The following is a 41293-nucleotide window of genomic DNA, read 5'->3' on the forward strand; positions in this document are numbered from 1 at the left end:
GGGCAGGGGCCAGTGGTGCTGGTCAGCTGCGCCTTCGACCCGGCCAACCTCGCCGCCGATGACTTCCGGCGCGCCGCCATCGAACCCACCCCCAGCCTGCAACGCTCGGTGGCCAAGCGTCAGGCCGAGTACCTGGCCGGCCGCGTGTGCGCCCGCGCCGCCCTGCAGCGCCTGGACGGGCGCGACTACCTGCCCGCCACCGGCGACGACCGCGCCCCCCTATGGCCGGCCGGCATCAGCGGCTCGATCACCCACGGCAAGGGCTGGGCGGCCGCCGTGGTGGCCCGCAGCAGCGACTGCCAGGGCCTGGGCCTGGACCAGGAAAACCTGCTGGAGACCGAACGCGCCGAACGCCTGATGGGCGAAATCCTCACTGCCGATGAGCTGCAGCGCATGGACCGCAGCCAGCTGAGCCTGACCACCACGCTGACCTTCTCCCTCAAGGAAAGCCTGTTCAAGGCGCTGTACCCCATAGTGCGCAAGCGCTTCTATTTCGAGCACGCCGAACTGCTGGAGTGGTCCGCCGATGGCCACGCCCGCCTGCGCCTGCTCACCGACCTGTCGCCGCTGTGGTGCCACGGCCGGGAAATCCAGGGGCAGTTCAGCCTGCAGGGCGATCAGCTGCTGAGCCTGGTCAGCGTGTGAGCCGCAGGCTTACAGCGGGCACTGCGCGCAGCGCCCTACCCACTCGACCTTGTAGCTCAGGCAACAGGTGCGCCTGACCCGCCGCCCGTCAGGGGTGTAGCGCACCGCGCCGTACAGCGGGTTGCCGGGCGTATCCAGCAACCGCTGGACCTCGGGCCGCTCACCTGCAATCTGCTCCAGGCAGTCACCGGCATTGCCCCACAACACCGCCGCCGGCACGCTGCCCAGCACGGCCAGTTGCTCGACGATGGCTGGCAGGTGCCGTTCCAGTACCGCCACCACACCGCCCACCGCCGAGGACGTCGACAGGTCGGTTGGCAGGCCGCGCCCATCCAGCGTCACCGCCAGCGCCTGAACCTGCAACGGGGCGCGCCCGACCAGGGCCGCACGCCACAGCACGGCGAAGTAGTACTTGGACCATTGCGACACCAGCACCGGCCGTTGCGCCGGCATCAGCTCGGGGCCGTACAGCCCCAGCAGCAGGGCATCGAAGGCGTCGGGGCGCAACAGCTCAGCGAGCCTCAAGGCCGTCCTCCTGCGCCTGCTCCGCGTCATGCGCGCGTGGCCAGCTCAGGCTGAAGCAGGCACCACCCAGGCGCTCGCTCTTGCCGATCAGGGCGCGCCCGGCATGCCAGTAGATGATCCGCCGCACGATCGACAAGCCCAGCCCGTGCCCGCCAGAGGCGCGGGTACGGCTGTCGTCCAGGCGGGTAAAGGGCGTGAAGATGCGCGACCAGGCGCTTTGCGGCACCCCCGGCCCATCGTCCTCGACGTCGATGCGACAGCGCTGGGCGCCCAGTTGATAGCTCAGGCTGACCTGCGACTCGGCGTGGCGCATCGCATTGCTCACCAGGTTCTGCAGGGCGCGGTGCAGGTAGCGCGGCTCGGCCTCGACCCACGCCCCCTGCTCGCCGCCCTGGCACGGCCCGCGCAGCACCCGCACCTCGCGGCGCAGCGGCGCCAGTTCGGCAATCACCTGGTCGAGCAAGGCGTCCAGGTCGATACGCTGGAAGTTCAGGGCCGGCGCCCCTTGCTCAAGACGTGCGTAGGTGAGCATCTCGTCGACCAGTCGGTCGAGGTCCTGAATGTCGTTGTCCATGCCCAGCAGGTATTTCTCGCGGGCGTGCTCGCTGCTGGCGTTCTCGACCATCTCCAGGCCAAAGCGCAGGCGCGCCACCGGGGTGCGCAGCTCATGGGACACCGCCCGCACCAGTTCGCGCTGCATGTTCAACGATTGCTGCAGGTGCCCGGCCATATGGTTGAACGCCGCGGCCAGGCGCCCCACCGAGTCGGCGTCGTCCGCTGCCACGCGCACGTCCAGGCTACCCTGGGCAATCTGCGTGGCCGCCGCCTCCAGGCCCGACAGACGCCGCTCCAACTGGCGCACCAGCAGGTACACGATCAGGCCGATCAGGCACAGCCCCAGCGCCGCGATCACCAGCAGCATCTGCGGTGGATACGGGTTCATCTGATACAGCGGCCCGATCTCCAGCACCCAGGGCGTGGCCACCATGCCGGCGAACACGCGGATCGAGTTGCCGTCCTTGCCCAGCGCCATCACGGTGTCGCCTTCGTCGACGCGACGGCGCTGGTCGCCGTCCATGTCGGTCTGGTCGAGGCTGAGCAGGCGCAGGTCGAAGCCAAACCCCTTGCTCTGCTTGAGTTCGGCCAGGCGCTGCGGCTGCTCGCCCACCGGGTAACGCACCAGTTCGTCGGCCAGCAGGTAGATGGTGGCGCGGGCCAGTTGCTCGCTGATCTGCTGCACCTCGCCGGTCAGCAACAGGTTCTGCCCGCGCACCTGGCGCAGCACCCGCGCCGCATGGGGGCCGGTGCGCTGCACCAGCACATGCCCGCGTTGCAGGCGGGTGCGCTGGCTGCCGTCGAGGGCGGCCTGATCGATCGAGGCGAGGGCCAGCGGAATGCCCAGCAGGCGCCCCCATATCGCCAGCGCCCGGGTACGCTCCACATCGCTCATGGGGGCCAGGTTGTCGGCCATCAGGGTAAAGGTGCCGTGGGCCAGGCGCTCGCGGTACTGCTCGGCACGCACCTCGTTGAGCAGGTGCAGGCTGAGCGCGCCCAGCAACGCCACCAGCACCAGGGCGGCCAGCATGCCTCCGTAGATGCGCAGGAAGATCGAGTTCATTCAACCAGGCCCAGCGCCTGGGCAGCCTCGCCCACGAACAGGTAGCCTTTGCTGCGCACCGTCTTGATCATGCGCGGGTGGTCGGGGTCGTCGCCTATCTTGGGGCGGATGCGCGAAATGCGCACATCGATGGAGCGGTCCTGGCCGTCATAGCCCACCCCGCGCAGGGAGGTAAAGATCTCTTCGCGGGACAGGATGCGCCCCGCGTTGCTCACCAGCAGCCACAGCAGGTCGAACTCGGCAGCGGTCAGCTCGATGCCGTTGTCGCCAAGCCAGGCTTCGCGCAGGGTGTTGTCCACCCGCAGCGGGCCGAACTGCAGGCTCTGGCGCTCGCCCGTGGTGGCCGGCACCTCGGTGCGACGCAGCAAGGCGTTGATCCGCGCCAGCAACAGGCGCGGGCGCACCGGCTTGCACACGTAATCGTCGGCGCCCAGGTCCAGGCCCTGCACCTGGTCCAGGTCCTCGCTGCGCGCGGTGAGCATCAGGATGACCCCGTTGTACCGCGTGCGCACCTTGCGGCAGATGCTCAGGCCGTCCTCGCCGGGCAGCATCAGGTCGAGGATCACCAGGTCTGGCTGCTCGGCCACGATGCGCGCCGCCGCCTTCGCCCCATCGCCCTCCACCGCCACGTCGAAGCCATTGGCTTGCAGGTAGTCACGGGTCAGCTCGGCTAGACGCTCGTCATCCTCGACGATCAACACCTGACTGTTGGGCTGCTGCACGGATCACCTCGGCTGGGCTTTTTATTGTTGGAGTGAAGCCCTTCAATAAAGGGCAACATTGGCCCGCGATACTACCACTGCCGGGCGCCGGAAAAAGCCGCGCCAAAGTCGCTGGACAAGTGTGTTTTTTGTGATAGGGTTCGCGCCCTCAAAAATGCCCCTGCGACGCTTTGCCCGGGCAAAAAAAGAGTGACGAGCGGTGGAATGGCGGTGGGACGCGGCCTACAAGGCTTTGCCCATAATCACGCACAATCTACCCACACGTTATCCACAGGCCACTGCCTTGCAATACCCCCGATACCGCATTATCTTGTATCCCCAGCGCGACAAAACACTACATGTTGGGTTTTGAACAAAAATCCAAGCACAAGTGGAGCAGAGAACTCAAGCCTTCAGAGGCGCTTTTTTTGCTTGAACTTTGATTGAAATTCGCAGCCAAACCGCTCCTGCGGAAGGCGACCGGTGCAAGCCCGCGACGGGCCTTGTTTCGGGTACGGGTGTTGCAAGTGCAACCCCGTCAGCAACAGTTTTTGGGCCGTGGCCCAGAACCTTTGACTTCGGCCAGGGAGCGGCAAGCGATTGCCCCTTTTTTTCCTGATCTGTCCCGAAGTCGGTAGACCCTGCCCGGCCAGGCGCGCATGCGCCGGTGGGCAAGTTGGCGAGCTTTCGGACGGAACGGTAGGTGCCCAAAAGGCATCTGAACAAACATAGAGAACGTGGAGACACCCATGCAAACCGACACAACTCGCGAGAACCCGCAGGCGCTGGCGCCGCAGGCCGCTGATTCGAACCAGGATCTGGCTGCCACCGCCCCCGGCCAACTGCGCGTGATCAAGCGTAACGGCACTGTCGTCGCCTACACCGACGACAAGATCACCGTGGCCATCACCAAAGCGTTCCTCGCAGTTGAAGGCGGCACCGCTGCCGCCTCGTCGCGCATCCACGACACCGTCGCCCGCCTGACCGAGCAGGTCACCGCCACCTTCAAGCGTCGCATGCCTTCGGGCGGCACCATCCATATCGAAGAGATCCAGGACCAGGTCGAACTGGCCCTGATGCGCGCCGGCGAGCAGAAAGTCGCCCGTGACTACGTGATCTACCGTGACCAGCGTGCCAAGGAGCGTGCCACCCGCACTCCGGCCGACGCCTCGGTACAGCCGCACCCGAGCATCCGCATCAGCCTGGCCGACGGCAGCTTCGCGCCGCTGGACATGAACCGCCTGAACACCATCATCACCGAGGCCTGCGAAGGCCTGGCCGAAGTCGATGGCGAGCTGATCCAGCGCGAAACCCTGAAGAACCTGTACGACGGCGTGGCCATCAAGGACGTCAACACCGCCCTGGTGATGACCGCCCGTACCCTGGTAGAGCGCGAGCCGAACTACTCGTTCGTCACCGCCCGCCTGCTGATGGACACCCTGCGTGCCGAAGGCCTGAGCTTCCTCGAAGTGGCCAACAGCGCCACCCACCACGAAATGGCCGAGCTGTACGCCAAGGCGCTGCCTGCCTACGTGGCCAAGGGCGTGCAGTTCGAACTGCTCAACCCTGCCCTGGCCGACTTCGACCTGGAGCGTCTGGGCAAGGCCATCAACCACGAGCGCGACCAGCAGTTCACCTACCTGGGCCTGCAGACCCTCTACGACCGCTACTTCATCCACAAGGATGGCGTGCGCTTCGAGCTGCCACAGGTGTTCTTCATGCGCGTGGCCATGGGCCTGGCGCTGGAAGAGAAAGACAAGGAAGCCCGTGCGATCGAGTTCTACAACCTGTTGTCGTCGTTCGACTACATGGCCTCGACCCCGACCCTGTTCAACGCCGGCACCCTGCGTCCGCAGCTGTCGAGCTGCTACCTGACCACCGTGCCGGACGACCTGTCGGGCATCTACCACGCGATCCACGACAACGCCATGCTGTCGAAATTCGCCGGTGGCCTGGGCAACGACTGGACCCCTGTGCGTGCACTGGGCTCCTACATCAAGGGCACCAACGGCAAGTCCCAGGGCGTCGTGCCCTTCCTCAAGGTGGTCAACGACACCGCTGTTGCGGTCAACCAGGGCGGCAAGCGCAAGGGCGCGGTCTGTGCCTACCTGGAAACCTGGCACCTGGATATCGAAGAATTCATCGAGCTGCGCAAGAACACCGGTGATGACCGTCGTCGTACCCACGACATGAACACCGCCAACTGGATCCCCGACCTGTTCATGAAGCGTGTCTTCGATGACGGCAAGTGGACCCTGTTCTCGCCAAGCGAAGTACCAGACCTGCACGACCTGACCGGCAAGGCCTTCGAAGAGCGCTACGAGTACTACGAAGCCCTGACCGAGTACAACAAGATCAAGGTGTTCAAGACCGTCCAGGCCAAAGACCTGTGGCGCAAGATGCTGTCGATGCTGTTCGAGACCGGCCACCCGTGGCTGACCTTCAAGGACCCGTGCAACCTGCGTTCGCCGCAGCAGCACGTGGGCGTGGTCCACAGCTCGAACCTGTGCACCGAGATCACCCTGAACACCAACAAGGACGAGATCGCGGTCTGCAACCTGGGCTCGATCAACCTGCCGAACCACATCGTCGACGGCAAGCTGGACACCGCCAAGCTGCAACGCACCGTGAACACTGCCGTGCGCATGCTCGACAACGTGATCGACATCAACTACTACTCCGTGCCGCAGGCGCGCAACTCGAACCTCAAGCACCGCCCTGTGGGCCTGGGCATCATGGGCTTCCAGGACGCGCTGTACCTGCAGCACATCCCGTACGGTTCGGACGCTGCGGTCGAGTTCGCCGACAAGTCGATGGAAGCGGTCAGCTACTACGCGATCCAGGCCTCCTGCGACCTGGCCGATGAGCGTGGCGCCTACGAGACGTTCCAGGGTTCGCTGTGGTCCAAGGGCATCCTGCCGCTGGACTCGCAACAGATCCTGATCGAGCAACGTGGCCAGCAGTACATCGATGTCGACCTGAACGAGAGCCTGGACTGGGCACCGGTACGTGCCCGTGTGCAGAAAGGCATTCGCAACTCGAACATCATGGCCATCGCACCGACCGCGACCATCGCCAACATCACCGGCGTTTCGCAGTCGATCGAGCCGACCTACCAGAACCTGTACGTGAAATCGAACCTGTCGGGCGAGTTCACCGTGATCAACCCGTACCTGGTCCACGACCTGAAGGCCCGCGGCCTGTGGGACTCGGTCATGATCAACGACCTGAAGTACTACGATGGTTCGGTGCAGCAGATCGAGCGTATTCCGCAGGAGCTCAAGGACCTGTACGCCACCGCGTTCGAAGTCGAGACCAAATGGATCGTCGATGCAGCCAGCCGTCGCCAGAAGTGGATCGACCAGGCCCAGTCGCTGAACCTGTACATTGCCGGCGCCTCGGGCAAGAAGCTGGACGTGACCTACCGCATGGCCTGGTACCGTGGCCTGAAAACCACCTACTACCTCCGTGCCCTGGCCGCCACCAGCACCGAGAAGTCGACCATCAGCACCGGCAAGCTCAACGCCGTGTCCAGCGGTGGCGACAGCGCCCCGGTCCAGGCAGCAGCGCCAGCCGGCCCTGCCCCAGTGCCAAAAGCCTGCGCGATCGACGAGCCAGACTGCGAAGCCTGCCAGTAAGGCCTGAAGGCGCCGCTTGCAAGCGGCGCCTTGCGCCTACCCTGTAGGCGCTGGCCTTGCCAGCGAAGAGGTCGGCACAACCACCGGCCTCTATCGCCGAACACCCAGGTGCGGGTCACCCCGCCCTCCCCGAGGGGCTGCGCCCCCGGAAGCATTCCAAGATTTTGCGTGCACACCTTAACCGCGAGCAGCGCAACCCTAGATCCAACCGGCCATACTCTTTCATGGCCCTCAAGCAGGAGACCCATCATGCTGAGCTGGGACGAATTCGAAAACGAAGACGGCGAAGTCGCCGCCAAAGGTCAAACCGCCTCTCAGGTGGCTGAAGCGGGCATCGACAAGCTCGACAGCGCTGGCGGTGTGGCCGCGCAGGAAGCCCGTGCAGTGACCGCCGCCGACTCCGACGCGGTCAAGCGCGCCAAGGCGGCCCTGGACGATCTCGACATCGCCGAAGGCCTGGCCGAGCTGGAAGGCTCTGCTGCCCGTGTAGCGGTCGACGAGAAGCGCATGATCAACTGCCGCGCCGACCTCAACCAGCTGGTACCGTTCAAATACGACTGGGCCTGGCAGAAGTACCTGGATGGCTGTGCCAACCACTGGATGCCGCAAGAGGTCAACATGACCGCGGACATCGCCCTGTGGAAGACCCCCGAAGGCCTGACCGACGACGAGCGTCGCATCGTCATGCGCAACCTGGGCTTCTTCTCCACCGCCGACTCGCTGGTTGCCAACAACCTGGCACTGGCCGTGTACCGCTTGATCACCAACCCCGAGTGCCGCCAGTACATCCTGCGCCAGGCGTTCGAAGAGGCGATCCACACCCACGCGTACCAGTACTGCATCGAATCGCTGGGCATGGATGAAGGCGAGATCTTCAACATGTACCACGAGATCCCTTCGGTCGCGAAAAAGGCCGCCTGGGGCCTGCGCTACACCCGTGCCATCTCGGACCCGGAGTTCGACACCGGCACCGTCGAGACCGACAAGGAGCTGCTGCGCAACCTGATCGCCTACTACTGCGTACTCGAAGGCATCTTCTTCTACTGCGGCTTCACCCAGATCCTGTCGATGGGTCGTCGCAACAAGATGACCGGCGTTGCCGAGCAGTTCCAGTACATCCTGCGTGACGAGTCGATGCACCTGAACTTCGGTATCGACGTGATCAACCAGATCAAGATCGAAAACCCGCACCTGTGGGATGCCGAGATGAAGGAAGAGGCCTCGCAGATGATCCTGCAGGGTACTCAGCTGGAAATCGAATACGCACGCGACACCATGCCACGCGGCGTGCTGGGCATGAACGCGGCGATGATGGAGGACTACCTCAAGTTCATCGCCAACCGTCGCCTGTCGCAGATCGGCCTGAAGGAAGAGTACCCAGGTACCACCAACCCGTTCCCATGGATGAGCGAAATCATGGACTTGAAGAAAGAGAAGAACTTCTTCGAGACGCGGGTTATCGAGTATCAGACTGGCGGCGCGTTGAGCTGGGATTGATTTCCCGCGCGTGGATGCTGCAAAAAGAGGCTGCCGCAAGGCGGCCTTTTTTGTGCCTGGCTTTTTTCAGAGGTTTTCGCATGCTGTTGGTCGCTGCGCCTGCTGGCGTCAGTCAGCCAGGGTCACGCTGGAACCCGGTAGGAGCCAGCCTTGCTGGCGAAGAGGCCAGCAGACCTTGCGCACTACTACAGTTGATCCGGCAAAAACTGCGGCACCCTGGCCTTCAACAGTTCAACCAACTCCGGCGCCATGAACCCATAGTCGTCCGGGATGCCCAGGCAAACGATGCGCTTGTCGCCCAGCACCGAGCGGAATCGCGCCGACAGTATCTTGCGGTGCGCCTGTTCCATCACGATCACCAGGTCTGCCCACGCCAGCAACTCGTTGCCCACCGGCACGTCCGCATCATTGCCCACACCGGCAGAGGCCGTCTCCACCCCCGGCCAGTCGGCAAACACCTGTTCAGCCGTGGGGCTGCGCAAGCGGTTCTGAGTACACACGAACAGTACATGCAGTGTCATTGATTACCTGGAATTACAACAAGATTAGGGTTGGCAGACAGCCCATCGCGGGGCAAGCCCGCTCCCACAGGAGGGCGCAAACACTTTGTGGGAGCGGGCTTGACCCGCGATGGCGTCGGCAAATCAGAGGGTCGCGCGATGGCTACCCGCGTTGCGAATCGAAAAACCGATACAACGCCCGCAAACCGATCACGACGGCCTCGACCGAAGCCGCATGCTCCTGCGGCTGCAACGCCTCGACTTTTTCGATGTTCTCGTCCAGCCCATGCAGCGCAATCGCCTCCAGGTGCCGCACCTGCACCGGCGGCAGCGCCGGCCAGCGCGCTACCTGCACACCCCGCAAATAGCCGAAGCACCACTCCTCCACCACCACCTGCGGATCAGGCTCGGACTCGTCTTCGAGAAACAACGGTTCGAAGGCATCACACGCCTCACTGAGCTCGCCCGCCACGTTGTTCATGTAGCGCATCAACAACGCCGAAAACGCCTCGGCCTCGGCCGGCTTCTTGAACCGCGGCGCTCTGCCGCCGGTCACTTCGGGCAGCCATTCGTTGGGCGTCAACAACACGGGCGAACTGGCCAGCGCCACCAGAAAGCCATCCAGCTCCGAGAGCGTGAGGATGGCTTCATCGTTACCGTACTTGAGCAGAAAACCATCAAGACGGGTCATTTCCTTATCGTTCAAAGGCTGTACAAAAGCTGTCATGGCATAGCCTCAAGGCGGGATCCTGCCGTAACACTACATCACCCCGCCCTTCAGCGCTTACCCGGCGCCCGTCAGCCACCCCACAAGTGGCAGGATCATCAGCGTGCAGGCAGCCATCGACAGCACGTTGCCAATGTACCCATGCAGATGGCTGGGCAGGCGCTGGCTGATTGCGACCGCCAATGGCGGTGCCATCACCGCGCCCAGGCCGGCGCTGAGCACCACTACCTCCCACGTGCCACCCAATGTCAGCACCGCCGCCGGCACCACGGACACGATCGGGATGTAGGTCGGGTACCACCCCCGCTGTATCCATTGCCTGCGCCACAACAGCACGCCGATCAGCGACGCCAGCGCCTGCCCGCCCACCATCTCCAGCACCAGCTGGGAGCCGTAGGCCGGCCCGGCCGGCGACAGCAGGTAGGCCGCCAGCACGCCGAGCAACAAGCCCAGGCTGGCCAGCTCATTGCCGAAGAACGGCGCCTCGCTGAAGTCGGCCAGCACCCGTCGCAGCGTCCAGCCAACGCCGTGGTGCGGTGTCGCTCTCTCGACGACCGGTGCCGGTGGCGGCGCATCGACAGGCGGCGTCGAGCGCACCAGGCCTGCAAACCGCCGGCACAGCATGAACGCCAGCACGCTCGCCACGGCCATGCCGCCAACATTGCCGATCACCACCGGCAAGCCCAGTGGGTAGCACAGGTAGTTGACCAGCAGCAGGCTCGCTGGCGTCACCAGCAGTGCACCCAGCAACGCGCCATTGATCGCGACCTTCCAGCCGCCGCCGAACAGCAGCACCATCGCCGCCGGCAGCGAGACGAACGCGACGAAGGTGGGTTGCCAGGTGCTGGCGCTGAGCGTCCAGCCCCACAGCACATGGCTGAACACCAGCCCCAGCAGCGAACTGGTCACCAGCCAGGGCCACAACCCGGTGCCATAGCAGATCGCAAAGCCCTGCCATGCCCGGCCCGTGCGGTGTGCCCAATGGGCCAGCGCGGCGCCCAGCAGCAACCCGATCGCCGGCAGCTCATGCTTGTAAAACGCTACCTCGCTGATATCGCCGACGATCCAGCGCAACCGCGCCAGCGGCTCGTGCAGGTTGGCGACCATGTGCGCGTAATCGGGCCATACCCCGACCCAGGATGCCGCACGCCCGCTGATGACCTCGATGAACACCCCGGTGCCCAGCGACACACACACGCACATCAGCAGCAAAGGCAGAAAGCCTGCCTCCACCTTGTCGATTGACTTGTCCATGGCGACTCCTCAGCGCGGCAGCGCTGGATGCTGGTCATAACCCAGCATCGCGCCATAGCAATCGGTGCGACGGTCCCGTGGCAGGTCATTCAGGCTGTTCCAGACCGGCGCGCTGCGTGCAGTGCTGAGGTCGACATCGGCATACAGGATGCACTCGTCCTCGGCGCCCCCCACCTTGCCCAACGGCCAGCCATTGGTGCCCGCGATCAGCGAACACCCCAGAAAACGCCCGCCACGCTCGCTGCCGATGCGGTTGGCGGCGGCAATGTAGACATTGTTGACGTGGGCCGCAGTGATGGTGAGGTACGATGCCATGCACCTGCCGCTGGCATCGAACAACGGGGGCGGTGTCCACACCCAGTTGTTCAGGCTGCAGATGATGTCTGCACCCTGCAACGCAAGCAGGCGTGGCACCTCGGGAAACCATACGTCCCAGCAGATCATCAGGCCGATCCGGCCGATCGGGGTTTCAAACACCGGAAAGCCCAGATCACCGGGGCTGAACCAGAGCTTTTCCTGGTTCCACAGGTGTGCCTTGCGGTAATGCCCCAGCAGGCCGTCGGGGCCGAACAGCACCGCGCTGTCATACAGCTTGAGGCCATCGCGCTCGGCAAATCCTGCCACCAGGTACACCTGATGCTCCCGGGCGAAGGCGCGCCAGGTCTTGATGCTGGGACCTTCATCGAGGGTTTCGGCATGCGCATAGGCTTCTGCTCGGGTCTCGAAGGTGTAGCCGGTGTTGGCAAGCTCGGGCAGCACGATCAGGTTGGCGCCGTCATGCATCGCCTCTTCGGCGAGCTGCAGACCTTTGCACAAGTTGTTGTCGCACTGGTCCAGCCCGACCTGAGGGTCGAACTGGATCACGGCAATACGCACGGGGCTGACCGGGACAGAGGGTGCAGGCATGGAAGTGTCCTTTTTGTTGTTCGAGTTGTCGTTTGGAGGCTTTCCAGTGGACAAAACAACCCTCAAGAGGGACAAGTCGGCCCCTTCCGACAATGCTGCAAGGCCGCTCTGCGCCTGTAGGAAAGGCCTACCAGGACGCCTGGGGCTGAATGCGATAGTGCGGATAGACCGCCATGCTGAAACCGCCGTTGAACAGTGCCCCGGTGTCGTTGCACAGGTTGATCGCTGCATCGATCGCGGTACGCAGGCAGGGCTCGGTCCAGCCTGCCACCGAGGCATAGCGGTCGTTGTAGCGGCAGGCATAAACACCGTGGATAAAGCTGTCAGTAACCAGAACTTGCGTGATGGCCTGATTACGTTGCAAAAAATTTTCTGCAACGGCTTATACGCCTTGCAACGGGTTCCCCTGGCGCCGTCCTTTACGCGTCGATGAAGTCGCTGCCGGCTGCAGCGGTGCTACATAGTTGAACGCCCTCACTCCGGCAGTTCGAGCGCCACTCCACCTGCATGCTGCCTCACGATCCGATACGGCAGCACCGCCCAGCCCCCCCCCCGACAATGGCGCTGCACGCTGTCGAACACCGGGTCGAACTGGATGCCTTCGGGGGTAAAGCGCCATGTGGGCATCTGCCACACCTGCGCCTGTGCATAATCGCAGCCGTCCTCGCCCACCTCGCCCAACATGTGCTGCGGATAAAGCTGCTTGAGCTGCTCCAGCAACCACGGCGCAAAGGTGCGCGAGCGGTAGTCCACATAGGCACCGAAACTCACGGTGGCGAACTGCTCGGGGTTGGGGCCAGGCTGGTACTCGTAGTGAAACGGCTTGCCCTCGCCCACCCACAGCACATCGTCCAGGGTCAGCTCCTTGCCCGACTCCACCGCCAGGTTGAGCGGCGCATCGGTGGGCAGCATCGGCGTGCCGTCGCAGCTGTAGTCCTGCACGATGCTGACACTGAGCAGCGCATTGCTCATGAACCGCGGCGTCACCGTCTGCCGGTAGTACCCGCCAGGGCGCCCCAGCAGCATGCACTGGTGGTAGGCCACCACATCACTGGACAGGCGCGCGCGCAGCAACTGGTTGAGGCGTGTGAGCTGCTGCGCAGGGTAACCGTCCTCGATCACGAACAGGCTTATCCCCGAGGACGGCTCGCTCAGCCAGCGCAGCGGGTAGCCTTGAAAGTGTTCAAGCTCGCCCGGCTTCAACGGCAGTTGCATCAGCCTCAGGTATTCATAGGGTGAGTCGGTGTACTGGCGGGCCAGGAACGGATCGGCACCCGACGGTACCTGCGGCAGTCGTGCCGGCAGCAGCGTGATCGGCAGGCGTTTGCCCTGGGGGCTTTGCCACTCACCTTGCAGGCCGCCCTGGGCAGCCGGCCACAGCGCGAGTGTTGGCAGCGAGTCGATGCCTGCCTCCGGGGCCGGCTCATGCCCCTCCACCAGTTGAATCCGCGTGCCCTGGATGCTGCCGGTGAGCTGCAGGTCGTGGTGATGCTCCACGTAGAAGTAACGCCCGCTGACATCCTCGGGCACGGCGCGGTCGAGCTCCAGCACGATCGACTGGGTACCCAGGGTACCGGTGAACACGTCGCTGTCCAAGCCCGCCTGGGCGGGCATGGCTGCGGTCAAGGCCTGCGCGGCCAGCAGTGCGACGCAACATCCATGTTTCATGGGAAAAACGTCCGCTATTCAAGAGGGGTGAATTATGCCGACAAAGCCTGCGGCACAAGGCAACTAATTGAACGGCGGCGGATCTTTACTCAGAGCCCCCCACGGAAACCTCCCCCATGAACGAGCAGAAAAGCGGCAAGACCCCGGGCCTGTCAGCGGACGAAGAGCAGGAGGTCAGCCACAACCAGCCGCCACGTGCCGCTGTGCTCCACGAGATCATCCGCGCCCAGGGCGACAAGGAACTGCAGCGCACCATCGCGGCGCTGTGGTGGTCGGCACTGGCGGCCGGCTTGAGCATGGGCCTGTCGCTGATGGCGATGGGGCTGTTCTATTCCCGCCTGCCCGAGGGCGACAGCAGCCAGGTGATCGCCAGCCTGGGCTACTCGGCGGGCTTTCTGGCGGTGATTCTCGCGCGCCAGCAACTGTTTACCGAAAATACCCTGACCGCCGTGCTGCCGGTGATGACCAAACCCACGTTCAACAATGTGGGGCGCCTGTTGCGCCTGTGGGGCGTGGTGCTGTTCGGCAACCTGGTGGGCACCGTGCTGGTGTCATACGTGATGCTGCACCTGCCGATCTTCGACACCAAGACCGATCTCGCCTTTCTTGAAGTGGGGCGCAAGGTCATGGAAAACGAGGTGGGCCAGATGTTTGCCAAGGGCATCATCTCGGGCTGGATGATCGCGACCATGGTGTGGATGATCCCGTCGATGGAGAACGCCAAGATCTGGATCATCCTGCTGATCACCTATCTCATGGCGCTGGGTGACTTCACCCATATCGTGGTTGGCTCGGTCGAGGTGTCGTACCTGGTGTGGGCCGGGGAAGTGAGCTGGCAGCAGTTCTGGCTGCACTTTGCCGCGCCGACCCTGGCGGGCAACATCGTGGGCGGCAGCTTCATCTTCGCGCTGATCAGCCATGCGCAGATTCGCAGCGACGCCGGCCTGCCCGATGAAACCCTGAGCAAGGGCCGCGAGCGCCCATTGCCCGGCCGGCGCGACCCTAGCGACGCACCTTAACGCTGCCCGGAGGCCAACACGGCCGCCTGGGCCTGCTGTTGCTCCAGTGGAAGCCACCACGCGGTACCCCGCTGCGGTTGCACCAGGCTGACCCGCTCCCCCATCTGCGGGGTGCTCAGCGGTACCCGTGCGTTGGCCGCCAGGGCCATGATGCGGTCGAAGGGTTCATGCCAGGCGTGGGTGGACAGGTCGAAGGTGCCGTTGTGGATCGGCAGCAACCAGCGCCCGCGCAGGTCCAGGTGCGCCTGCAGGCTCTGCTCGGGCTGCATGTGCACATTGGGCCAGTTGACGTTGTAGGCGCCGGTTTCCATCAGGGTCACGTCGAATGGCCCATAGCGTTCGCCGATCTGCCTGAAGCCCTCGAAATAGCCGGTATCGCCGCTGAAGAACAGGCGCAGGTCCTCATCGAGCACCACCCATGACGCCCACAGGGTGCGGTTGCTGTCGAACAGCCCGCGCCCGGAGAAGTGCTGCGCCGGGGTGGCGACGAACTGGATGCCCGCAACCTCCGTGGCCTGCCACCAGTCGAGCTGGCGCACCTTGGCCGCAGGCACGCCCCACCCGACCAGGGTGTCGCCCACCCCAAGCGGGGCAAGGAATACCTCGGTGCGCTCGGCCAGGGCCAGCACCGCCCGTTCATCCAGATGGTCGTAATGGTCGTGGGACAGTATCACCGCCGTGATCGGCGGCAGTTGCTCCAGCGCCAGCGGCGGCTGGTGAAAGCGCTGCGGGCCGGCCCACTGCACCGGCGAGGCGCGCTCGGCGAACACCGGGTCGGTGATGAAGAAACGATCGCGCAGCTTGAGCAGCACCGTGGAATGGCCCAGGCGCCACAGGCTGCGGTCCGGCGCGGCCAGCACCTGGGCCTGGCTCAGGGGGTGCACCGGTATCGGCAGGGTTGGCCGGGTGTCGGCCGGCTTGCTCAGAAACAGGAACTTGAAACCGATGCGCAGTTTTTTCAGCACCCCGTCGCGGGGCAACTGGGCCTGGTTGCGGTACCGCCCGTCCTGCTGCAGCGAAGGCTGCGCGGGGGTTTCGGTGGCTTGTGCTGCAAGGGAAGCCATGAATGCAAATACTCCGACTAACCGTTTCAGGTGCATGCCCATTGCCCGTACCAACTGTGAAATGGCCTGCAAGGCCATTCTTGAACAGCCCGGCTTTGTTCAACAATATTCACGCAAATTATGCGATGAACGGCGTCAGGCAGATCGGCAAATCATGACTCAAATCAGCAACGGCAAGGGACTATCATTTGTCAGAAGAATTTACCTGCCGCGTATCATCGGCTCGGGTATCGGCCTGTTCAGCGTGCTCTCCGGCGTGCTGCCCCTGCAGCTGCCGTACTGGGTCGTAGCGCTGCTGGTGTTCAACGGGCTGGGCTGGCCGCACCTGGCCTACCAGCTCGGCCTGCGCTCGCAAGCCCCCTATCGCGCCGAACAGCGCAACCTGATGGTCGACTCGCTGATGGGCGGCTTCTGGGCCGGCACCGTGCAGTTCAACCCGCTGATCAGCGTCACCATCCTGGCCATGATGGGCATGAACAACGTCGCCGCCGGTGGTCAGCGCCTGTTTGTGCAAGGGCTGCTGGCCATGGGGCTGGGCATGGTGGCGGCGGTGGCGCTGTTCGGGCCGAGCCTGCAACTGGACGTCAGCACCCTGCAGGTGTACGCCTGCCTGCCGATGCTGACCCTCTATCCGCTGGCGCTGGGCTGGGTGTGCTACCGCCTGGCGATCAAGCTGGCCGAGCACAAGCGCAGCCTCAGTGCGCTGAGCCGCACCGACAGCCTCACCGGCCTGTTCAACCACGGCTCATGGAAAGACCTGCTGCAACTGCGCTTTCAGCTGTGCCAGCAGGCCCCGGCCCAGGCCGTGATCGCGATCATCGACATCGACCACTTCAAGACCATCAACGATGTGTATGGCCATGTGGTGGGTGACTGCGTGCTGCGCCAGCTGAGCGTCGAGCTCAAGCGCAACCTGCGCGAGGACGACGTGCCGGGGCGCTACGGCGGGGATGAATTCGGCGTGATCCTGCCCGGGTGCAGCCTGGAGCATGCCAGCCAGGTCATGGAGCGCCTGCGCCAGCGGGTCAACGAGTACCGCAACGAGCAGCTCCCGCAATTGCGCATCAGCCTGAGCATCGGCCTGGCCAGCTTCCAGCCAGGCTTCGCAGACTCCATGGTGTGGCTGAACGAGGCGGACAAGGCGCTGTATGCGGCCAAGCAGAGTGGCCGCAACAAGGTCAATGTGGCCCGCAGCGAGGTGGTGCCGCTGCGCCTGGCCTACCCGGACTGAAATGCAGGCACCACGTTCCGGCGCCTTCGTCGGCATGGCCGGCTCCTGCAGCTAGGGCTTGCGGCCCTGTGTCACGCCCGCAAGCGGCGCTGGGCCGCGATCTCCGGCAGGTCGTTGCGACGCAGGTACACCCGCAACGGCTCGGTGATGTTCAACCGCTCGTCGACATTCTGCGCCAGCAGCACCTCGATCAGTTCGCGGCGCAAGGTCATCACCTCGCCGCCGCTCGCCTGCCACACGAATTCATGGCTGGGGATGATGCTGTCGTCGGCCACGTCCATGCCGAACGAGTCTTCGCTGAAGCGCACGATATGCCGGCCCAGCTTGTGGTTGAAGCCTACGAAGCCCTTGAGCTGGTCGGCCGCGGCGCAGATATCCTGGGAAGTGATGTGCATGTCAAACCTCACTGAAGCATCGTCGAAGATGCGGGGTGAATGGAATTGGCACGCGGGGCGGGTCGTCTGCGGCCCTCTCTGACGGAGAAGCTCGACAGGCAGAGGTTACTAAAAACCCGCCTGCGCCTGACACCCTTTTTTTCGCTAAACTGCCAGACATCCTCACCTTGCCGCCAGCCACGTGGACGTTCCATGAGTACTGCCATCACCGCCGACCTTGCCACGATTGCGCGGATCAACGCCGTGCCGGCCATCCTCCAGGTGATCTGCGAAACCACCGGCATGCGCTTTGCGGCCGTGGCCCGTGTCACCGAGAACAACTGGACCGCCTGCGCCGTGCTCGACAACCTGGGCTTTGGCCTGGGAGTGGGCGGCGAGCTGGACGTGGCCACCACGCTATGCCACGAGATTCGCGGCAGCCACCAGACCATCGTGATCGACAAGGCCAGCGAGGACGCCCGCTACTGCCACCACCCCACCCCGCGCCTGTACCGCTTCGAAAGCTATATCTCGGTGCCGGTGTTCCGTACCAACGGCAGCTTTTTCGGCACCATCTGCGCGCTCGATCCGGCCCCGGCCGCCCTCACCGGCAGCGCCATCCAGCCGATGATGGAGTCCTTCGCGCGGCTGTTGACGATCCAGATCGAGAGCGAGGAAGCCGCCCAGCAGACCGAGGCGGCGCTGAAGAAGGAGCTGGCCATCGCCGAGCTGCGCGAACAGTTCATCGCGGTGCTCGGCCACGACCTGCGCAACCCGCTGTTCGCCATCACCGCCGGCGCCGAGCTGCTGGTCAAGCGCCTGAGCGATGCACGCTCGCGAACCATCGCCGAGCACATCCTCGCCTCCGGACGCCGTGCCACCGAACTGGTGCGCGATGTGCTGGACTTCGCCCGCGGGCGCCTGGGCAACGGCATCATGGTGAACATCCAGCCCTGCCCCGACCTGGACACCGCCCTGCGTCAGGTGGCCTCCGAGCTGCAACGGGTCTACCCGCAGCGGGTGATACGCCTGCATATCGATGACCTCAGCGGCATGTGCTGCGACCGCGAGCGGATCACCCAGCTGCTCTCCAACCTGCTGGCCAACGCCCTGAACCATGGCGACGCCAACAGCCCGGTAGATGTATCGGCGCGTATCGAGCAGCAGGTGTTCACCCTGGGCGTGCACAACCAGGGCGCGCCGATTGCCCCGGCGGTGATGGCGCAACTGTTCCAGCCGTTTTCGCGCCCGCTCGACGGCACCCCGCAAAGCGGCCTGGGGCTGGGCCTGTACATCGCCAACCAGATTGCCCTGGCCCATGGCGGGCGCATGGAAGTGGTGTCCAGCCGCGAGGCCGGCACGCTGTTCAGCCTGCGTCTGCCACTGGATCGAGTTGCCCCGTCAGAACCTGCTCCAGCCACCCCATGAACGCCGCCACCCGCAATGGCAGGTGTACCTGCCGAGCGAACAGCAATGACACCGGCATCGGCTCGGGCACCTGCTGGTCCAGCACGCTGACCAGTTGCCCGCTCTCCAGGTACTCGCGCACACCGGCAAAGGGCGCCTGGATGATGCCCAACCCGGCCAGGCAGGCGCTTTCGTAGGCATCGGTATTGTTCACCGTGACTGCACCGCCCATGGGCTGATACCGCGTCGTGGCGCCCTGTCGGTACTCGAACCCCGGGCAGCGCGCCCCCAGGTTCTGTATGTAGTGGATCAACTGGTGGTCGCGCAGGGCCTCCAGCCGTGTCGGCACCCCCATGCGCTGCAGGTAGGCAGGGCTGGCGCAGTTGACCATGCGCAGGCTGCCCAGGGGCCGGGCGACCAGCGCAAGGTCGCTGAGCGCACCGATGCGCAGCACGCAGTCGAAGCCCTCGCGCACCAGGTCGACCTGGCGATCGGTGCAACTGATCTCCAGCGCCAGCCCCGGGTGCTGCTGCATGAACGCCGGCAAGGCCGGCAGAATGATGCGCCGTGCCATCAGCGTCGGCAGGTCGATGCGCAGGCGACCGTGCAACTGGGCCGGGTCTGGCCGAAACAGCCCTTCGAGCTCGTCCATTCGCGAAAGCAGGTCTTTGCTACGCTCGTACAGTTGCAGGCCATCCTGGGTGGCCTGTACACGCCGCGTGGTGCGGTTGAGCAGGCGCGTGCCCAGGTGCCTCTCAAGCAGGCGCACCTGTTCCGAGACGGTAGAACGCGGCAGCCCCAGGCTCTCACCGGCCAGGGTGAAGCTCGACAGTTCGGCAACCCGCACAAAGGTGCGCAACAGCTCCAGCGTGTTCATCCAGCCCCTCCATTGTTCGACCCTGCCGAACAGTATTTCCGAATCCAGCGGATTTATCAGTACCGGAGCGACCAATAGACTGTGCTCGACTTCAGCCACCCCGAGGAACCGACCATGACCCGCAAGATCGCACTGATTACCGGCGCCAGCCGTGGCCTGGGCAGGAACACCGCGTTGCACCTGGCAGCCCAGGGCATCGACATCATCGGCACCTACCACAGCAAGGCCGACGAGGCCCACGCGCTGGTGGCCGAGCTTGAGCAAAAAGGCGTGCGCGCCACCATGTTGCAACTGGACGTGAGCAACAGCGCCAGCTTCGAGGCGTTCGCCGCCACCCTCGATGACACCTTGCAGCGTACCTTCGGCCGTCGGCAGTTCGACTTTCTGGTGAACAACGCCGGCATCGGCATCAACGCAAGCTTCAGCGAAACCACCGAAGCGCAGTTCGATACCCTGCTCAACATCCAGCTCAAGGGCCCGTTCTTTCTCACCCAGCGGCTGCTGCCGCTGCTTGCCGACCAGGGCCGCATCGTCAACATCTCCACCGGGCTGACCCGCTTCGCCCTGCCCGGCTTTGCCGCCTACGCGGCGATGAAGGGGGCGATGGAGGTGCTGACCCGCTACCAGGCCAAGGAGCTCGGTGCGCGTGGCATTCGCGTGAACATCCTGGCCCCCGGTGCCATCGAGACCGACTTTGGTGGCGGTGTGGTGCGCGACAATGACCAGGTGAACGGCTTTATCGCCAGCAACACCGCCTTGGGCCGCGTCGGCCTGCCGGATGATATCGGCGCGGCGGTGGCTGTGCTGCTCGGCGACGGTGGCAGCTGGATCAACGGCCAGCGGGTGGAGGTGTCGGGCGGGATGTTCCTCTGAAACCTCAGAGGTGCCTGTACAGCTCGGTGAGGCGGTCCAGCGCGGCCTGCACGAAGTCCTCGGGCAGGTCCTGGATCAATCGCGACGGGGCCTCGAACAGGTCCTCGCCGTGCGCTGCCTCAAGCGCCTCGAGCACCTCCATGCGCGCGTCACGACGCTCGGGATAGTGCGGGCCGAACAGCGCCAGGGCATCACCGAACGCCTTGGCAGTGACCGGCATGTGCAGGGCATGCAGGCCGCGCAAGGCGATCAGGGCCTGGTCGCCGGCACTGTTCCAGAAATACTGGTCCAGCCGCCCGTTCATGGTTTCGGCCTCCAGCCACCACAGCGCGATGGCTTCCTGCTCCTGCGCCAGCAAGGTGTCGAAACCGTGACCCCAGCGTGCTTCGAGTTGCGCCCAGGTAGGGCTGTTGGTGATGCTCATGTACTTCCCTCGCCCACGTGCCGAATCGATGGGCGCGATTATAGGCGCCGCCTCAGTCCTCGCGCACCTGCACGCTGGCGGTCATGCCTGCACTGAGGTTGACCCCCGCCGGCACCTCGTCGAGCCGGATGCGCACCGGAATGCGCTGGGCCAGGCGCACCCAGTTGAAGGTCGGCTCCACTTCGGCCAGCAACTGGCTGTCGGGGGTGGCGTTGCGATCGGTGATGCCGCGGCTGATGCTCTGCACATGGCCCTGCATCGGCTCGCCGGCGCTCATCAGCCACACCTTGACCGGCGCACCGACCTTGATGCGCGGCAGCTTGGTTTCTTCGAAATAGGCCTGCACATAGAAGGTCGAGTCGTCCACCAGCGCCATCACCGGCTGCCCGGCATTCACATAATTGCCCTCGGCCAGGCGCAGGTTGGTGATGTGCCCGTCCCGCGGTGCCTTGACCTGGCTGCGCGCCAGGTTGAGCGCGGCCACCTTGACCTCGGCCAGGGCCTGGCGCAGCTCGCCACGGGCCACGGCGGCGTTGATCTGGGCATTTTCGCGCAGCTCGGCGCTGATCGCCTGCGGGCCCAGTGCAGCGCGGCGCGAGGCCTCGTGTTCGCGCAGGCGCAGTTGCTGCTGGCGGGTCTCGGCCACGGCATTGGCTTTTTCCAGCGCAGCCTCGAAGCGGTCCTTGTCGATGGACATCAGCAAATCCCCCGCCTTGACCTCCTGGTTGTCGTGCACCTTGAGCTCGCGCACCCAGCCCGACACATCCGGGGCGACGATCACCACGTCGGCGCGGATCTTCGCGTCGCGGGTCCAGGGGGTGAGCATGTAGTAACGCCACAGTTCGAGGCCGGCGAACACCGCCACCACCACCAGGCACAGGGTTACGGCAACACGCACATAGGTACGCATGGTCAAACTCCTTACAGGGGCCCCAGTACGCGGGTGACCAGGGCCAGAATACAAACGAACAGTGCAGTGTCGAACAGGGCTTCATGCCACACCCAGCGCCCCAGCGGGGTCAGACGCAGCAGCAGCCGCACCGCGAAGGTCAGCAGCAGCGCCAGCACCGCATAGATCAGAAACGGGCTGAGCAGTACCCCGCCCATTGCCCACTCACGCAACCCCATGGAGTTCCTCCTGTCGCCGGCACCACTTGGCCCAGCTGTGTCGAAGTTGCAGTACCGCGCCCACGGCAAGACGCAGCGGGTCGCTGTCGGGGCGTTGCTGCAACGCCGCGATGAAGGCTTCGCTGGCAGCATCCAGGCGCTGCCCGCGCCCGGCACCCGGGCCCTGTGCCAGCACGTTTTCCAGCTGCTGGAAATACGCGCGCTGCGCCGCGTCCGGTGGCACCTGGGCCACCGCCAGGCACATGCGCAGGTGCAGCAGTTCGTCGCCGATGTCCAGCCCGTGCAGGCCATCGTCCCAGTGGCCGCGCTCCTGCTCGGGCAGCGCGGTGTAATGGCGCGCCAGCTGCAGCAGGCGGTCGGCCATGCGCCCGCCAAACCAGGTTTCGGCGCCGCGCAGGTCGCGCCGGGTCAGGCGTACCAGGTCGTTCTGGGTGGCGGCGCGCAGGCGCCGGCCGTGCCATGCCGGGTTGCGCAACACCAGCAGCTTGAACGCCAGCACCGCTGCGCCCACCCCCAGCAGCATGGCCTGGGCACTGTTGAGAAAGTTGGCCACATCGAACGTCATGGTATTGAGCGGTGCCACCAGCACGATGAAGTGCAGGCAGTACGAAGTGGCTGTGGCGCCGATTTTCGGGTTGGCCATGCCCAGCGCGCCCAGGAACAGCGGCACCCCCATGCCCATGCACAGCAAGGCAAAACCGCTCCACTGCGGCAGCAGGATCTGCCCGACGAAGAACGCCACGGGCACCGCCAGCAGGATGCCGCGCAAGAAACTCATGCCGATCTGCGCGCCGTTCTCGCGACTGGCGAACAGGCTGCACACCACGCAGGTGAGCACCAGGCCGCCGGGCGCCGCCGACCAGGCGGTGGCCAGCCAGAAGCTGGCCATGGCCAGGAACGCCAGCGCACTGCGCGAGCCGAACAGCAGTGCCAGCGGCACGTCGCGGTGCACCGCCAGGCTGTCGGGCAGGTCGGCCGGTGCCTTGCCCTCCTCCACCGCGCGCAGGGCCAGGGTCGCCGCCATGGCGTTGTCCAGCAGCAGGGTCAGACGCGCCAGGCAGTAATGCTGCGCGGGGCTGTTGTGCTCGTCATGGGCGGCATCCCAAACGCGCTGGCGCAGCACCAGCAGTGCAGCCTGATCGGGCTCGGCCAGGGCGGCCTGCACCTCGCTCAGCCATGGGGCCATGTGCTGCGCCTGTTCGTCGTCGAGCTGGCGCCACTGACGGCGTACAGAACGGGCGATGCGCAACAGGATCAGCAGCTTCTGGCTGAGCCCGCGAATAGCCCGGGCACGCTGGCGACCCAGGCTGCCTTCGAACCAGGCGTGTTCGCGCTGGGCATCCACCGCGACGATGCGCCCCAGAATCTCCAGAAGGCCCTTGCGCCCCTGCTCCTCGCCGGTCAGGGTCGCACTGGCCGCCTGCAGGCCGCTTTGCCAGGCCTGGCGAGCCTGCCCGCTGAGCTGCTGCTCGACCCGCATCGGCCAGAGCAAGGCGCTGACCAAGGTGGCGCAGATGATGCCCAGGCTGATCTCGGTGCAGCGTGCCACCGCCTGGTCGAACACCAGCAGCGGGTGATTGATGGCCGGCAAGGCGATGATCGCCACGGTGTAGCCGGCCAGCACGAAGGAATACGCCCAGGCGCTGCGCAGCAGGGTCGAGCAGGCCGTGCACAGCGCCAGCCACAGGGCCAGCGCCAGCAGAAACAGCCACGGCGTCTGGGCGAACAGGCCCATGAACACCACTGACATGATCGTGCCGACCAGCGTGCCGAACAGCCGTGCCAGGCCCTTCTGCAGCACCATGCCCGACAGCGGCTGGGCCACGATGAAGGCCGTCATCAACGCCCAGGCCGGTTGTTCCAGCCCCCAGCGCAACGCCAGCCACAGCGCCAACCCGCCGCCAAGCAGGGTTTTCACGGCAAATTGCACAGCGAGTCGGTTGGGCGCCAGCAGGGCCTGCAGAGTGATGGGCACGGATCGAACCTTGGGAAGCGATGAAGTAAAGATAGACACAGATACGCGGGAAAGGTCAGATGCGAATTATTAGCTAGCTAACTACTTATAGTCCAGAATTTTTCTGCCTTCCCGCGCCGGCAAGGCCGGTGCCTACAGGGCCCATCCCGGCAGGCCCCGGTACTGCCACCCCAAATTCCAGGCAAAAAAAATGGGCAACCGAAGTTGCCCTAAATGCCTTGCGTGCTCGTGTATCGGAAAGGATCAGCCCTGCTTGCGCTTGTTCGAGTCCTTCCAGATGAAAATACCCAGGCCTGCGAAAAACAGCAGCATCAGGCCGACTGTCACAACGCCAGCGATAACCACATTATCGAAGAACATATCGGCCTCCATTCGCCTGCACCTGTCTGATGGGGTAACAGTAGCGAATGGGGCGGGAGAGGAAATTGACCGAGGTCAATGGCGCCCATCAACGGACGCGCGAGGCGGGTGCAGGGTTGACCTGCATCAAGAATCAGCGCTTCTTCGGCTTGCCCTTGGGCTTTTTCTTGCCCTTGCCCAGGGGCATTGCCTGCTCGAACGCCTGACGCACTTCGTTCAGGCGCTTTTCCTTGAGGTCGTGCACGCGACGGGCGCGCTCGGCGCCGAAATCGATCAGGTTGTCGTCTTGGCTCATGTTCAGGCTCGTGGAACGGACTGCGGAAGTCGCCATGATGAGGGCTCGCGCCCGCACTGAACAGCCCCGCTCAGACTTCGATGTCCACCAGCAGGCCCTGGCGCGGCTGTTCGCCCATCAACGGCGCCACCGGCACGGTGTTGTCGGCGTTGACCTCGTCGCCCGGCAGGGCCTGGTACAGCTCTTCGTCCGGGGCCTTGCGGCGTTTGCCCTGGCGGCGGCGCTGCTCGTCACGCAGCAGTACCCCCGACTCCTGCGGGTCGCGCTTCTTGAAATCGATATTGCTGTCGGTGGCGCTGGGCTGGGCCGGCACCACGGGGGCGATGGTCGGCGGCTGCTTGACCGGGTCGTGTTGCGTGGTGACCGGGGCGGCACTGAGGGGAATGATGGGCGGCAGCATGGTTGTTGTTCTCCTGTCGCCAATGTGTCGGCTGCCAAACGGCAGCCTTGAGCGCCGATGGCAAAAGTGTGGCACCCGTCACAGCCAGGGGTGTGCCTGAGTATAGTACGCTGCGCTTCCCGTTTTTCGCCCTATAAGGCAGGAGCCTACGATGCGCATCCCCTATCGCCTCCTGGCGAGTATCGGCCTGGCCACGGCCGGCCTTGCGGCCATGGCCGACCCGGCTCCGGTGCTGTTCGGTGGCTGGCGCAACCTCGCCACGGCGGCCGATGCCGGGTATGTCGAAGAGAACATGGCATTCGCCATGCTGCCGGCAGTGGTTGCCCGCGGCACGCGCATGGCCGTGCTGGACGAGCAGCGCAAGCAGACCGTGTGTTGCCTGGAGGTGGTCAGCGTGCCGCTTGAAGACAGCCTGCTGCGCCACCGTTTCGACCTGCCGGGCGTCTGGGTAAGCGACCTGCGCAATGACTGGAACATCGACCACCGGCCCTACCTGCCCGAGGTGTTCGCCCTGCAACGACGCGACGCCCTGGTCGACTATCACTTCGATGAAAATGGCTACGGCCACCTGGGGGGCCTGCTCGTCCCGGCCGATGCGCGAATCACCCCCCAGGGCACGCTGCACACCGGTGGCCAGACGTTCACCGTCGACATCGATACCCAGCCGATGGCCAACGACAACGGCTCGATGAGCCGCTACACCCTGACCGACACACGCAACCCGCAGCACCGCTATACAGTGGAAGTCCCCGTCGCCACCTACTGACGTGCCCTACTGATCGGGGTCGTCATCGTCCGGTTCGGGCGCCGCTTCGCTCCACGGGCGCTTGAGCACGCTGTTCCAGACCTTCTCCAGGTGTTCGCGCAGCACCGGCGGTGCGTCCTTGAGGGTGGGGCCGTCTTCGCGTTCACCACCAAAGGCATCCTCGCCTTCCGGGGCGATCAACGACTGGCCGTTGATCACGTAGCTGGCGGCCCCTTCGCGCAGTTCCACATGCAGGTCCTGCGGGTCGACACCGCCGCCGCAAAAGGAATGGCTGGCAACGGTCAGTTCGGCCACACCATCGTTGTTCAGGTCGCTGGCGCCGCTGACGTCGGTATAGAAGCCCACGTCCAGGTCCAGCCCCGGGCAGGTGGTTTCATTCTCGATGGTCCAGCGCGCCTTGTAGGTTTGGGCGTCGTGGCTGCGGCCATACAGGGTGGCGGTGAGCACCACCCGGTCGACCTCCTGCTGGGTTTCCTCGTCGCTGACCTGATCGTCCAGACGGCTGAGTACCAGCACCGCCTCGCCGTCGCGGTCGCGAAAGTGCACGTTCTGCACCGGCACCTGCACGCCCAGCGCCGCCAGCGCCGGGGGCTCCAGTGGTGGCAGCAGTTCGAAACCCTGCTGGTCGCAGGCGCCGAGCGAGGCCAAGCTGGCCAGTACGATGCAGTGGCGTAACGGGAGGGACAGCAGAGGGTGTCGGAGCATGGGTCGAGGCCTGTGGTGGCAAAGACGGCTTTCGTCGATGAAATCGCCAGACGCTTTGGTCTGTGCAGCCCTATCCGTTAAGATAGTCGCCTTTTGAATGGCGGGAGTCAGGCAGTATGGCGCAGCAGTATCAACCGGGGCAACGCTGGATCAGCGACAGCGAAGCCGAGCTGGGTCTAGGGACCGTTCTGGCACAGGACGGCCGCTTGTTGACCGTGCTCTACCCGGCCACTGGCGACACCCGCCAGTACTCCCTGCGCAATGCGCCCCTGACCCGCGTGCGTTTCTCGCCGGGCGACCAGATCACCCACTTCGAAGGCTGGAAGCTGACCGTGCGCGAAGTCGAGGTCATCGACGGCCTGATGGTCTACCACGGCCTCGATGCCCAGAACCAGGCCTGCACCCTGCCTGAAACCCAGCTGTCGAACTTCATCCAGTTCCGCCTGGCCAGCGACCGCCTGTTCGCCGGGCAGATCGACCCGCTGGCGTGGTTCTCGCTGCGCTACAACACCCTGGAACACACCAGCCGCCAGTTGCAGTCGTCGCTGTGGGGCCTGGGCGGCACCCGTGCCCAGCCGATCGCCCACCAGTTGCACATTGCCCGCGAAGTGGCCGACCGTATCGCCCCGCGCGTACTGCTGGCCGACGAAGTGGGCCTGGGCAAGACCATCGAAGCCGGCCTGGTGATCCATCGCCAGCTGCTCACGGGTCGCGCCAGCCGCGTGCTGATCCTGGTGCCGGAGAACCTGCAGCACCAGTGGCTGGTGGAAATGCGCCGCCGTTTCAACCTGCAGGTGGCTCTGTTCGACGCCGAGCGCTTCATCGAAAGCGATGCCAGCAACCCGTTCGAGGATGCGCAACTGGCGCTGGTGGCGCTGGAGTGGCTGACCGAGGATGAAAAGGCCCAGGACGCGCTGTTCGCCGCCGGCTGGGACCTGCTGGTGGTCGACGAGGCGCACCACCTGGTGTGGCACGAAGACCAGGTCAGCCCGGAGTACGCGCTGGTCGAGCAACTGGCCGAGGTCATCCCCGGCGTACTGCTGCTGACCGCCACCCCCGAGCAACTGGGCCAGGACAGCCACTTCGCACGCCTGCGCCTGCTCGACCCCAACCGTTTCCATGACCTGGCCGCGTTCCGCGCCGAGAGCGACAACTATCGCCCGGTGGCCGAGGCGGTGCAGGAGCTGCTCGATGAAGGCCGCCTGTCGCCCAAGGCCCACGCCACCATCCAGGGCTTCCTGGGTGCCGAAGGCGAGGCGCTGCTGGCCGCAGTCAACGATGGCGACACCCAGGCCAGCGCACGCCTGATCCGCGAGCTGCTGGACCGCCACGGCACAGGCCGCGTGCTGTTTCGCAACACCCGCGCCGCGGTGCAGGGCTTCCCGCAGCGCCAGCTGCACGCCTACCCGCTGCCGTGCCCCGACGAGTACATGGAACTGCCGGTGGGCGAGCATGCCGACCTGTACCCGGAAGTCAGCTTCCAGGCCCAGGGCGACAGCGACGAAGAGAGCCGCTGGTGGCGCTTCGACCCACGGGTCGAATGGCTGATCGACACCCTCAAGATGCTCAAGCGGGTCAAGGTGCTGGTGATCTGCGCCCACGCCGAAACCGCGATGGACCTGGAAGACGCCCTGCGCGTGCGCTCGGGCATTCCGGCCACGGTGTTCCATGAGGGCATGAGCATCCTGGAGCGCGACCGCGCCGCCGCCTACTTTGCCGACGAAGAGTTCGGCGCGCAGGTGCTGATCTGCTCGGAAATCGGCAGCGAAGGCCGCAACTTCCAGTTCGCCCACCACCTGGTGCTGTTCGACCTGCCGGCCCACCCCGACCTGCTGGAACAGCGCATCGGCCGCCTGGACCGTATCGGCCAGAAGCACACCATCGAACTGCATGTGCCGCACCTGCAGAACAGCCCGCAGGAGCGCCTGTTCCAGTGGTATCACCAGGCACTCAATGCCTTCCTCAATACCTGCCCTACCGGCAACGCCCTGCAGCACCAGTTCGGCCCGCGCCTGCTGCCGCTGCTGGAAAGCGGCGACGACGGCGAATGGGAAGCGCTGGTCAACGAAGCCTGCGCCGAGCGCCAGCGCCTGGAGTCGGAGCTGCACAGCGGCCGCGACCGCCTGCTGGAGCTCAACTCCGGTGGTGCCGGCGAAGGCCAGGCGCTGGTGGAGGCGATCCTCGAGCAGGACGACCAGTTCGCCCTGCCGATCTACATGGAAACCCTGTTCGACGCCTTCGGTATCGACAGCGAGGACCACTCGGAAAACGCCCTGATCCTCAAGCCGAGCGAGAAGATGCTCGACGCCAGCTTCCCGCTGGGCGACGACGAAGGCGTGACCATCACCTACGACCGCAACCAGGCGCTGTCGCGCGAGGACATGCAGTTCATCACCTGGGAACACCCCATGGTGCAGGGCGGCATGGACCTGGTGCTCAGCGGCTCGATGGGCAATACCGCGGTGGCGCTGATCAAGAACAAGGCGCTCAAGCCGGGCACCGTGCTGCTCGAACTGCTGTACGTCAGCGAAGTGGTCGCCCCGCGCGCCCTGCAACTGGGCCGCTACCTGCCGCCGGCAGCGCTGCGCTGCCTGCTCGACACCAACGGCAACGACCTGGCGGCGCGGGTGTCGTTCGAGACCCTCAACGACCAGCTCGAAAGCGTGCCCAAGGCCAGCGCCAACAAGTTCATCCAGGCCCAGCGCGATGTCCTGACCCCGCGCATCAATGCCGGCGAGGCCAAGATCATGCCGCGCCACGCCGAGCGTGTGGCCGAGGCGCAGCGCCGCCTGGCAGCCGAAACCGATGAAGAACTGGCGCGCCTGACCGCATTGCAGGCGGTCAACCCGACCGTGCGCGACACCGAAATCCAGGCCTTGCGTGCGCAACGCGAGCAGGGCCTGGCCATGCTGGAGAAGGCCGCACTGCGCCTTGAGGCAATTCGGGTACTGGTCGCCGGCTGACCCACTGGCTGGCTCCTGCATGATCGATGCAGGAGCCGGCCTTGCCGGCCAAGGGCGCGACTCGGTTTTAGAACCAAACGCTATCGCCCCAATCTCCAATCCATACAAGTCAATCTGCCATTAATCCCGATGGGTTAATGCTCTCTTCCTATACTCAGCCAAAACCGTCTCCACTCCGCTGGAGGCCGCGTGCACACCGGACCAAGAGGCATGCTATGGAGTGGCAGGGGCTGCATGTACTCGCCGAACTTCCCGCAACCGGACAATTGCTCCTCGATTGCCGGCACAACCCTTACCTGGTGGCACTTGCCTACCTGGTCGCCTGCGCGGGCAGTTTCGCCACCCTCGACATCATCGAACGCGTGGGCAATGCCGAGCACAGCGCCGCCCAACGTCAATGGCGCCTGCTCGGCACCTTCTGCCTGGCCTGCAGCGTGTGGGGCATGCACTTCATCGGCATGCTCGCCTTCCAGGCCCCCCTCGAGGTGCACTACGACCTGGCCCTGACGGCCGTATCGCTGCTGCTGATGCTGCTCGCCGCCTGGAGTGCGATGAACCTGCTCGGCACACCCCAGCCGCGCCTGCACCAGCATGTGCTGGCGGCCATCGCCATCGGCCTGGGCATCGGCGCCATGCATTACACCGGCATGGCAGCCATGCGCTCCAACGCCTCGCAGTTCTACCGCGCCGACCTGCTGGCGAGTTCGGTGGTGGTCGCCTTCGGCGTCAGCCTGCTGGCGTTGCTGCTGACCCGCTACCGCCCGGCCCAGAGCAACTGGCCCAGGTACGTCGCCAGCCTGGTGATGGCCACCGGCATCATCGCCACCCATTTCACCGGCATGTGGGCCCTGACCCTGGTGCTGCCCGTGGACGCGCCGCTGCAGTTGCCGATCACCGACAACAGCCTGCACCTGAGCCTGGCCATCGCCTTCGTCGCCCTGCTGATCAGCGCCAGTTGCATCAGCGCCGCCCTGTCGGACAAGAAGCTGCAGAGCAAGGAGCACGACCTGCGCCGGGTCAACATGCTGCTCAGCCAGCTGGACCAGGCACGGGTCTCGCTGCAACAGGCGGCGCACTACGATGCACTGACCAACCTGGTCAACCGTCGCGGTTTCAACCAGCTGTTCGCCGAGCGCCTGGCCGAACAGGCGGCCAGCGGCGGCATGCTGGCGGTGATGTTCCTGGACATCGACCACTTCAAGCGCATCAATGACAGCCTGGGCCATGACGCGGGGGACCAGTTGCTGCAGGTGATCGCCGCGCAGATCAAGAGCGCCACCCGCAGCCACGACGTGGTGGCCCGCTTCGGCGGCGACGAGTTCTGCATTCTGATCGGCCTGCACAACCGCGACGAGGCCCGCCACCTGGCGCAGCGCATCATGCACAAGGTCAAGGAACCGATCGACCTGAGCGGCCGGCGCATGGTGATGACCACCAGCATCGGCATCAGCGTGTTCCCCGACGATGGCGAAAGCTGCGACGAGCTGCTCAAGCACGCGGACCTGGCGCTGTATCAGTCCAAGGGCTGCGGGCGCAACAACCTGAACTTCTTCAGCAGCAACCTGAAAACCCGCGCCACCCTGGAGCTGCAACTGGAGGAGGAGCTGCGCGTGGCCCTGCTCGAAGAACGCGGGCTGCGCATCCACTACCAGCCGATCTTCGACCTGGCCAGCGGCCAGGTGGCCAAGCTCGAAGCGCTGATCCGCTGGCAGCACCCGCAGCACGGCCTGCTCAGCCCCGACCGCTTCATCGGCATTGCCGAAGCCAACGGCCTGATCGGCGAGCTCGACCTGTGGGTGTTGCGCCGCGCCTGCCAGGACCTGGCGCAGCTGAGCCGCCATGGCTTCGACCAGCTCAAGGTCACCGTCAACTGCTCGGCGCTGACCCTGGGCCGCGAAGAACTCGTCAGCGAAGTGGAAGATGCGCTGTTCAGCGCGGGGCTGCCGGCCTGGCGCCTGGAAATGGAGGTGACCGAAAACGCGCTGATGGGCAACATCCACAACACCATCGCCCTGCTCAAGCGTATCCGGGCCAAGGGCGTTTCACTCTCGATCGACGACTTCGGCACCGGCTACTCATCGCTGGCCTATCTCAAGCGCCTGCCGCTGGACACGCTGAAGATCGACCGCTCGTTCATCCAGGACATCCCCCACTCCGAGCAGGACATGGACATCGTGCAGGCCATCATCATCATGGCCCACACCCTGCACCTGAAGGTGGTGACCGAGGGAGTGGAAACCGTCGAGCAGTACCAGTTCCTGCGCCAGCAGGGCTGCGACTTTCTGCAGGGCTACCTGTTCAGCCGCCCGGTACCGATGGGCGAGCTGCACGCGGTGCTCGGCAGCCTCAACCAGTGCAGCGACCTGCCTATGGCTTGCGGCGAAACAGCTCGACCAGGGTTGCGGGATCCTTTTCCAGGTAACCCTGGCTGCCGTGCAAGCGCATCAGCTGCGCCGCCAGGCCGCTGATCGGGGTGGCCGAGCCCTGCTCGCGGGAAAACTTGACCGCCGTATCCAGGTCCTTGAGCAAGGTGCGCACGTGCCACTTCACCGGCTCGTAACGCTGCTCGGCCATTTGCGGAGCCAGGATCTGCAGCGGCCTGGAGTCGGCGAAACCGCCCGCCAGGGCTTCGGCGATCAGGCTGGCATCCACCCCTGACTGTTCGGCCAGGGCCACCACCTCGGCAATCACCAGTGCGTTGCAGGCCACGATCATCTGGTTGCAGGCCTTGGTCACCTGCCCTGCCCCCACCGCACCCATGTGCGTGACCCGCTGCCCCAGCACCTGGAGCACCGGGCGCACCCGCTCAAGATCGGCCGCCTCGCCGCCGACCATGATCGCCAGGCTGCCGGCCTCGGCGCCCTGGGTGCCGCCCGACACCGGTGCATCCAGCCAGTGCATGCCGCAGGCCTGCCTCAGCTGTGCGGCCATTTGCCGCGTGGCGCCGGGCTCCAGGCTGGAAAAATCCACCAGCAGCTGCCCGGCCGCGCCGCCTGCGGCGATACCGTCGTCACCGAACACCACCTCGTGCACCACCTGGGTGTCGGCCAGGCACAGCATCACCACGTCCGCCGCCGCGCAGAGCTCTGCCGGGCTGTTCGCCTGGCTTGCCCCGGCGGCCACCAGTGGCGCGCACTTGTCCGATGAACGGTTCCATACGGTCAACGGAAAACCGGCCGCCAGCAGGCGCCGACACATGGGCAACCCCATCAGTCCGATACCGGCGAACCCCAGCGAAGGTAGTGCAATGCTCATGACAGCTCCTGGCAAATTAAAGAAGTTGGCGATGCGGACGATTCAGTTCTCAGACGTGACAGGAAAACCCTTAGAGGGTTATAGGGCAGGACCCTATCGCTCACGCCAAAGGCGCACTGATACAGTCGCGAAACTTATCCCGTGATGGCTCGATGATATCGACTTTTACCAGCCGTCCACCCAGGCAAATGGCGCAAAATGACCTCAAAGAATACTTCTGCCACCGCGGTTTCCGAGCTGATGTCATCCTCCACCGCGCTCACCGCCCCGGCGCCTCGAGAATACTACAGCCCGCGCGCGGCTACGCCGCAGCAGTACCTGTATTACACCGAGACCGATATCCAGCGCATCCTGGACAACCTCGACGGCCTGCGCGACCTGGTGTTCCCGCCCAGTGTGCATGTCGAAGATGACACCCAGTTGCGCCTGGACCAGCAGTTCCCTTCGGTGTGCCTGATCGGCCTGGGTCGTTGCGGTTCGAACATTGCCCTGGATGTGGCGGAGCTGGTGTACAACGCCCGCACCTTCTACCTCAACGAATTCAACAACGAAGACCGCCACGCCGGCGAGCAGCCCTACAGCCCGGGCCGCTGGATCCGCAACAACCTGCGCCTGGTGCAGAACAAGGGCGCCAAGCCGGTGTTCCTGGTGGAACCGCTGGTGATGCTGGGCGACCTGGACAAGGATATCGCCGGGCGCATCCGTTTTTCGCGCAAGGGCGAGAAGAGCGGCTTTCTGCGCGACTACAGCAAGATGAAGATCATGGACCTGTCCGAGGTGCATGCGGGCGGCGCCGGCAACGCGCCGATCCTGGGCCAGTACCTGGCCAAGATCATCCTCAACAAGGAAACCCAGCGCTTCTCCAGTGCCGACTGGAAGCTGATCCACTCGTACCTGATCGACTCGTGCGGCATCAAGGCCAACCAGTCGCGCCTGTACTTCTACATCTTCAGCGCCGGTGGCGGTACCGGCTCGGGCATGGCTTCGGAGTTCGGCCTGGCCCAGCAGTTCTCGTACATGAACAAGACGTTCGACACCAAGCCGGCCGACGAGAACGACACCAAGAGCGGGCACTCCTTCGTCTTCGAGCCGATCTTCACCAGCGGCATCTGCGTGCTGCCGAACATCTCCGACCACCGCAGCGAGATGTCCGAGGCACTGCACATCAACGCCGGCCGCCTGCTGTGCAAGTACCTGTCGGAGGAATGGGACTTCTCGTACAACTTCGACAACGAGGACAGCAGCGAAGCCAGCGTGATGGGGCGTATCCGTCCGTGGAACGCGATGATGCTGATCTCCAACGACATCATGCGCTATGCCGAGGAGAACGATGACGGCAACATCCAGGACATTGACGTCAATGCCATGGAGAAGCACGCCAACCAGTACATCTCGCAGCAGATCTTCAACATCCTCACCGCCCAGGCGGTGACCACCGACTACGACCAGAACTACTTCCGGCGCGCCGGCATCGACATCGGCGAGACCATCCGCCTGGATGCCAACGACCTGTTCATGAGCCTGGCCGGCCCGGTGGCCATCGCCTACGCCGAATCGGTAGTGCCCGAGCAGCCGGCGCCAGGCAACGACAAGTTCAAGGTGTTCGAGAAAGAGAAGCCGCAGCTCAACATCGACGACCTGTTCTTCCGCTCCATCGACCTGCCGCACTTCAACAAGGTGACCCAGGCGATCGAGGGCATCAGCCTGCTGCCGATCGAGTCCAAGCGCTATCGCGCGGCCCTGGAGCAGTACAAGACCTCCGGCTACGACGCCGCGGCGCTGCATGACCTGCACTTCTTCAAGAACTGCTCGTCGGTGGTGTCGATCGTGTCCCTGCCCAAGGACTACAAGCTCTCGTACATGGACCTGAACCGGCTCAAGACCCACCTCAACAGCCTGTTCCCCAACACCACGCTCAAGCGCTACGCGCTGGTGATCGGCGCCTCGGCCAACCTGTCGCTGACCACCCTGATCGCCAAGAGCCCGTGCCTGTCGGACGACTTCCTGACCCTGATCGTGGCGTTCATCAAGCGCTGTTTCGCGCGCACCCCGTACCGTTTCGACGACACGCTGGACAACGCCATCCTCGACTTCATCACCCGTGAGGAATTCGACGAGGACCGTATCGACGACCTGCTCAACGAGTTCGAGAACCCGGCCAAGATCCTCGATACCAACTGGTACGCGATCAAGCCGATGTACGAGAAGAAGTACCGCGAGCTGATCAACGACAAGAGCAAGTTCGTGTCGATCAACGATATCCGCCTGTCACGCGAGTGCGTGAAGAAGGCGGTGAAGTACCTGCGCGAGATCTACCGTCACCGCATCGGCAAGACGCGGGTGATTTCGCTCAACAGCCATACGGGCAAGACAGACTACGAGTAATCTGCGCGGCGGCTTTGCGGCCATCGCGGGTCAAGCCCGCTCCCACCAAGGTCTCCACCAACCTGTGGGAGCGGGCTTGACCCGCGATGAGGCAAGAACTGTTACCGCGTTTTTTGAACCCCTGCCCCACTGTTACCAACAACCACCCCGCCTGAACGCCCTCGCGCACCAAAATCTTCCGGCTGTTCGTTTTTGCGCACCAGATCAGGGCGCGGGCTTTTTCTGAATCACGATAAACGGCGAAACCACCACTGCCCAGATCGACGCAATCGTGTGCGAAAGGTCTAGCGCCTGCTCGGCAGTCACCGGCACGACCGTGCCATCATTTCGCCATTTTTCCACGGTTTCACTGCGGTTTTCGGCCATTGCCGACGCCACCTCGATCAGGTCCAGCGACGGGTCGACCCAAATCAGGTCACCCTTGGCCCAAAAACGCTCCAGCGCTTTCCACTCGATGATTGCAGTCTCGCCGAGCAATTTGGCATAGAGGGTGCTTGGTTGATCTGTCATGGGTTCCTACCAGAAATAATTCGACCACTGAAAGGTCGCTATTTTTGCAGAAAAACCCAGTTTCAAATAAGTAATTGATCGACAAGGCCATGAAGATCACGCCCCGCCGCAGCATGCTGGCAAATTGGCGGCGCCTTTATGTAACTTTCTGTCGATTAGGCGACACCCCCGGATTTTGCCCCGAAAAGCCCGCTTTTCAATCGATCAAGCGGCGCTCTACACTGTACCGGTACAGTTGCCAGGGCATTTTGCGGGGGAACACGGGAAAGGCGGGACGGCGTGGCCGTCACGGTATCCCGGTCCGTAGCCCTGGGCACCAGGACTATAAAAATTACAACAGAATGAGTGGAGCACTATGAGTAAGCAGATTTCCAAGCTGTTCGCCGCAATGGTTCTGGCCGGGGTTGCCAGCCATGCAGTTGCCGCCGATACCATCAAGATCGGCATCGCCGGCCCGAAGACCGGTCCGGTTACTCAATACGGTGACATGCAGTTCATCGGTGCAAAACAGGCCATCAAGGACATCAACGCCAAGGGCGGCGTTGACGGCAAGATGCTCGAAGCCAAGGAATACGACGACGCCTGCGACCCTAAACAGGCCGTGGCAGTCGCCAACAAAGTGGTCAACGATGGCGTCAAGTTCGTGGTCGGCCACCTGTGCTCCAGCTCCACTCAACCAGCGTCCGACATCTATGAAGATGAAGGCGTGATCATGATCACCCCGGCTGCCACCAGCCCGGAAATCACCTCCCGCGGCTACAAGCTGATCTTCCGTACCATCGGCCTGGACAGCGCCCAGGGCCCGGCCGCCGGCAACTACATCGCCGACCACGTCAAGCCCAAGGTGGTTGCGGTACTGCACGACAAGCAGCAGTACGGTGAAGGCATCGCCACCGCGGTCAAGCAGACCCTGGAAGGCAAAGGCACCAAGGTTGCCGTGTTCGAAGGCCTGAACGCCGGCGACAAGGACTTCTCCTCGATCATCCAGAAGCTCAAGCAAGCCAACGTCGACTTCGTGTACTACGGCGGCTACCACCCAGAGCTGGGCCTGATCCTGCGCCAGGCTCAGGAAAAAGGCCTGAAGGCCAAGTTCATGGGCCCAGAGGGCGTGGGCAACGACTCGATCTCGCAGATCGCCCAGGGCGCTTCCGAAGGCCTGCTGGTAACCCTGCCCAAGTCGTTCGACGCCGACCCTGCGAACAAGGCCATCGTCGACGCCATCAAGGCTGACGGCAAGGACCCGAGCGGTCCGTTCGTGTTCCCGGCCTACTCGGCGGTGGAGCTGATCGCCGAAGGCATCAAGGCGGCCAAGAGCGAAGACACCGACAAGGTCGCACAGGCCCTGCACACCGGCACCTTCAAGACCCCTACCGGCGACTTGTCCTATGACAAGAACGGCGACCTGAAGGACTTCAAGTTCGTCGTCTACGAATGGCATTTCGGCAAACCTAAAACCGAAGTTTCCCCTCAGTAATCCCGTCACTCCATGACTACAAGCCCACTGTGCGAGCAGTGGGCTTTGTTTTACGAGGTTCATGGGCCTGATTCCCGCGATCCGGGAGCAGGTTCACCTGAAAATCTTAAAACCGTCACCAGCGGTTCGCTGGCAGTGCCTGTGCGAAGTGGCCTCAGACCACAAGCCGGGACGGGCGCAAGCCCACCAGTGAAATGCGTATCGGGTTTTTAGGAGCGCTGTAATGCCTGAGATCTATCACTTCTTCCAACAGCTGGTTAATGGCCTGACCATTGGCAGCACCTATGCCTTGATAGCCATTGGCTACACAATGGTTTACGGCATCATTGGAATGATCAACTTCGCCCACGGCGAGGTGTACATGATCGGTTCCTACGTGGCCTTCATCGCCCTTGCCGGGCTGGCCATGATGGGCATCGACTCACTGCCGATACTGATGACCGCCGCGTTCATCGCGACCATCGTGGTCACCAGCGCCTATGGCTACAGCATCGAACGGGTCGCCTACCGCCCCTTGCGCAACAGCAACCGGCTGATCCCGCTGATCTCTGCCATCGGCATGTCGATTTTCCTGCAGAACACTGTCTTGCTTGCCCAGGATTCCAAGGACAAGTCGATCCCCAACCTGATTCCGGGGAGCATCTCCTTCGGGCCGGGCGGCGCCGAGGAAGTCCTGATTTCCTACATGCAGATCCTGGTTTTCGTCGTCACCCTGGTGGCCATGACCGGGCTGACCCTGTTCATCTCGCGTTCACGCCTGGGCCGCGCCTGTCGCGCCTGTGCCGAAGACATCAAGATGGCCAACCTGCTGGGTATCAACACCAACAACATCATCGCCCTGACCTTCGTGATCGGTGCGGCCCTGGCGGCCGTGGCAGCGGTACTGCTGAGCATGCAGTACGGCGTGATCAACCCCAACGCCGGCTTCCTGGTGGGCCTGAAGGCCTTTACCGCGGCGGTACTGGGTGGCATCGGCAGCATTCCGGGCGCCATGCTCGGCGGGCTGGTGCTGGGCGTGGCCGAGGCCTTTGGCGCCGATATCTTCGGTGACCAGTACAAGGACGTGGTGGCATTCGGTCTTCTGGTTCTGGTGTTGTTGTTCCGTCCGACCGGCATCCTGGGCCGTCCGGAGGTCGAGAAAGTATGAGCAGAAATCTCAAATCGGCGTTTTTCAGCGCCTTGCTGGTCTGGGCCGTGGCATTCCCGGTACTGGGCCTGAAACTCAGCATCGTCGGTATCAGCCTGCAGGTGCATGGCCAGGGGCCCCTGGCCCTTAGCGTGATTGTGGTGTGCTCGGTGCTGATGTTCCTGCGCGTGCTGTTCGACAAGCAATGGAGCGCGATGATGCGGTCCGCCCCCCGGGGTGCACTGATATCGCCCAAGGTCAGCAACTTCCTGACCCTGCCGCGCACCCAGCGCTACATCATCCTGGGCCTGATCGCGGTTGCCCTGGTGTGGCCGTTCTTCGGTTCGCGCGGTGCGGTCGACATCGCCACGCTCATCCTGATCTACGTGATGCTGGGCCTTGGCCTGAACATCGTGGTCGGCCTGGCGGGCCTGCTCGACCTGGGCTACGTGGGCTTCTACGCCGTGGGCGCCTACAGCTATGCGCTGCTGTCGCACTACTTCGGCCTGAGCTTCTGGGTGTGCCTGCCCATCGCGGGGATGATGGCGGCCACGTTCGGCTTCCTGCTGGGCTTCCCGGTGCTGCGCCTGCGCGGTGACTACCTGGCCATCGTGACCCTGGGTTTCGGCGAGATCATCCGGCTGTTCCTGCGTAACCTGACCGACCTCACCGGCGGCCCGAACGGCATCAGCAACATTCCCAAGCCGTCGTTCTTCGGCCTGAGCTTCGAGCGCAGGGCGGCTGAAGGCATGCAGACCTTCCACGAGTTCTTCGGGGTGGAATACAACTCGATCAACAAGGTGATCTTCCTGTACCTGGTGGCACTGCTGCTGGCCCTGCTGGCGCTGTTCGTGATCAACCGCCTGCTGCGCATGCCGATCGGGCGCGCCTGGGAAGCGCTGCGCGAAGACGAGATCGCCTGCCGTGCGCTGGGCCTGAACCCGACCATCATCAAGCTCTCGGCCTTCACCCTCGGTGCCTGCTTCGCCGGTTTTGCCGGCAGCTTCTTCGCCGCGCGCCAGGGCCTGGTGACGCCGGAGTCGTTCACCTTCATCGAGTCGGCGATCATCCTCGCCATTGTCGTGCTCGGCGGCATGGGCTCTCAGCTGGGCGTGATCCTCGCGGCCATCGTGATGATCCTGCTGCCCGAACTGATGCGCGACTTCAGTGAATACCGGATGCTGATGTTCGGTGCCCTGATGGTATTGATGATGATCTGGCGTCCGCAGGGCCTGCTGCCTATGCAACGTCCACACATGGAGCTGCGTCGATGAGCCGCGAAATTCTGCAAGTGAGCGGCCTGAGCATGCGCTTCGGCGGCCTGTTGGCGGTCAACGGCGTGGCCCTGTCCGTCAAGGAAAAACAAGTGGTGGCACTGATCGGCCCCAACGGCGCCGGCAAGACCACCGTGTTCAACTGCCTGACCGGCTTCTACAAGCCCAGTGGTGGCAGCATCCTGCTCGACGGCCAGCCCATCCAGGGCCTGGCCGGCCACGAGATCGCCCGCAAGGGCGTGGTGCGTACCTTTCAGAACGTGCGCCTGTTCAAGGAAATGACCGCGCTGGAAAACCTGCTGATCGCCCAGCACCGTCACCTGAACACCAACTTCTTCGCCGGCCTGTTCAAGACCCCGGGCTTTCGTCGCAGCGAGCACGAGGCGATGGAGTACGCGCAGTACTGGCTGGAAAAGGTCGACCTGGTCGAGTTCGCCAACCGTAACGCCGGCACCCTGGCCTATGGTCAGCAACGCCGGCTGGAAATCGCCCGCTGCATGATGACCCGCCCGCGGATCCTCATGCTCGACGAGCCGGCGGCAGGCCTGAACCCGAAAGAGACCGAAGACCTCAAGGCGCTGATCGGCACCTTGCGTGAGGAACACGGGGTGACCGTGCTGCTGATCGAGCACGACATGAAGCTGGTCATGAGCATTTCCGACCATATCGTGGTGATCAACCAGGGCACGCCGCTGGCCGATGGCACCCCGCAACAGATCCGGGACAACCCCGAAGTGATCAAAGCCTACCTGGGGGAAGCGTAAATGCTGCAGTTCGAAAACGTTTCCACCTTCTACGGCAAGATCCAGGCGCTGCACAGCGTCAACGTGGAGATTCGCCAGGGCGAGATCGTCACCCTGATCGGCGCCAACGGCGCGGGCAAGTCGACCCTGCTGATGACCCTGTGCGGGTCGCCCCAGGCCCACAGCGGCAGCATCCGCTACATGGGCGAGGAGCTGGTGGGGCAAAGTTCGGCGCAGATCATGCGCAAGAGCATTGCCGTGGTGCCCGAGGGTCGGCGCGTGTTCGCACGCCTGACCGTGGAGGAGAACCTGGCCATGGGCGGGTTCTTCACCGACAAGGGCGACTACCAAGAGCAGATGGACAAGGTGCTGCACCTGTTCCCGCGGCTCAAGGAGCGCTTCAGCCAGCGTGGCGGCACCATGTCCGGGGGCGAGCAGCAGATGCTCGCCATCGGCCGTGCGCTGATGAGCAAGCCCAAGCTGTTGCTGCTCGACGAACCCTCACTGGGGCTGGCGCCGATCATCATCCAGCAGATCTTCGACATCATCGAACAGCTGCGCAAGGATGGTGTAACGGTGTTCCTGGTGGAGCAGAACGCCAACCAGGCCCTGAAGATCGCCGACCGTGCCTATGTGCTGGAGAACGGCCGGGTGGTGATGCAGGGCACCGGTGAAGCGCTGCTGACCGACCCGAAAGTACGCGACGCGTACCTGGGGGGCTGAACCAGACGGCCCCTTCGCCGGCAACGCCGGCTCCTACAGTGCAGGAGCCGGCGTTGTCGGTGAAGGGGCCGGTACCGGCAACGCACCCAGCGCCTGGCTGCCACGCTTGAACCAGCGCACCAGGTAATCGGCCACCACCTGCACGCGTTTGGGCATCCCGCCCTGATACGGGTGCACCAGGAACAACGGCGTACTGCGTGTCTGGTAATCGCGCAGCAACCAGCACAAGCGCCCGTCCGCCAGCTCGGCATGCAACATGTAGG

At 64.3% G+C, this 41293-nt stretch carries 38 protein-coding genes and 2 pseudogenes; 16 read left to right on the forward strand and 24 right to left on the reverse strand.

From position 1 onward, the window contains the following. Nucleotides 1–645 (forward strand): 4'-phosphopantetheinyl transferase family protein (locus JZZ72_RS22185; protein WP_210015159.1); only part of this gene is annotated, 645 nt, incomplete at its 5' end. Nucleotides 646–654: 9 nt separating this feature from the next. On the opposite strand, the gene JZZ72_RS22190 is transcribed toward JZZ72_RS22185, so the two are convergent. The 4 genes and pseudogenes from JZZ72_RS22190 to JZZ72_RS22200 all read right to left on the reverse strand — a co-directional run bounded on the left by JZZ72_RS22190 (nucleotide 655) and on the right by JZZ72_RS22200 (nucleotide 3510). Continuing rightward, nucleotides 655–1074, reverse strand: a complete 420-nt coding sequence (locus tag JZZ72_RS22190; protein ID WP_456291243.1) for a (2Fe-2S)-binding protein — start codon at nucleotides 1072–1074, stop codon at nucleotides 655–657. Next, a pseudogene (locus JZZ72_RS28470) lies at nucleotides 1047–1164 on the reverse strand (siderophore-iron reductase FhuF); the annotation flags it as partial. The pseudogene JZZ72_RS28470 and the gene JZZ72_RS22190, both read right to left, overlap by 28 nt. After that, nucleotides 1157–2788 carry an ATP-binding protein gene (locus tag JZZ72_RS22195; RefSeq protein ID WP_054914710.1) on the reverse strand — a complete coding sequence of 544 codons (1632 nt, stop codon included), beginning with the start codon at nucleotides 2786–2788 and terminating at the stop codon, nucleotides 1157–1159. The pseudogene JZZ72_RS28470 and the gene JZZ72_RS22195, both read right to left, overlap by 8 nt. After that, nucleotides 2785–3510 carry a response regulator transcription factor gene (locus tag JZZ72_RS22200; RefSeq protein ID WP_043862581.1) on the reverse strand — a complete coding sequence of 242 codons (726 nt, stop codon included), beginning with the start codon at nucleotides 3508–3510 and terminating at the stop codon, nucleotides 2785–2787. The genes JZZ72_RS22195 and JZZ72_RS22200 overlap by 4 nt, the downstream gene beginning before the upstream one ends. 728 nt (nucleotides 3511–4238) lie before the next feature. Between JZZ72_RS22200 and JZZ72_RS22205 the strand changes: the two genes are divergently transcribed. Together JZZ72_RS22205 and JZZ72_RS22210 are read left to right on the forward strand one after the other, a co-directional pair. After that, nucleotides 4239–7127 (forward strand): ribonucleoside-diphosphate reductase subunit alpha, encoded by a 2889-nt coding sequence (locus JZZ72_RS22205; protein ID WP_210015161.1) that lies wholly within the window; start codon nucleotides 4239–4241, stop codon nucleotides 7125–7127. Nucleotides 7128–7376: 249 nt separating this feature from the next. Beyond that, the gene (locus JZZ72_RS22210; RefSeq protein WP_043862583.1) at nucleotides 7377–8624 is read left to right on the forward strand and encodes a ribonucleotide-diphosphate reductase subunit beta; all 1248 of its coding nucleotides are present in this window, start codon (nucleotides 7377–7379) and stop codon (nucleotides 8622–8624) included. Nucleotides 8625–8809: 185 nt separating this feature from the next. Here JZZ72_RS22210 and JZZ72_RS22215 read toward each other — a convergent pair whose 3' ends face one another. From JZZ72_RS22215 to JZZ72_RS22240, 6 genes are all read right to left on the reverse strand, one after another. Then, a complete protein-coding gene (locus tag JZZ72_RS22215; RefSeq protein WP_210015162.1) occupies nucleotides 8810–9145 on the reverse strand; it encodes a low molecular weight protein tyrosine phosphatase family protein in 336 nt (111 codons plus the stop codon). Nucleotides 9146–9287: 142 nt separating this feature from the next. Continuing rightward, nucleotides 9288–9851, reverse strand: coding sequence for a UPF0149 family protein (locus tag JZZ72_RS22220; RefSeq protein WP_116052140.1), 564 nt, complete (start codon nucleotides 9849–9851; stop codon nucleotides 9288–9290). A gap of 57 nt (nucleotides 9852–9908) precedes the next feature. Beyond that, nucleotides 9909–11105, reverse strand: a complete 1197-nt coding sequence (locus tag JZZ72_RS22225; protein WP_210015163.1) for a hypothetical protein — start codon at nucleotides 11103–11105, stop codon at nucleotides 9909–9911. Between the two features lie 9 nt (nucleotides 11106–11114). Beyond that, nucleotides 11115–12011 (reverse strand): nitrilase family protein, encoded by an 897-nt coding sequence (locus tag JZZ72_RS22230; RefSeq protein WP_210015164.1) that lies wholly within the window; start codon nucleotides 12009–12011, stop codon nucleotides 11115–11117. Between the two features lie 127 nt (nucleotides 12012–12138). Continuing rightward, on the reverse strand, nucleotides 12139–12375 hold the full coding sequence (locus JZZ72_RS22235; protein ID WP_210015165.1) for a hypothetical protein: 237 nt from the start codon (nucleotides 12373–12375) through the stop codon (nucleotides 12139–12141). A 110-nt stretch (nucleotides 12376–12485) separates the two neighbouring features. After that, nucleotides 12486–13679: a hypothetical protein gene (locus JZZ72_RS22240; RefSeq protein ID WP_210015166.1), complete on the reverse strand. Its 1194-nt coding sequence runs from the start codon at nucleotides 13677–13679 to the stop codon at nucleotides 12486–12488. A 116-nt stretch (nucleotides 13680–13795) separates the two neighbouring features. Between JZZ72_RS22240 and JZZ72_RS22245 the strand changes: the two genes are divergently transcribed. Beyond that, a complete protein-coding gene (locus JZZ72_RS22245; RefSeq protein ID WP_043862589.1) occupies nucleotides 13796–14698 on the forward strand; it encodes a formate/nitrite transporter family protein in 903 nt (300 codons plus the stop codon). On the opposite strand, the gene JZZ72_RS22250 is transcribed toward JZZ72_RS22245, so the two are convergent. Continuing rightward, on the reverse strand, nucleotides 14695–15762 hold the full coding sequence (locus JZZ72_RS22250) for an MBL fold metallo-hydrolase (RefSeq protein WP_123752781.1): 1068 nt from the start codon (nucleotides 15760–15762) through the stop codon (nucleotides 14695–14697). The genes JZZ72_RS22245 and JZZ72_RS22250 overlap by 4 nt on opposite strands. Before the next feature lie 154 nt (nucleotides 15763–15916). Here JZZ72_RS22250 and JZZ72_RS22255 point away from each other — a divergent pair, with 154 nt between their 5' ends. Then, complete coding sequence (locus JZZ72_RS22255; RefSeq protein WP_116052145.1) at nucleotides 15917–16993, forward strand: diguanylate cyclase; 1077 nt, start codon at nucleotides 15917–15919, stop codon at nucleotides 16991–16993. A 71-nt stretch (nucleotides 16994–17064) separates the two neighbouring features. Here JZZ72_RS22255 and JZZ72_RS22260 read toward each other — a convergent pair whose 3' ends face one another. Next, a complete protein-coding gene (locus tag JZZ72_RS22260) occupies nucleotides 17065–17388 on the reverse strand; it encodes a DUF2025 family protein (RefSeq protein WP_043862592.1) in 324 nt (107 codons plus the stop codon). A 192-nt stretch (nucleotides 17389–17580) separates the two neighbouring features. Between JZZ72_RS22260 and JZZ72_RS22265 the strand changes: the two genes are divergently transcribed. Further along, nucleotides 17581–18795 carry a GAF domain-containing sensor histidine kinase gene (locus JZZ72_RS22265; RefSeq protein WP_210015167.1) on the forward strand — a complete coding sequence of 405 codons (1215 nt, stop codon included), beginning with the start codon at nucleotides 17581–17583 and terminating at the stop codon, nucleotides 18793–18795. Here JZZ72_RS22265 and JZZ72_RS22270 read toward each other — a convergent pair. Then, on the reverse strand, nucleotides 18734–19651 hold the full coding sequence (locus JZZ72_RS22270; RefSeq protein WP_210015168.1) for a LysR family transcriptional regulator: 918 nt from the start codon (nucleotides 19649–19651) through the stop codon (nucleotides 18734–18736). The genes JZZ72_RS22265 and JZZ72_RS22270 overlap by 62 nt on opposite strands. Before the next feature lie 114 nt (nucleotides 19652–19765). Here JZZ72_RS22270 and JZZ72_RS22275 point away from each other — a divergent pair, with 114 nt between their 5' ends. Further along, nucleotides 19766–20524, forward strand: a complete 759-nt coding sequence (locus JZZ72_RS22275) for an SDR family NAD(P)-dependent oxidoreductase (RefSeq protein WP_078480543.1) — start codon at nucleotides 19766–19768, stop codon at nucleotides 20522–20524. Nucleotides 20525–20528: 4 nt separating this feature from the next. Here the strand turns inward: JZZ72_RS22275 and JZZ72_RS22280 are convergent, their stop codons facing one another. The 7 genes from JZZ72_RS22280 to JZZ72_RS22305 form a co-directional block, all read right to left on the reverse strand. Then, the gene (locus JZZ72_RS22280) at nucleotides 20529–20948 is read right to left on the reverse strand and encodes a DMP19 family protein (RefSeq protein ID WP_058540986.1); all 420 of its coding nucleotides are present in this window, start codon (nucleotides 20946–20948) and stop codon (nucleotides 20529–20531) included. 52 nt (nucleotides 20949–21000) lie between these two features. Next, entirely contained in the window at nucleotides 21001–21858 is an 858-nt protein-coding gene (locus JZZ72_RS22285) for an efflux RND transporter periplasmic adaptor subunit (protein WP_043862597.1), read from the reverse strand. Between the two features lie 11 nt (nucleotides 21859–21869). Then, nucleotides 21870–22076 carry a DUF1656 domain-containing protein gene (locus JZZ72_RS22290; RefSeq protein ID WP_043862598.1) on the reverse strand — a complete coding sequence of 69 codons (207 nt, stop codon included), beginning with the start codon at nucleotides 22074–22076 and terminating at the stop codon, nucleotides 21870–21872. Beyond that, nucleotides 22063–24051 carry an FUSC family protein gene (locus tag JZZ72_RS22295; protein ID WP_043862599.1) on the reverse strand — a complete coding sequence of 663 codons (1989 nt, stop codon included), beginning with the start codon at nucleotides 24049–24051 and terminating at the stop codon, nucleotides 22063–22065. The genes JZZ72_RS22290 and JZZ72_RS22295 overlap by 14 nt, the downstream gene beginning before the upstream one ends. 243 nt (nucleotides 24052–24294) lie before the next feature. After that, on the reverse strand, nucleotides 24295–24411 hold the full coding sequence (gene ccoM, locus JZZ72_RS28025; protein WP_043862641.1) for a cytochrome c oxidase subunit CcoM: 117 nt from the start codon (nucleotides 24409–24411) through the stop codon (nucleotides 24295–24297). A 133-nt stretch (nucleotides 24412–24544) separates the two neighbouring features. After that, nucleotides 24545–24706 (reverse strand): hypothetical protein, encoded by a 162-nt coding sequence (locus JZZ72_RS22300; protein WP_088513942.1) that lies wholly within the window; start codon nucleotides 24704–24706, stop codon nucleotides 24545–24547. A 70-nt stretch (nucleotides 24707–24776) separates the two neighbouring features. Beyond that, a complete protein-coding gene (locus JZZ72_RS22305) occupies nucleotides 24777–25106 on the reverse strand; it encodes a hypothetical protein (RefSeq protein ID WP_043862600.1) in 330 nt (109 codons plus the stop codon). Between the two features lie 151 nt (nucleotides 25107–25257). On the opposite strand from JZZ72_RS22305, the gene JZZ72_RS22310 reads away from it, so the two are divergent. Next, the gene (locus JZZ72_RS22310) at nucleotides 25258–25872 is read left to right on the forward strand and encodes a hypothetical protein (RefSeq protein ID WP_210015169.1); all 615 of its coding nucleotides are present in this window, start codon (nucleotides 25258–25260) and stop codon (nucleotides 25870–25872) included. 6 nt (nucleotides 25873–25878) lie between these two features. Here the strand turns inward: JZZ72_RS22310 and JZZ72_RS22315 are convergent, their stop codons facing one another. Beyond that, entirely contained in the window at nucleotides 25879–26577 is a 699-nt protein-coding gene (locus JZZ72_RS22315) for a M949_RS01915 family surface polysaccharide biosynthesis protein (RefSeq protein WP_058540983.1), read from the reverse strand. A gap of 116 nt (nucleotides 26578–26693) precedes the next feature. On the opposite strand from JZZ72_RS22315, the gene rapA reads away from it, so the two are divergent. After that, on the forward strand, nucleotides 26694–29540 hold the full coding sequence (rapA, locus tag JZZ72_RS22320; protein ID WP_054914722.1) for an RNA polymerase-associated protein RapA: 2847 nt from the start codon (nucleotides 26694–26696) through the stop codon (nucleotides 29538–29540). A gap of 215 nt (nucleotides 29541–29755) precedes the next feature. Further along, on the forward strand, nucleotides 29756–32008 hold the full coding sequence (locus JZZ72_RS22325; RefSeq protein ID WP_043862604.1) for a putative bifunctional diguanylate cyclase/phosphodiesterase: 2253 nt from the start codon (nucleotides 29756–29758) through the stop codon (nucleotides 32006–32008). Here the strand turns inward: JZZ72_RS22325 and JZZ72_RS22330 are convergent. After that, nucleotides 31908–32795, reverse strand: coding sequence for an NAD(P)-dependent oxidoreductase (locus JZZ72_RS22330; RefSeq protein ID WP_210015170.1), 888 nt, complete (start codon nucleotides 32793–32795; stop codon nucleotides 31908–31910). The genes JZZ72_RS22325 and JZZ72_RS22330 overlap by 101 nt on opposite strands. Nucleotides 32796–32993: 198 nt before the next feature. On the opposite strand from JZZ72_RS22330, the gene JZZ72_RS22335 reads away from it, so the two are divergent. Next, nucleotides 32994–35180, forward strand: coding sequence for a hypothetical protein (locus tag JZZ72_RS22335; RefSeq protein ID WP_116052150.1), 2187 nt, complete (start codon nucleotides 32994–32996; stop codon nucleotides 35178–35180). 204 nt (nucleotides 35181–35384) lie between these two features. On the opposite strand, the gene JZZ72_RS22340 is transcribed toward JZZ72_RS22335, so the two are convergent. After that, nucleotides 35385–35690: a DUF2288 domain-containing protein gene (locus JZZ72_RS22340; RefSeq protein ID WP_116052151.1), complete on the reverse strand. Its 306-nt coding sequence runs from the start codon at nucleotides 35688–35690 to the stop codon at nucleotides 35385–35387. A 355-nt stretch (nucleotides 35691–36045) separates the two neighbouring features. Between JZZ72_RS22340 and JZZ72_RS22345 the strand changes: the two genes are divergently transcribed. The 5 genes from JZZ72_RS22345 (at nucleotide 36046) to JZZ72_RS22365 (ending at nucleotide 41030) form a co-directional block, all read left to right on the forward strand. Further along, nucleotides 36046–37164 (forward strand): branched-chain amino acid ABC transporter substrate-binding protein, encoded by a 1119-nt coding sequence (locus JZZ72_RS22345; RefSeq protein WP_043862608.1) that lies wholly within the window; start codon nucleotides 36046–36048, stop codon nucleotides 37162–37164. A gap of 223 nt (nucleotides 37165–37387) precedes the next feature. Continuing rightward, nucleotides 37388–38311 carry a high-affinity branched-chain amino acid ABC transporter permease LivH gene (gene livH / locus JZZ72_RS22350; protein WP_043862609.1) on the forward strand — a complete coding sequence of 308 codons (924 nt, stop codon included), beginning with the start codon at nucleotides 37388–37390 and terminating at the stop codon, nucleotides 38309–38311. After that, on the forward strand, nucleotides 38308–39564 hold the full coding sequence (locus tag JZZ72_RS22355; RefSeq protein ID WP_043862610.1) for a high-affinity branched-chain amino acid ABC transporter permease LivM: 1257 nt from the start codon (nucleotides 38308–38310) through the stop codon (nucleotides 39562–39564). Before livH ends, JZZ72_RS22355 begins: the two co-directional genes overlap by 4 nt. After that, the gene (gene livG, locus JZZ72_RS22360) at nucleotides 39561–40328 is read left to right on the forward strand and encodes a high-affinity branched-chain amino acid ABC transporter ATP-binding protein LivG (RefSeq protein WP_054914726.1); all 768 of its coding nucleotides are present in this window, start codon (nucleotides 39561–39563) and stop codon (nucleotides 40326–40328) included. Before JZZ72_RS22355 ends, livG begins: the two co-directional genes overlap by 4 nt. Continuing rightward, nucleotides 40329–41030, forward strand: a complete 702-nt coding sequence (locus JZZ72_RS22365) for an ABC transporter ATP-binding protein (protein ID WP_043862612.1) — start codon at nucleotides 40329–40331, stop codon at nucleotides 41028–41030. 33 nt (nucleotides 41031–41063) lie between these two features. Here the strand turns inward: JZZ72_RS22365 and JZZ72_RS22370 are convergent. Then, nucleotides 41064–41293 (reverse strand): annotated as a pseudogene (locus JZZ72_RS22370) (hypothetical protein); the annotation flags it as partial.

Origin of the sequence: Pseudomonas palmensis (assembly GCF_017848315.1) — a bacterium.
GTDB lineage: Bacteria > Pseudomonadota > Gammaproteobacteria > Pseudomonadales > Pseudomonadaceae > Aquipseudomonas > Aquipseudomonas palmensis.

Coding starts and splice junctions, on each gene's coding strand:
- JZZ72_RS22330 (WP_210015170.1), bottom strand. CDS start 32,795: ATGAGCATTGCACTACCTTCGCTGGGGTTCGCCGGTATCGGACTGATG.
- JZZ72_RS22345 (WP_043862608.1), top strand. CDS start 36,046: ATGAGTAAGCAGATTTCCAAGCTGTTCGCCGCAATGGTTCTGGCCGGG.
- JZZ72_RS22325 (WP_043862604.1), top strand. CDS start 29,756: ATGGAGTGGCAGGGGCTGCATGTACTCGCCGAACTTCCCGCAACCGGA.
- JZZ72_RS22265 (WP_210015167.1), top strand. CDS start 17,581: ATGAGTACTGCCATCACCGCCGACCTTGCCACGATTGCGCGGATCAAC.
- JZZ72_RS22245 (WP_043862589.1), top strand. CDS start 13,796: ATGAACGAGCAGAAAAGCGGCAAGACCCCGGGCCTGTCAGCGGACGAA.
- JZZ72_RS22255 (WP_116052145.1), top strand. CDS start 15,917: ATGACTCAAATCAGCAACGGCAAGGGACTATCATTTGTCAGAAGAATT.
- JZZ72_RS22365 (WP_043862612.1), top strand. CDS start 40,329: ATGCTGCAGTTCGAAAACGTTTCCACCTTCTACGGCAAGATCCAGGCG.
- JZZ72_RS22230 (WP_210015164.1), bottom strand. CDS start 12,011: ATGCCTGCACCCTCTGTCCCGGTCAGCCCCGTGCGTATTGCCGTGATC.
- JZZ72_RS22280 (WP_058540986.1), bottom strand. CDS start 20,948: ATGAGCATCACCAACAGCCCTACCTGGGCGCAACTCGAAGCACGCTGG.
- JZZ72_RS22260 (WP_043862592.1), bottom strand. CDS start 17,388: ATGCACATCACTTCCCAGGATATCTGCGCCGCGGCCGACCAGCTCAAG.
- JZZ72_RS22285 (WP_043862597.1), bottom strand. CDS start 21,858: ATGCGTACCTATGTGCGTGTTGCCGTAACCCTGTGCCTGGTGGTGGTG.
- rapA (WP_054914722.1), top strand. CDS start 26,694: ATGGCGCAGCAGTATCAACCGGGGCAACGCTGGATCAGCGACAGCGAA.
- JZZ72_RS22225 (WP_210015163.1), bottom strand. CDS start 11,105: ATGGACAAGTCAATCGACAAGGTGGAGGCAGGCTTTCTGCCTTTGCTG.
- JZZ72_RS22300 (WP_088513942.1), bottom strand. CDS start 24,706: ATGAGCCAAGACGACAACCTGATCGATTTCGGCGCCGAGCGCGCCCGT.
- JZZ72_RS22195 (WP_054914710.1), bottom strand. CDS start 2,788: ATGAACTCGATCTTCCTGCGCATCTACGGAGGCATGCTGGCCGCCCTG.
- livH (WP_043862609.1), top strand. CDS start 37,388: ATGCCTGAGATCTATCACTTCTTCCAACAGCTGGTTAATGGCCTGACC.
- JZZ72_RS22335 (WP_116052150.1), top strand. CDS start 32,994: ATGACCTCAAAGAATACTTCTGCCACCGCGGTTTCCGAGCTGATGTCA.
- JZZ72_RS22240 (WP_210015166.1), bottom strand. CDS start 13,679: ATGAAACATGGATGTTGCGTCGCACTGCTGGCCGCGCAGGCCTTGACC.
- JZZ72_RS22275 (WP_078480543.1), top strand. CDS start 19,766: ATGACCCGCAAGATCGCACTGATTACCGGCGCCAGCCGTGGCCTGGGC.
- JZZ72_RS22340 (WP_116052151.1), bottom strand. CDS start 35,690: ATGACAGATCAACCAAGCACCCTCTATGCCAAATTGCTCGGCGAGACT.
- JZZ72_RS22310 (WP_210015169.1), top strand. CDS start 25,258: ATGCGCATCCCCTATCGCCTCCTGGCGAGTATCGGCCTGGCCACGGCC.
- JZZ72_RS22210 (WP_043862583.1), top strand. CDS start 7,377: ATGCTGAGCTGGGACGAATTCGAAAACGAAGACGGCGAAGTCGCCGCC.
- JZZ72_RS22305 (WP_043862600.1), bottom strand. CDS start 25,106: ATGCTGCCGCCCATCATTCCCCTCAGTGCCGCCCCGGTCACCACGCAA.
- JZZ72_RS22355 (WP_043862610.1), top strand. CDS start 38,308: ATGAGCAGAAATCTCAAATCGGCGTTTTTCAGCGCCTTGCTGGTCTGG.
- JZZ72_RS22220 (WP_116052140.1), bottom strand. CDS start 9,851: ATGACAGCTTTTGTACAGCCTTTGAACGATAAGGAAATGACCCGTCTT.
- JZZ72_RS22290 (WP_043862598.1), bottom strand. CDS start 22,076: ATGGGGTTGCGTGAGTGGGCAATGGGCGGGGTACTGCTCAGCCCGTTT.
- JZZ72_RS22315 (WP_058540983.1), bottom strand. CDS start 26,577: ATGCTCCGACACCCTCTGCTGTCCCTCCCGTTACGCCACTGCATCGTA.
- JZZ72_RS22250 (WP_123752781.1), bottom strand. CDS start 15,762: ATGGCTTCCCTTGCAGCACAAGCCACCGAAACCCCCGCGCAGCCTTCG.
- livG (WP_054914726.1), top strand. CDS start 39,561: ATGAGCCGCGAAATTCTGCAAGTGAGCGGCCTGAGCATGCGCTTCGGC.
- ccoM (WP_043862641.1), bottom strand. CDS start 24,411: ATGTTCTTCGATAATGTGGTTATCGCTGGCGTTGTGACAGTCGGCCTG.
- JZZ72_RS22270 (WP_210015168.1), bottom strand. CDS start 19,651: ATGAACACGCTGGAGCTGTTGCGCACCTTTGTGCGGGTTGCCGAACTG.
- JZZ72_RS22205 (WP_210015161.1), top strand. CDS start 4,239: ATGCAAACCGACACAACTCGCGAGAACCCGCAGGCGCTGGCGCCGCAG.
- JZZ72_RS22215 (WP_210015162.1), bottom strand. CDS start 9,145: ATGACACTGCATGTACTGTTCGTGTGTACTCAGAACCGCTTGCGCAGC.